Source organism: Collinsella aerofaciens, assembly GCF_964243765.1.
GTDB lineage: Bacteria > Actinomycetota > Coriobacteriia > Coriobacteriales > Coriobacteriaceae > Collinsella > Collinsella aerofaciens_BU.
The window spans coordinates 1-41,654 of sequence record NZ_CAXTGI010000015.1; the positions used below are offsets into that span (position 1 = coordinate 1).

The following is a 41,654-nucleotide window of genomic DNA, read 5'->3' on the forward strand; positions in this document are numbered from 1 at the left end:
CAGCCCGTGGGAGGCCAGGGCGCCGCTGACCGGTGGACGGCACCGAGCCGTCGGATGACTTGAAGAAGGGGGAGGCCGCGAGGCCTCCCCCTTTTTTGCGTTTTATAGATAGCTGTAATACAAGAACTCGCCTTCTTTTAGCTTGTCTTACTGTTTGGCTGTATTTTGAGTCCTTCTTTTGTATTTGCGCGATAATAACTCCCATTGGCGTTAGGGAGGACTTGATGTTTACCGTTTTTGTCTTGGGCAATATTGCTTCGGGTAAGTCGACTGCCTGCCGCTATCTCGAATCTCATGGCGCCATGCTTATCGATCTGGACGAGCTTGCCAAATCGCTGTATGTGCCAGGCTCCGATATCGTCAATGCCCTCGCGGAAGAATTTGGCTGGGATATTTTGGACGAGGAGGGAGGCGTTCGCCGTAACATCCTCGCTTCTCGAGCTTTTGTTTCTCCTGATGCGGTCGCGAGGCTCAATAGCATTGTGCACCCCGTTCTCATTGAGCAGCTGTCACTGAGGATTCTTGATCCGGTTTGCTGCACGGTTTCATCTCCCCGTTATCCCTTTGCGGTTGTCGAGGTTTCTGCCCCGACTGGTTTTGAGGATGCTTTTGGCTTGGCTGATGAAATTCTGGTTATCAGTGCTCCTTTGGCAGTTCGTCGCGAGCGTGCCATTCAGCGTGGCATGGAGCCATCTGATTTCGATGCCCGTTCTGCTTGCCAGCCCGATGAGTCTGCGCTGTGCAATCTCGCTACAACGGTGATTGATAATGCCGCAGGCGATAATTCGCTCTTTGAGCAGCTTGACTCATGGCTTGCATGCCATGGGTTTATAGACACTGCGAATAAGGAGGATGCCGATGCCTAAGACACGTTTCTTTGCGTGGTATCGCCTTATACCGCTGGCTGCCGTTTTTGCCTTCGGCCTTATCTCATTCGTTTACTCGTGTGCTCCTGCGGCTTTCTTTAAGCCGCTGTATCCCATTGACTACGAGGCGTATGTAAAGCAATCTAGTATTTCGCATAATCTGGATCCGTATCTGGTGTGCGCTGTCATTAAGTCGGAATCGAATTGGGATCCCGAGGCTGAGTCGAATCAGGGTGCTCAGGGATTGATGCAGCTGATGCCCGAGACTGCCCAGGATATGATCGCCAAGGGTCTTGTCGACGGTGGGGGGTATTCGGCCGACAACCTTAACGATCCTGCTACGAATATCGAGTTTGGCTGCGCGTACCTCTCGTATCTCTTAACGTATTTCAACGGGTCGACGGATAGCGCTATTGCCGCATATAACGCCGGCATGGGCAATGTGGATGGTTGGGCGCAGCAGAGCACCTCGCTTCACAATGCGATTACCTTCCCCGAGACGCAGGCTTATCTGATTCGCGTCAATAATGCCTGGGTTCGCTATAAGACGCTCTATCCCGATCGGTTCGTATAGGACTAAGCCCACCTCCTGCGTATACTGCAGATGTATGAGTTAGGAGTATCCATGGCGGAATTTGAAGTAGAACGCGTTGGTGGTGAACTTAAGCGCTTTGGCGTTGAGGGCGCTGAGGTGCCGTTTGAAGTCGTTTCTCCCTATGAGCCTGCAGGTTCTCAGCCTAAGGCCATTGAGTCGCTTGTGCAGGGTGTGAGGGACGGAGATCGCTATCAGGTTTTGCTGGGCGTGACTGGTTCGGGCAAGACCTTCACGATGGCTAAGACTATTGAGGCCCTGGGGAAGCCGACGCTGGTCATGGCTCCCAATAAAACGCTCGCCGCTCAGCTTGCGAGCGAGCTCAAAGAGTTCTTTCCCAACAACGCTGTGGTCTACTTTGTCTCGTACTACGACTACTATCAGCCCGAGGCGTATGTGCCGCAAAGCGATACATATATCGAGAAAGACTCCTCGATTAACGAAGAGGTCGAGATGCTGCGACATCAGGCGACCGCCTCGTTGCTCTCTCGACGCGATGTAATCGTCGTTGCTTCGGTGTCCTGTATCTACGGTATCGGCTCTCCCGAGGACTATGCGGGGCTGGCGCCGAATGTCGACAAGAAAGTGCCGCTCGAGCGCGATGACTTTATCCATGCACTTATCGACATTCAATATGATCGCAATGACTATGACCTAGCGCGCGGCACGTTCCGCGTGCGCGGCGATGTTGTCGACGTGTATCCGCCTTATGCCGAGCATCCGTTGCGGTTTGAGTTCTTTGGCGACGAGGTTGAGCTTATTGCCGAGATCGATGAGGTTACCGGTGAGATGCTTCGTGAGTACGAGGCCATCCCCGTATGGCCGGCATCGCACTACGTGACCGAGAAGCCGAAGGTCAAGGCGGCTCTGAAATCAATCAGTGAAGAGTGCGAGAAGCGTGTGGCCGAGCTCAAGGCGACCGACAAGTTGCTCGAGGCACAGCGTCTGCAGCAGCGCACCGACTATGATCTCGAGATGCTCGAGACCATGGGTTTTTGTAACGGTATCGAGAACTACTCGCGTCATCTGGACGGTCGAAAACCGGGCGAGCCGCCGTTTACCCTGATCGATTACTTCCCTAAGGACATGCTCTGCATCATCGATGAGAGCCATGTGACGGTGCCGCAGATTCGCGGCATGCACGAAGGTGACCGCTCGCGTAAGGTGACGCTGGTGGAACACGGTTTTCGCCTTCCTTCGGCACTCGATAACCGCCCGCTTCGTTTCGATGAGTTTGAGGCAAGGATCCCCCAGTTCATCTACGTTTCGGCCACGCCGGGCGACTACGAGCTGCGGGTGAGCCAGAACGATGTTGAGCAGATTATTCGTCCGACCGGCCTGCTCGATCCCAAGATCGATGTGCGTCCGGTTCGCGGTCAGATTGACGATCTTGAGGACGAGATTCGCGAGCGCGTTGCCCGCAAGGAGCGCGTGCTGGTGACCACGTTGACCAAGCGCATGGCCGAGGACCTGACCGACCATCTGCTTGATGCGGGCATTAAGGTCAATTACATGCATTCTGATACGGCGACAATGGACCGTGTCGAGATCCTGCGAACGCTGCGCGAGGGCAAGATCGATGTTCTCGTTGGCATCAACCTGCTTCGCGAGGGCTTGGATCTTCCCGAGGTCTCACTGGTGGCAATTCTCGATGCCGATAAGGAAGGCTTCTTGCGCAACCGCCGTTCGCTGATTCAGACGATTGGCCGCGCGGCCCGTAACGCCGATGGCGAAGTCATCATGTATGCAGACGTTGTGACCGATTCGATGAAAGAGGCCATCGAGGAGACGCAGCGCCGTCGCGAGATTCAGATGGCATATAACGAAGAGCATGGCATTGTGCCCAAGACGGTGCGCAAGGCCATCAACGACATCTCAAGTTTTATTGCCGAGGCCGAAAAAACCGTGGGTTCCAAGGGACGCTCGAAGGGCGACTCTCTTGGCCATGGCGCATTCTATACGCCCGATGAGTCGGGCGAGGGTGGCGTGCCGGAAACGGTGGCGCCCGAGCAGACACTTGCGGAGCAGTTGGAAGAACTGCCGCATGACGAGCTCGTGCGGATCGTCGAAACCATGGAAGAGGATATGCGTAACGCTTCTGCCGCCATGGACTTTGAGGAGGCGGCGCGCCTGCGCGATGCCGTCGTTCAGATTCGGGCGATGCTCGAGGGTGCGTCTGAGGACGAGACGATCGAGCGCTTACGTTCGCAGGCTCGCAAGGGTTCCACGTTCGCATCGGGCAGAAAACGCCAGGGTGCACGGTTTAAGAAATAGCGAACATGCCCCGAGTTCCCTGCGGAGCTCGGGGCATGCGTCTTTTGCGCGCTGGAATTCGTGCGTTAGAGGTCTGCGATCAGGGCTTCGGCACAACGGATGCCGTCGGTGGCGGCGCTCATGATGCCGCCGGCATATCCAGCTCCCTCACCGCAAGGGTAGAGGCCCGGGGTCGACACGGCATGGCATGTTCGGTCTCGGGTGACGGTGACCGGTGAGCTCGAGCGAGTCTCCACGCCGGTAAGGACAGCATCGGAGCGGTCGTAGCCTCGTAGCTTTTTTCCAAGTAGGGGAAGTCCCAGGCGGAGCGACTCGACGATATGCTGCGGCAGGGCTTCGTCAATTGCCGTCCAGGTCACACCGAGCGGATAGGTGGGCTTTACCTTTCCGGGCGCCTTGCTGGCGCGTCCTGCGAGGAAATCTCCGACGAGCTGTGCCGGTGCGTTCCAGTTGGAACCGCCCAGGCGGTAGGCGGCCGCCTCGCAGGCGCGCTGGAGCTCGATGCCGGCGAGTGGGTCATCGTTGGGAAGGTCCTCAGGCGTGACGTTAACGAGCAGGGCGGCATTTGCGTTGCGTCCGTCGCGGGCATTGAGACTGGCGCCGTTGACGCACAAGTGGCCCTGCTCGGAAGAGGCGGCGACAACCTGCCCGCCGGGACACATGCAAAACGAGAACACGCTGCGGCCGTTGGGAAGATGGGCGACGAGCTTGTAGGGGGCTGCTCCGAGGGCAGGATGTCCCGCCGAGGCTCCGAATTGGGCTCGGTCGATGTCGCGCTGCGGATGCTCGATGCGAACGCCCATGGCAAAGGTCTTTTGTGCGAGGACCACGTTGTGGTCCTTAAGGAGCTCAAAAATATCGCGAGCAGAATGCCCGCAGGCGAGGATGAGGTGCTTTGTCTCGATTGGCTCGCAAGCGGTGTCTTGGGACGATTGGACATCAATACCGGTGATGGCGCCAGACGCGTCGATGCGAATGTCGACGAGCTTCGTTCGATAACGGACGACACCTCCGAGCTGCTCGATGCGCTGGGATATAGCGGTGACGACCGTGGGAAGGATGTCGGAGCCAATGTGCGGCTTGGCATCCCACAGAATATCGCGGGGCGCACCCGCCTCGACGAAGGTTTCGAGGATAAGGCGATGGGCGGGTTTTTTGGTTCCCGTATTGAGCTTGCCGTCCGAGAAGGTCCCCGCGCCGCCCAGGCCAAACTGGATATTGCTCTCGGGGTCGAGGATGCGCTCCTTTAGAAAGAGGTCGATCGCCTGCGAGCGGCGAAATGCCGGGTCGCCGCGCTCGATGAGCAAGGGCTTAAGACCTGCTTCGGCGAGCGTAAGCGCAGCGAAAAGGCCGGCGCATCCGGCGCCGACAACGACAGGGCGTTCTTGAGGCGCGTCGGAGGCGGGGGAGGGGAATGAAGGCTCATCGTCTTCTATCGCGCGTACGCGCGAGCGGTCACGCTCGGCAACGCTGTCGACCGCTTCTCGCTCGAGGTGGGGACTAGTCAGCTCAACACGAAAGCTCAGGATAAAATGGACGTCTCGTTTTTTGCGAGCGTCGATTGACTTGCGGTGGAGCTCGATGGACTTGATCTCGGAGTCCTTGCAACGTAGGACGCGCTTGGCGACTCGCTTGCCAACAATGAGACAGGCATTTTCATCGCCGGCTTCATCGGGCGACGCGTTGACTTGGGTGATTTCGATCATCGAGGTCTCCTTAGAGGCAAGAAAGAGGCCGTCCGGTATCCCAGACGGCCCGAATGTGTTTTTGATTATAGACTGCGCGGCTACAGGCTGCTTGCAGCGCGAATGCCCGAGATCCAGGCCCACGCAAGGTTAAAGCCTCCGCAATCGGCGTCGATGTCGAGCGCTTCGCCGCAGACGTAAAGCGGGGCGTCGACAACGCTGCGCGCGCGTAGACTGGGTGTTGAGATGCTCTCGACAGATACGCCACCACGCGTGACCTGCGCCGAGCGCTCATCGGTCGTCCCCTCGGCAAACAGCTTAAAGTGCTTGAGGATCGAGACCAGATGGATGACATCGTTGGAGCCTGGATGGCACTGCTCGAACGCTGTGCAGACGACGCGGGAGAGTTGCGGGGCGAGCATGCCGTCGAGCCAACGGGGATCGCGGGGTGAAAAGTCACCGAACAGCTCAACGCGCCGGTTGAGCATATCGAGCAACTCGTCTTTGGAGAGGTCGGGGAAAACGTCGAGCAGGATCGTATCGCCGTGCTGGATACGACGAGAGAGGTTGAAGACAGCGACACCCGAGATACCGAAGGTTCGAAACAGCACTTCACCGTCTTCGTGCCAGAGCTCATTATGATTGCGGGCGAGCGTCAAGCAGGCGCGGACGCGCAGGCCATCCAACGTCTTGAGTGCCGCTCGATCGCCAACGACCGTTGCCGATACGGGGCAGAGGATGGGGCGCAGCGAAGTGAGGGGAAGGCGAAACGTATCGGCGATACCGGTGGGGTTGCCGCCCGTAGCGATAATTACGGCATGTGCCTGCAGGGCCTCGTTCTTGCGAGGGACATCGGCGAGCGCCTTCCGAAGCGAGCGGAGCTCCGATTTTCGGTCGTCGTGCTTTTTTGCCTTGAGCGCCCGCGCTGGACGGTCTATTTGGAGTGCCCAGCCTTCGGAAGCTTTGTGCGCCGTGGCAACGTTGGCTCCGCAGATTAAGGTGATACCTAGGCGGTCGCAAACGTTGAGAAGCGCGTCGCGCACCGATTCGGCGCGAAGGGAGCGCGGGTACAGCCGGCCTTCCTCGGAGGTTGTCATGATGCCCAGCGAGGAGAAGAAACCCATAAGCTCTTGTTCGGGCTGGGGGCCCATGACGGATTCGACGAATGCGGGGTGGTTATACCGCTGAGGATCAATCGATTCGTTGGAGAGGTTGCAACGGCCGTTACCGGTCGCAAGGAGCTTGAGGCCGCAGGCGACATCGCGCTCAACGATGCAGACGCTTTTGCCAGCGCGTGCGGCCGTAATGGCGGCGGCGAGGCCTGAAGCCCCGCCGCCGATTACCAAGACGTCATAGAGGGCGCTCGCGTTCACTTAGGCCTCGTCGGTCTCGTGCGGGGTAATAGCCTCGACGGCAGAGACTGCCTTGGGCAACATGCCATCGGGCAGCGCGGTCTCGACCTCGCCCTTATCGCAGGCCTCGGCGAGTGCCGGATTAATGGGAAGCTGGCCCAAGATGTCGAGGTTATAGCGCTCTGCGACCTCGGGGAGCTTGCTCTTGCCAAAGACCTCGATCTTCTTGCCGCAGTCAGGGCACTCAATATAGCTCATGTTCTCGACAATGCCCAGAATGGGGACGTTCATCTTCTCGGCCATGTTGACCGCCTTGGCGACGATCATCGAGACCAGATCCTGCGGGCTCGTGACGATGACGATGCCGTCGACCGGCAGCGACTGGAAGACGGTGAGCGCGACGTCGCCTGTTCCCGGAGGCATGTCGACCAGTAGGTAGTCGATGGGGCCCCACGAGGTCTCGCTCCAGAACTGCCTAATGGCGCCTGCGATGACCGGACCGCGCCAAAGGACGGGGTCGGTCTCGTTTTGGAGCAGCAGGTTGGAGCTCATGACCTTGACGCCGTGCTCGGAGATTTCGGGCAGCATAAGGTTGCCAAGGGCATGGACGTGGCGTCCACTCATACCGAACATCTTGGGGATAGAGGGACCGGTGATGTCGGCATCGAGGACGCCGACCTTGTGGCCGTGACGGGCAAGCTCGGTGGCGATGGCACCGGTGACAAATGACTTGCCGACACCGCCCTTGCCGGAAAGCACGGCGATGACGCGCTTGACCTCGGACAGCGTGTTCTCCTCAAATTGCGACGGCGACGTTTGTCCGCCGGCGGCCTGTGCGTGTTCGCAACCCATGTATGACTCCTTTGTATATGCTGGGGCCGGGGCCCCGCGATGTGACACGAGCGTCATTGTACCCTCGTTTGCGAGCGGGAGTCATTTGCGATGCGTTTGGGCCGAGCGTGCTTGCAATACGATGGGCCCAAGCGAATGGGCGGGCTTACTGAACTTTGCTGGCGAACTCGAGGTATTGCATGCGCTGCAGCTTGTCGATCGTCGAGGCGTAGGGGCTGTCTTCCGATTCCAAGTCGTAGCGCAGCCCGTCGGCACCGAGATAGCCGGCGACATTGATGGTGGGCACATCTGACCTTGTCGCAAGCAGGGCCTTTTGGTAATTGGTGAGCGGGGCGCCGATCTTATTAAGGGTAATGGCTGCAATCTCGTTTGCCCCGACGGTGTCGTAGACGTTGAGCTCGGTATTGCCGGCGATCTCATAGTTAGCCCAGACGAGATATGTCGACTGATAGATACGGAAAGCGTGGCTTGCCGTATCTTCCTGAGGGTACAGCTCGTCGTTGAGAGTCGTTGCGGCGCTCGGCTGATGGTCGCCAAAAAAGACAAGAACAACCGGTCTGCCGATGTTGCGGAGCTCGTTGATAAAGTACTCGAGGTCCCGGTCGGATGCGTTGATGCAGGTGAGATAGGTGTTGAGCGCGCTGTTGGCGCCTTCGCTGGCTCCCTCGACCCAATAGTTTGTCAGCTCTTCGGCGGGAACGGTGCCATAGTCGTAGCCGCCGTGATTTTGCATCGTGACGTCAAAGATGAACTGCGGCGCTTCGTCGGTTCTAAGCAGGTCGAGTATCTTGTCGTAGGTGGCGTAGTCGCATACGCCGGCATGGTAATAGGGCGCACCTTCGAAATCGCCGATTGAAAGAAAGTCTCCAAAGCCCAGCTGCTGATAGATTTTATCTCGATGGTAGTTGACGGGGTTTTGCGGGTGCATAGCGGTAGTGGTATACCCAAGCTCTTTAAGGTCCTTTGCCAGGCTGTTTACGCCATTCATCTGATACAGCTGATAGGGGATCTTGCCTAATCCGACAAAGGCCGTTGTCGCTCCGGTCAAAAATTCGAATTCGGAGTTCGCCGTTCCGCCACCGGCGACCGAAGCGAGCATGGTGCCGCGAACAAGTGTGTCGGGAAGCGAGTTGTAGAATGCGGGGCCGGTGTACCCGGCCGCCTGGAGCTGCTCAAAGCACGAAAGGTCGCTAAAACTCTCATTCATGACGGCAACAATCGTCGGCTTGATTTCATTGAACTGGGCAACGGCCGCCGCGCGCTGCTCGCTCGAGCCATATGTGCTGTCGTAGGCGGCGGCGAGCTCCTGCTCGATGCTCTGCGCCTCATCGGGCGTATAGTCTTCGGGCTTCTCAATGGGCAACTCGTTGACCATTTCGGTGAACGAAGTGATAAAACCCTGAGACGCATACGTGGTGATGGGCTGCCAACGGTCAAATCCAAAATCCAGCGCCTGCTCCAAGTCGATGTTGGAAAAGCCTGAGAGCCCCACAACGGTCACTAGCAGAAAAGCACAGAGGTTAGCGGCGATAGCGGGGAAGACATGGGTGGGCGTACGGAGCTTTCGCGGTCGGATGAGCGAAAGAAGCCCCAGGGAAATCTCCAGCAGGGCGAGAGAGGTTACGATTCCGGCGGTAAAGGTAAACTCGTATCCCTCGCTCACTTCCATTGCGGTGCCAAGGGCCAAGATATCGCTTGGCAGGATGGCTTCGCCTTTAAACGTTATGACGAAGTGCTCGGCAATGCCAAGGATGCAGCAGACGACGGGCACGAGAGCCATGACGCCTCCATGACGCTGTCCCAGCAAATAAAGGGAGATCAGAACCGTCGCGAGCAGCCCGACGGAAAACCCGAATGAGTTGGCGGGAATGCGATAGAACGTTTCGTTGCAGGCAATTTCGAGTGAAACGAACGAGAGCGCTGAAACAGCGGCGATGACAAGGATGTCACGGCAAATACAGGCAACCGTTCCCGTCGCAAGGTCGGTTTGGTCGATAAGTCCCGAAACCAAGGGCTCGACAAGAAGCATGACGGCGACAGCACCGAGCGCCGAATAAGAAAGGATCCATAGGGAGCTGCCCTCATTTACGAGCAATTGATTCGTAATCCATGCAGCTACCACGCCGAGCGGGACGAGGAGCGTCGCGCACCAAAAGACGCGGGCAATGGGTGGCTTTTCGTTGCGTTTGATTGAAAAATACACGCGCACGACGACGGCGGCCACGATAAGGACGGCGATGAATATGGGCAGATTGGCCATGTCGCTCGAAGTGATTTCAAGGGGGATATCTTCGGTCATGGACGTTCCTCTGGTACAACAAATTAAGTTCAGTATTAGATTACTGTAACCTTTCCACGGCATTTCGAGAAACAAAGCGCCCGATACGCAAAGCTAAAGGTCTGCGAATCTTGTATTACGAACATCTGTGCGCGTCGAGTGCGCTAAACTCATCGGCAGTATGATTCGATGCAATAGGAGGCAAGGAGCTTCCATGTCTGATTCCTCTATCGTTATTCGCGGCGCCCGTGAGCACAACCTCCGTGATATCGATGTTTCCATTCCGCGTGACCAACTCGTGGTCATTACCGGTCTTTCTGGCTCGGGCAAGAGTTCGCTGGCATTTGACACTATCTATGCTGAGGGCCAGCGTCGATACGTCGAGAGTCTTTCGAGCTATGCGCGCCAGTTCTTGGGACAGATGGACAAACCCGACTTGGATTCAATCGACGGCCTTTCGCCGGCGGTGTCGATCGACCAAAAGACGACGTCTAAAAACCCTCGCTCGACGGTTGGCACCGTAACCGAGATTTATGACTATCTGCGCCTGCTGTTCGCCCGTGTGGGCACCCCGCACTGTCCCGAATGCGGCCGTGTCATTGAGCGCCAGACGACCGACCAGGTTGCCGACAAGGTCTTGGCGGCGGGGGAGGGCCGCCGCGCGTTTGTGCTGGCACCGGTGGTACGCGGGCGAAAAGGCGAGTACACCAAACTGTTTGAGGACCTTCGCGCCGAGGGCTTTAGCCGCGTGCGTGTCGACGGTGAAGTGCGCTCGCTCGACGATCCGATCGATCTGGACAAGAAGTTCAAGCACGATATCGAGGTCGTGGTCGATCGCATCGTGATCCGTGAGAACTCTCTGGGCCGTATCGCCGAGTCCGTTGAACAGGCGACTGCGCTGGCGCACGGCAATGTGAACGTATACTTGCTGCCCGACCGCGACGCTCCCGAGGGGACCGAAGGCGAGTTGCTGGAGTATTCGCTAGCGTTAGCGTGCCCGGAGCATGGACACTCCATCGATGACCTGCAGCCGCGTGATTTCTCGTTCAACGCGCCCTATGGCGCGTGCCCCGAGTGCGATGGCCTGGGCTTTAAGAAGACGGTCGACGCCGAGGCCCTAATCGAAGACCCCTCGAAGTCGATCGCCGACGGGGTCTTTGGCAGCCTGTTTGGCAACTCTAACTACTATCCGCAGATTTTCGCTGCGGTCTGCAAACACTTTAAGGTGAGCGTCGATACACCGTGGGAGGATCTGCCTCCGCGGGTGCGTCGCGCGTTTTTAGACGGCATGGGCGACCAGAAGATTTCGGTCGACTATCAAAAGCTCGATGGGCGCCGTAGCCAGTGGGACACCAAGTTCTCGGGCGTGCGCAATATCCTGTACGAGCGCTATACCGAGACGACGAATGAGAACACCAAGGCGCGCTTGGAGAAGTACATCCGCGAGGAGCCGTGCTCGAGTTGCCATGGTGCTCGTCTGCGCCCCGAGATGCTCGCTGTTACCGTAGGCGGTAAGTCCATTTACGAGGTCTGCTGCCTATCGTGCCGCGAGTCGCTCGAGTTTTTTGAGGGCTTGGAGCTTACCGAGCGCCAACAATTTATCGGCGGGCGCATCGTTAAGGAAATCCTGGAGCGCCTGCGCTTTCTGGTCGATGTCGGACTCGACTATCTGACCCTCGACCGTGCCTCGGCGACGCTTTCCGGAGGCGAGGCCCAGCGCATTCGCCTGGCAACGCAGATCGGCGCCGGCCTCATGGGTGTGCTGTACATTTTGGACGAGCCGTCGATTGGCCTCCATCAGCGCGATAACGAGCGCCTGATCAAGACGCTTGAGCGCCTACGCGATATCGGCAATACCGTCATCGTCGTCGAGCATGATGAGGATACGATTCGTGCTGCCGACTATGTGATCGACATGGGCCCCGGCGCGGGCGTGAACGGCGGACACGTAGTCGCGGCGGGAACGCCTGCCGATATCATGGCGTGTCCCGAGTCGATGACGGGCGCTTATCTGACCGGCAAACGAATGATCCGGGTTCCCGATGAGCGCCGCAAGCCCGGTCGCGGCTGCCTTAAGATCACGGGCGCCCGCGCCAACAACCTCAAAAACGTTACCGCCAAGATCGAGTTTGGTACGCTTACGGTCGTTACCGGCGTGTCGGGATCGGGTAAGAGCTCCCTGGTTACCGACACTATCGCACCTGCCCTTACGAATGCCATTCACCGTTCGACGCGCCCTGTGGGTCCGTATAAGAAAATCGAGGGCATCGAGTGTATCGATAAGGTTATCGATATCGACCAGTCGCCGATTGGCCGCACGCCGCGTTCCAACCCTGCTACGTACATTGGCCTGTGGGATGATCTTCGCGCGCTGTTTGCGAGTACGCCGGAGTCGAAGGCGCGCGGCTACTCGCCGGGACGTTTCTCCTTTAACGTGAGCGGCGGTCGCTGCGAAGCATGCAAGGGCGACGGACAAATTAAGATCGAGATGCACTTCCTTCCCGATATCTATGTCCCCTGTGAGGTCTGCGGCGGCAAACGCTATAACCGCGAGACGCTTGAGGTCACCTACCGTGGTAAGACCATCTCGGACGTGCTCGACATGAGCGTCACCGAGGCACTGGCCTTCTTTGGGAATATCCCGCAGATTAAGCGCAAGCTCCAGACGCTGTACGATGTAGGCTTGGGCTACGTGAGCCTGGGCCAGCCCGCTACGACGCTCTCGGGCGGCGAGGCGCAGCGTGTGAAGCTCGCCAAGGAGCTTCATCGACGCCAGACGGGCAAGACGTTCTATATTTTGGATGAGCCGACGACCGGCCTTCATTTTGAGGACGTCCGCCAGCTGCTCGATGTGTTGCAGCGCTTGGTCGATGCGGGCAACACGGTGCTGGTGATTGAACACAACCTTGATGTCATCAAGGTTGCCGACCGCCTGATCGATATGGGCCCCGAGGGCGGTAACGGCGGCGGAACCGTCGTGGTTTCGGGCACACCGGAGCAGGTTGCGGACTGTCCGCAGAGTTATACGGGCAAGTTTTTGGCGCCGTTGCTCAGGCGTGACCGGGAGCGTCAGGCTCAACTTGATGCTCAATAAATAGGCGATTCAGTTTATGGGCGCCATCGACTCCTTGTGATTCGATGGCGCTTGCTGTGTCGAAGTGACGTATGCAGCCGAATTGGACATATACTTAATCCTTGCGCCCGAATGCGAGGGAAAGGATATGCCATGGCAAAGGCTGTAAAGACGCCAAAAACCAATGCGATGCGCGAGCTGGAAAGCGCCGGCATTTCCTATGTTCTACATACGTACGAAGACGATGGTGATGAGTCGGCGGGCCTGGGGGTCGCGATTTTGGAGCAGCTTGGCGAGGAGCCCGGACAAGGATTTAAGACCTTGGTCTGCGTGACGCCGTCCAACGACCACGTCGTGTGCTGCATCCCTGTTGCCGACGAGCTCGATCTAAAGTCCGCCGCGCGTGCCGCGGGGGAGAAGTCCTTGGCCATGATGCATGTGAAGGATTTGCTTGCGGCGACTGGCTACGTTCGCGGCGGCTGCAGTCCGGTCGGTATGAAAAAACGCTACCGGACGCTCATTGATGAGACATGTGTCCTTTGGGATACCATTTTTATTTCGGGAGGCAAGCGTGGTTATCAGCTTGAGCTTGCACCTGATGATTTAATTGCATTTTGCGGGGCGACGGTCGCCCCGATTACGAGAGAGGACTGAGCGATGCCGCAGGAAGAATTGAAGTGCGGAGCTCATTTTGCAAAAGAATCTGCGCCTCAGACACCCTCATCCGAAGCTTCTTCGTCGCGAGACGACACTGACGACATGGGCTCGTCGGACTACTCCACGGTTGGTCGTTCCGCCGGGCTTATGACCATCCTGACCATCGTGTCTCGCGTCACCGGTTTTATCCGCACGTGGGCAATGGCGGCCGCTATCGGCATGTCGCTGCTCTCGTCTTCCTATCAGGTCGCCAACAACCTGCCCAATATGCTCTACGAACTCGTGATGGGCGGCATGCTCGTGACGGCGTTTTTGCCCGTGTACATGGGCGTGAGGCGTGAGCAGGGTCGCGAGGCCTCTAACGAGTACGTGGGCAACCTGCTCGGTATTCTGCTATTGGTGCTGGGTGGCATTTCGTTGCTGGGGACCGTGTTCGCCCCGGGCTTTATCTGGACGCAATCGTTCCTTTCGGGTGACGGCGGCAGCATGGATACCGCTGCGTTCATGTTCCGTTTCTTTGCCATCCAGATTCTGTTTTATGGTTTGGGCTCGGTGTTTTCGGGCGTCCTCAACGCACACCGCGACTACTTCTGGTCGACGTTTGCCCCGGTCCTCAACAATGTGATCGTCATTGCGAGCTTTATGGGCTTTGCGCCCGTGTCCGCACAGTTTGGCGAACGTGCCGGCATCATCTTGATTGCGGCCGGTACGACCCTCGGTGTCTTTGTTCAGATGGCATGTCAGATCCCCGCGCTTGGCAAGCACGGCGTGCATCCCCATATCCATATCGACTTTAAGGACCCCGCACTGCGCCAGACGATTGCGCTCGGTATCCCGACGCTGCTCGCCACGGTGTGCATGTTTGTCTCGACTTCTATCACCAACGCTGCTGCGTTGGTGGTCCAGCCCGAGACTGGTCCTTCCGTCATCGCCTATGCGCGCCTGTGGTACACGCTGCCCTACGCGCTGATTGCCGCCTCGCTTTCGACGGCGCTCTATACCGAGCTCTCTCACGACGCACAGGAGAAGGATTACGACAGCGTCCGCACGGGCATTTCGCGTGGCGTCGCCCAGATGCTGTTCTTCCTGATTCCATTCGCGCTGTACCTGATTGTCTTCGCGCGTCCGCTCAACATGATCTACTGCGCTGGCAAGTTCGATGAGTCCGGCGTGGCGCTGGTGTCCGAGTTCCTTGTCTACCTGGCGTTCTCGCTGCCGCTCTACGGCGTGGTCGTGTTGATGCAGAAGAGCTTCTCTGCCTTGCTCGACATGAAGCCCTATAGCCGCTATTGCCTGTATTCCGCCATCGGCCAGGCCGGCTCGGTTCTGCTGTTTGGCGTTGTGCTGGGCTTCGGTATGCCGGCAATCGCGCTTTCGTATGTCGTCGACTACGTGATCTTGGTCGGCTGTTCGCTGTGGTGGCTGCGTCGCCGCCTGCGTGGTCTTCAGGTTAAATCCATCCTGCATGGCGGTTTCTTTGGCCTTTTGCTCGGTGGCCTGGGTGCTGCCGCAGGCGCCGGCGTCATGTGGGCGCTTGAACGCTTTGTCGGGGCACTTGGCGGCTCGATTCTGATTACTCTTGGCTACGTTTGCGTTGCGGGTGTCGTCTCGCTTGCTGTTACCTTTGGCCTTGCCGTCATCCTTAAGATGCCCGAGGTCTCGGCGCTGCTTCGTCGCAAGTAGGTGCGCGTGGCCGGTCACGACAACATTCCAACGCTTGCCGAGCAGGTTTCGCGCGTTCCCACGCAGCCCGGCTGCTACCTTTGGAAAGACGCCAAGGGCGATGTCATCTACGTAGGCAAGGCGAAAAACCTGCGCGCCCGTATGCGTCAGTACGTGACGCTGCAGGACGAGCGCCAGAAGATCCCGCTTATGATGCAGCTGGTGGCGAGCTTTGACTATATCGTGGTGGAGACCGAGCACGAGGCGTTGGTGCTCGAGCGCAATTTGATTGGTCAGTACCATCCGTACTTTAACGTCGACCTCAAGGATGACAAGAGCTACCCCTTTATCGCCATTACAAAGGGCGACCTGTATCCCGCTATCAAATACACGCGTGAGCGTCATAAGCCGGGAACGCGCTATTTTGGACCTTATACCGATAGCCACGCGGCACGTGAGACGATAGATACGCTGCGCAAGGTTATCCCCATCTGCTCCGCATCCTGTGCGGAGTGGCGTCGTTGTCGCCGTATCGTCGAGTCCCACAAGGGCGAGGAAGACATCGTCAATATGATTTGCGCGCAAAACGGGCGCCCCTGCTTTGACTACCATGTCGGTCGTGGCCCGGGTGCGTGTGTCGGCGCGATTTCCCCGGCAGACTATGCCAAGAACGTCAAGCGTGTCGAGCGCTTTTTGTCGGGCCATCGCAAGGATGTCGTCGATGAGTTGACCTCCGAGATGACGGATGCCGCTGAGGCGCTCGACTTTGAGCGCGCGGCACGCGTCAAACGTCGTTTGGAGGTCATCAGGGGTCTGGACGATCGTCAGCAAGTCGTTTTTCCCTCCAGTGTCGATATCGATGTTATCGGTTTCTATCGCGAGGAGACCATCTCCGCCGCTTGCGTCTTCGTCGTTCGCGAGGGCCGAACAGTTCGCACCTGCGAGTTCATTCTCGACAGGGGTCTTGATGTTGACGAGGAAGAGCTCCAGTCGGGCTTTCTTAAGCGCTATTACGACGAGACGGCTGATATTCCAGCTGAGGTCAACCTTTCCGTCGAGCTTGAGGATGCGGAAGCGCTGGGGGAGTGGCTTGCGGGCAAGCGTGAGCGTTCCTGCCATCTCCATAGGCCGCAGCGTGGCGAAAAGCACCGTCTGCTCGATATGGCATCCAAAAATGCGCGCCATGCCCTCATGCGCTACATGATGCGAACGGGGTACGCTGACGACCGCACCAATCAAGCGCTCCTGGAGCTCGAAAGTGCGTTGGCGCTGCCATCGCCGCCGTTGCGTATCGAGTGCTTCGATATCTCTACACTGCATGGCACCTTTACGGTCGCCTCGATGGTGGTGTTTACCAACGGGCGCGCCGACAAGAGTCAGTATCGTCGTTTTAAAATTCAGGCCGAATTGGACGAGGCAAACGACTTCGTGTCGATGTCCGAGGTTTTGGGACGACGTTATGCTCCCGAGCGCATGGCCGACGAGCGCTTTGGCTCGCGCCCCGATTTGCTCGTTGTCGATGGCGGTAAGCCGCAATTGACCGCTGCGATCAAGCAACTTGAGGCTCTTGGGCTCGATATACCAGTTTGTGGCTTGGCAAAGGCCGATGAGGAGGTTTTCGTGCCTTGGGACGAGACTCCCGTCGTGCTGCCGACCGGGTCCGCGTCGCTCTATCTAATTAAACAGGTGCGCGATGAATCGCACCGTTTTGCCATCACGTTCCATCGCGAATTGCGCGATAAAGCCATGACGGTTTCGGTACTCGATGACGTTCCAGGCGTGGGACCCACCAGAAAACGTGCCCTTATGCGCCATTTTGGCTCGATGAAGCGTTTGCGCGCGGCGAGCGAGCAAGAGATCGCGGAAGTTCGAGGCATTCCTGCCGATGTCGCCAAAGCGGTTCACGAGGCGCTCGTTGCATGGAATGCCGAGCGCGCCGAGGCGGCGGCAAAGCAATCCGAAAACTAAACACGCCTCTAAACAACTGATATACATGATTGCGCGATTTTCAACCATTTATTTCGCCATGATTGCCCGCTGGTTTCGGGTTTTATTAACGCTAAAACGTTTGACTAACCCAAGCGAAAACCCTGCTATCCTGCGGGTTGACGAAGACTGATATCTCACCTCGTCGATACATACTGTCTGGCGAATCGTTTGTCAATGAATTCGGTGAACGGTAGCAAATACCGTTCAAGCGTATGTATGTATCGGTCGCCGAGCGCGGCACCTCAGTTGGGTTCGTCGGTAGGTAAGGTATATATCGTCCGCAAGTTGCGCGGGGGCACGTCTAGGCGCTCCCGGGTAAGATTCTCTATTGATAGGAGAAGACATGGCCATCATCAACAAGGGTATGTCCAGGCGTTCGTTCCTCGGCCTCACCGGCAGCGTCGCTGCTGTCGCAGGGCTTGGTCTCACCGGCTGCGGTGGCAGCTCTAGCGACGAGGGTTCCGCTTCCGGTTCCACCGATTCCGCCAACCGTGGCGGCGGCGTGATCACCGCTGGTTCCGCTTACGCTCCGTCCAGCTTCGATCCCGCCAGCACCGGCTCCGCTGTGGGCCTGGGTGCTAACTGGCACGTCGTCGAGGGCCTCTACGGCATCGATTACCACGACTACAGCACCTTCAAAGAGCTCGCCACCGACGATCCCAAGTCTGTGGACGACACCACTTTCGAGGTCACCATCCGCAAGGGCGCCAAGTTCTCCGATGGCACCGAGGTCACCGCTGACGATGTCGTTGCCTCCTACACCGCTTGCGCCGCTTCCGCTACCTATGCTCCGTTCTTCCAGCCCTTCGAGTCCATCGAGGCCAAGGACGCCAGCACCGTGACGGTCAAGACCAAGGTCCCCAACTTCTCCCTGCTCAAGGATCGTCTGGCCATCGTCCGCGTTACCCCGGCCACCCAGACCGAGGAGGATCGCGCCAAGCAGCCGATCGGCTCCGGCCCCTGGATGTACGACTCTATCTCCGATACCGAGATCACCCTGGTTCCCAACCCCGAGTACAACGGTGAGTATGCTGCCGAGGATAAGAAGATCCAGTACAGCATCCTGACCGACCCCACCGCTCGCGTTACCGCTCAGCAGGAGGGCTCCACGCTCGTTATGGAGCTCGTTACCGCTGACGCCGTCGACCAGCTCGAGAGCGCCGGCTGCAAGATCGATAACGTTCAGGGTTTCGGCACCCGCTTCATCATGTTCAACGTCGCCAAGGAGCCTTGGAACAACGTCAAGGTCCGTCAGGCTGTCATGTATGCGCTCGACACCGAGAAGATGGTCAGCAACACCTTCGCCGGCCTTGCCACCGCTGCCAGCTGCTACCTGCCCAAGAGCTTCACCAACTATCATGAGGCTTCCACGGTGTACAAGACCGACGCCAAGAAGGCTAAGAAGCTCATCGAGGAGTCTGGCATCACCCCGGGTGCCATCACCCTGCGCACCACCGACAACGAGCAGATTAAGGGCATGGCCGCCCAGGTCAAGAATGACCTCGACGCTCTCGGCTTCGATGTGACCATCCAGACCGATACCTCGCCGGCCACCTACGCTGCCATCGACGGCGGCGAGGCCTACGATATCCTCCTTGCCCCTGGCGATCCTTCCTGCTTCGGCGCCGACCCCGACCTGCTGCTCAACTGGTGGTACGGCGACAACGTCTGGATGCAGACCCGTTGCCCGTGGAAGGAGTCCGCTGAGTGGCAGAAGCTCCACGGTCTCATGGACGAGGCTCTTGCCGCTGAGGGCGATGAGCAGCAGAAGAAGTGGAACGAGTGCTTCGACATCATTGCCGACAACGCCGTTCTGTACCCCGTTGTCCACGTCAAGACCGTCTCCGCTTCCTGGGACGATCCGTCCACTGCGCCCAACGGCGAGGCCCTCGATGGCTTCAAGGGCATCGGCACGACGAGCATGTCCTTCAGGGGCGTTGCGACCGTCAAGGCGTAAGACTCGCTTGAGTCTGTATGCAGGATGTCGGTCGTTGGGACCGTATCCTCATAGTTGAAACAAAGACCCGGGCGACCTCGATGTCGCTCGGGTCTTGTAATGAGTATCCGTACTCATATACCAGTTGGTCCTACCGACAAAAGAAAGGGGAGAGAACGTGAACAACTTGCTACGTTTGATTGGAAGGCGTCTTGTGGCGCTGCCGATCATGGCATTGGGCGTCACCGTCCTGGTGTTCTTCCTTATGTCGTTCTCCAAGACCGACCCCGCCTACACGGCGTTGGGTGACGGTGCCTCGCCCGAGGCGGTTGCCGAGTACCATGAGAAGTATGGTCTGGACGACCCCTGGCCTGTGCGCTACGTGCGCTATATGGGCGATTTGATCCATGGTGACATGGGCACCTATGGTGCTGCTCGCAACTCCGTTGCCAAGCGCATCTCCACGGCCCTGCCCGTCACGATGCAGCTGACCTTCATCGGCCTTGCCATCGGTGCGGTCGTTTCGTTTTTACTCGGCGTCATCGCGGCACTGTATCGCGACAAATGGCCGGACCAAGTGATCCGCGTCTTTTCCATCGCCGGCTTGGCAACCCCGTCGTTCTGGCTTGCCGTTCTGTTGATCCTGCTGTTCTCTTCCTACCTTAAGGTGCTTCCGGCATCGGGTGCTCTGCCTCACTTCACCACGAATCCGGCTGGCTATCTGGGACGTATGATCATGCCCGCTATCGCCTTGGCATTTCCGCTGACGGGCCAGATGACTCGTATCGTGCGCACCGCCATGGTCGAGGAGCTCGATAAGGATTATGTCCGTATGGCTCGCGGCGCCGGCGTTCCCGAGAAGGTCGTCGTCGGCATCAACGTTCTTCGCAATGCGCTGATCACCCCGGTCACCACCCTCGGTCTTAAGATCGGTTACCTCATGGGCGGCGCCGTCGTCATCGAGGTTATCTTCAACCTCCCCGGCATGGGCACCGCGATTCTGCAGGGCGTTCAGGGCAACGAGGCGAACCTGGTTCAGGGCGTCGTTATCGTCGTTGCTCTTGCCTTCATCATCATCAACATCGTGGTTGACATGCTCTACCTGCTCATCAACCCGCGCATCAGGACGGTGTAGATTATGGTAAAGATTCGAGAGAAGCAAACCGAGCAGCTCGAGAAGGCTGCCTCCAAGGGGCTCAAGCTCGGTGGCTGGAAGAAGATGACGCTGTCTTCTAAGATTGCCGCCGTCGTGTTGGTGCTGGTCGCCCTGACTGCGATTCTGGCGCCCCTTCTTGCCCCCTATAGCCCGGTCGAGATTTTTACGGCTCGCCAGGCTCCCGGCAACGGATTTATCTTCGGTACCGACGATAAGGGTCGCGACATTCTGTCGCGCATGCTCTACGGTGGTCGTTACTCGCTGATTATCGGCTTTGGCGCCACTGCCATGGCTCTGGTCTGCGGCTCGGTCGTGGGCGCCCTTGCGGCGGTTTCGCGCAAGGCCGTTTCCGAGACGATCATGCGTATCCTGGACATCATCATGTCCATCCCGGGCATCGCCCTCGCGGCCGTCTTCGTCTCCATCCTGGGCAACTCCGTGCCGTCGATCATCTTCGCCATCGGCTTTATGTACACTCCGCAGATTGCCCGTATCGTGCGCGCCAACATCGTGTCCGAGTACGGCGAGGACTATGTCCGCGCGGTCATCGTTTCCGGCGCCAAGGCTCCGTGGATTTTGATCAAGCATGTTCTGCGTAACTGCATCGCCCCGATCATGGTCTTCACCGTTACCCTGGTCGCCGACGCCATCATCTTCGAGGCCTCGCTGACCTTCATCGGCGCTGGTATCCAGGAGCCCACCGCTACCTGGGGCAACATCCTCGCCGACGCCCGCGGCGGCGTGCTCGCCGGCCGTTGGTGGCAGGCGCTGTTCCCGGGCCTGGCCATCATGATCACCTGCCTGGCGCTCAACATCCTCTCCGAGGGCATTACCGACGCCATGGCCGCTGCTCCCTCCGCCGCCCTGGATCCGACCGATTCCTCCAAGCGTCGCGAGGCCGACCTGCTGGTCTCCGACCCCGTTCGCGCCTACAAGGAGCAGGCCCAGTCCCTCTCCGCTCGCCTTGGCGCCCTGCGCGATGTCGAGCTCAAGCGTGACGATCGCCATGTGCCCGACGAGTCTGTCGAACCGATTCTCTCGGTCCGTGACTTCTGCATTCAGTTTGAGCATCACGGCGATATCAACGTCGTCGACCATGTCAACTTTGACGTCCGTCCTGGTCAGACCATGGGCCTGGTGGGCGAGTCCGGTTGCGGTAAGTCCATCACCACGCTGGCCATCATGGGCCTGACCGACGATGACGAGCACCTTTCCGGCGAGGTCCTCTGGGAGGGCCGCGACCTGCTCAAGATGAGCAAGAAGGAGTGGTTCGGCCTGCGCGGTACCGATATCGCTATGGTCTATCAGGACGCCCTGTCCTCGCTCAACCCCTCCATGCTCATCTCTGCCCAGATGAAGCAGCTCACCAAGCGCGGCGGCACCCGCAGCGCCGAGGAACTCCTGGAGCTCGTGGGCCTCGACCCCAAGCGTACGCTCGAGAGCTACCCGCATGAGCTTTCCGGTGGCCAGCGTCAGCGTGTCCTGATCGCTATGGCCCTTACCCGCGACCCCAAGCTGGTCATCTGCGACGAGCCCACGACCGCTCTGGACGTTACCGTCCAGAAGCAGGTCATCAAGCTGCTCAACGACCTTCAGGCCAAGCTCGGCTTTGCCATGATCTTCGTCTCGCATGACTTGGCGCTGGTCGCCGAGGTCGCCCATAACATCACGGTTATGTACGCCGGTCAGGTTATCGAGCAGGCGCCCACCAAGGAGCTGCTCACTAACCCGATCCACGAGTACACCCGCGGTCTTCTGGGCTCCGTTCTGTCCATCGAGAGCGGTTCGGGCCGTCTGCACCAGGTGCCCGGCGCCGTTCCGAGCCCGCGCGATTTCCCCAAGGGCGATCGCTTCGCGCCCCGCTCGAGCCATCCGCGCATTGGCCTGGACACCCGTCCGGTCTTCAAGCGCGTGCCCGGCACCGAGCACTTCTATTCCGAGCTCCCCGACGAGGTGCTCAAGGCAAATGGTTTGACCCCTCACGCGGAGGTGATGTAGATGAGCGAGACCGCAGTCAACGGCGTCGAGCCGATCATCTTCCTTGATGACGTCCACGTCACCTTTAGGACCCGTACCGGCTCGATTCTGCACCCCAACCTGGTTCACGCCGTCCAGGGTGTAACGATTAGGCTCATGCCCGGTCAGACGATCGGCATCGTCGGCGAGTCCGGTTGCGGTAAGTCCACCACCGCCAACGTCATGTGCGGCCTGCAGGCCCCCACGAGCGGCAAGGTCTACTTTAAGGGCAAGGACGTAACCAAGCGTACCGCCGAGGACCGTCGCCACATGGGCCGTGTCATCTCGGTCGTGTTCCAGAATCCGGCTACGGCGCTCAATCCCCGCATGGTCGTTCGCGAGCAGCTGCTCGACCCCATGCGCGTCCACAACCTGGGTACCGAGGCCGAGCAGGAGAAGCGCGTCAAGGAGCTCCTGGAGCTCACCGGTCTGCCCAGCTCCGCCGCCGAGGTTCTTCCCGGCCAGCTTTCGGGCGGCCAGCGCCAGCGCGTCGCAATTGCCCGTGCCCTGTCGTTGAACCCCGATGCCATCATCGCCGACGAGCCCACCTCGGCTCTGGACGTTTCGGTCCGCGCGCAGATTCTGAACCTGCTGACCGACCTTAAGAAGGAGCTCGGCCTGGCCATGGTGTTCATCAGCCATGACATCCAGACGGTCCGCTATATCTCTGACGACATCATCGTTATGAATGGCGGCAAGATCGTCGAGCAGGGCGAGGCCAAGCAGGTCTTCCAGCACCCTCAGGACCCCTACACCAAGATGCTGCTCGGTGCTGCGCCGTCGCTGCTGCATCCCAAGCTCGGCGAGTAGCCTCGCTTTCCCTCCCGTGCGCCCGGTTCCCTTGCCGGGCGCACCTCCGTTGCGATTTCGAAAGGTTGGGTTCACGAGCCATGCCAAGTGCTCAGGAGCTACAACAGCAATTTGGTGGGTATCGGGGCGCCATGCCCCGTCCATCAGATTTCGATCTCTTTTGGAAGGACCGCATGGCCGAGGCCGACGCCGTCGGGCTTGACTATGCGATCGAGACGGCATCGGTCACCGATGCCGTGACCTGCCAGCTTTTCGACCTCTGGTATACCGGCATGTGTGGCGCTCGCCTGCATGCCAAGTACCTTAAACCCGTCTCGGACGAGCCCGTGCCATTGGTACTTCAGTTCCATGGGTATCCGGGTGCAAGCCGCAGCTGGTTTGAGCAGGCGTCGTTTGCGGGCATGGGCATGGCACTCATCGCCCTCGACTGCCCCGGCCAAGGAGGTCCCTCCGAGGACATTGGTGGATTTGAGGGCACAACGGTCGCGGGCCATATCGTCGCCGGTATCGACGGCGATCCGGCCAACCTCTACTATGTCCGCTTGCACCAAGATATTCGCATCCTGTGCCGCATCGTTCGCGAGCTCGAGGGCATCGATCTTGCCCGTGTGTTTGTGAACGGCGCGTCGCAGGGCGGCGGTTTGGGCATTGCGACCTGTGCACTTAACAGCGAGCTTATCAATCGCGCCGCCATCCTCTATCCCTTCCTGTCGGATTTCCGCCTGGTCTGGGATTTGGATGCCGACGACATTGCCTACGAGGGCCTGCGCTATTGGTCTCGCTGGTTTGACGAGGACTCGACTCGTATCGACGAAGCCTATGCCAAGCTGGCGTACTTCGATTCCAAGAACTTTGCCCCTATGGTCAAATGCCCCGTGCTGTTTGGCACCGGCACAGCCGATACCGTCTGTCCGCCAGCGACGCAGTTTGCGGTCTATAACAACCTGACCTGTGAAAAGCGTCATGAGTTCTTTGAAGGCTTTGGCCACGAGGAGATTCAGGATTTTGACGATCTGATCATTCCGTTTTTCTGCAAGGGAGGGGAGGCTCATGTCTAAGTGCGAGAGCAATGTCAATGAGCTGATTGTCTCCGACCTTGTGGGGATTCCCGGAACGGTCTCGTCAAGGCTCGCTGATTTCCGGGATTGGCGCGGTGATGCTTCTGCGGATGTTTCCGAATTAGAGATAGCCGCTTCGGACCTTGAGGTTTGCGGGCCGAGTATTACGGCGATCGATTTCGCCAATCCGTATGCCCGTTACTCGGAGGTCTCCTTTGAGCTCGGTGACGATGCGATTCACGCTCGTTTGATCGAGCCTGTCGGTCGTGCCCGAGTTTCTGAGCGCGTGCCGCTGTGCCTGATGTTCCACGACATCGATCGGCCTGTGCGCGGCTGGCATCACATGACGAGATTTGCGGCCATGGGATATGCCGTGCTTGCGCTGGACGATGAGGCGATTGGACCCAGCGATCTGCGACAGGGGATTACCTCGCCTGCTTTTGTCAGGCGCGTCCGTTGGGGCTGCGCGTTGGCGGAGGTCGCGCGCAATCTTGATGGCATGGACCCCGACCGCATCTTTGCATGGGGCGAGGGGCTTGGCGGCGGAGTCGCGCTGGCGGTTTCTGCTCTGGACGAGCGGGGCCTCGCCTGCACGGCGGTTGCCAATCCGCTTCCTGGCGGCCTCGAGGCGCTGTCGTCTCGGGTGCGCGGATCGGTGCTCATGGGCACATCGCTTATGGATACCGTGAGCGATCCCAAGGGCCAGTTTGCCGTATTCAACGGTCTTGAGTGTGACCGGAGGCATATCATCTATGCCAAATACGCTCATGAGCGCATCAATGCGTTCGAAAACGAAGTCGTCGACTTCTTTAACCAAACGTTCTACCCGTGTTCTTTGGCCTAGACGGCCTGGACACTGCCAACAAGAGTGGGTGGCATAGGGCCGCCCGCCAGACAACTAAGGAGATTCTTGTGGCAACTCAGAAATTCACCGGCGTTATCCCTCCCGTCGTTGTTCCCGATACCGAAGATCACCAGCTCGATGTTGCCTCCTTTGAGCGCAGCATCAACCGCATGATCGATGCCGGCGTCGATGGCTTGTTCTTCTTGGGCTCTTCGGGTGAGGTCGTTTTCTCCACCGACGAGCGTCGTCGCCAGATCATCGCCGAGGCCGTCCGCATCGTCGACCACCGCGTGCCCGTCCTGGTCGGCATCATCGATACCGAGACCGAGCGCATGATTGAGCACGGCAAGGTCGCTCAGGAGCTGGGCGCCGATGCCCTCGTCGCCACCTGCCCGTTCTATGCCCTGCAGGGCATGACCGAGGTCGAGGAGCACTTCCGCATCCTGCACGAGGAGCTTGACCTGCCCATCTTTGCCTATGACATTCCCGTCTGCGTTCACACCAAGCTCCCCTGGAAGCTCCTTGCCAAGCTCGGCGCCGAGGGCGTCCTTGCTGGCGTCAAGGATTCCTCGGGTGATGACATCTCGTTCCGCTACCTCGTTCAGGAGAACGAGAAGAACGGCCATCCGATGAGCATCCTCACCGGCCACGAGGTTGTCGTCGACGGCGCTTACCTCGGTGGCGCCGACGGCTCTGTCCCGGGTCTCGCCAACGTTGAGCCCGAGGGCTACGTTCGTCAGTGGAAGGCCGCTCAGGCTGGTGACTGGGCTACCGTCAAGGCCGAGCAGGATCGCCTCAATGAGATTTCGCACATCTGGGATGTCACCTCGGGCGTCCAGGGCTATGCCGGTGGCGTCGGCGCCTTCAAGACCGCTATGAACCTCATGGGTATCTTCGACAGCCCGACCATGCCGCGCCCGGTGAAGGCCATGACCGGCGAGAACGTCGAGGCTATTAGGAAGGTCCTCCAGGACAACGGCCTCCTGTAAAGCTTTCCCAGGCACCCGACCTCGCCGTTCAACCGTGTGGCCATGACTATTAGGTCAATGGCCACACGGTTTCTCGGCGATCTTGGGCACCAGGAAAACCTTTACTGCGCTGTGACGGCTAGCCTGACGGCGCATTTCCTATAGTTGTTTTTTATCTCCGAAGGAGAGCGACATGGAGAACAAGTACGTCTGTTCTGTCGATATCGGCGGAACTAAGATCGCGACTGCCATCATGGAGTACCCGGCTGACGGTAGTGTGCCCCATCCCGTTTTTGAGGCCGAGGTTCCCACCGAGGCCCAAGAGGGCGGCGAGGCCGTCTTCCAGCGTATCGAGGCGTCCATCAAGGCTGCTCTCGAGGCGAATCCCGATGTCGAGGTCCTTGGCGTCGGTATCGGTGCCGCCGGCGTCGTCGATCCCAAGACGGGCGCCATCGCGTATGCCAATGAGATCATGCCCGGCTGGTCCGGCGTTCAGTTGGGGCCGCGTCTGCGCGAGGATCTCGGTCTTCCCGTTGCCGTTGTAGGCGACGTGCAGGCTCATGCTCTGGGCGAGGCCCACTGGGGCGTCGGCAAGGGCAAGTTCTCCGTCTTGTGTCTTGGCATCGGTACGGGCATCGGCGGCGCATATGTCGAGAACGGCCGCGTGATGCAGGGCTTCCATGGTGCTGCTGGCCATATGGGCCACATCGAGTGCTCGGCTGCCGCCGGCATTCCCTGCGCCTGCGGGCGTTCCGGCCATCTGGAGTCGGTTGCTTCGGGCACTTCCATTGGTCGTATGTACGATGAGCGCTTTGGCCGCGTCGACCCCAGCCGTCCTTCGGTCGGTCGCGATGTGAACGACCTGTGCCGTGCAGGCGACGCAAAGGCGACCGAGGTCATCCATGATGCCGGCTTTGCGTTGGGTGCCAGCTTGGGCTCGCTCGCTAACATCCTGGACCCTGAGGTCATCGTGCTTTCGGGCGGCGTGATTCACCAAGGTCCCGATTGGCGTTCGCAGACGTGGAAGGATTCGGTGCACGAGGGCTATGCCAGCCAGGCGCTCGATCCGCTTCAGGACACGCCGATCCTCATCGGTTCTCTGGAGGGCGATGCTCCGCTCATCGGTGCCGCTGAGCATCTTCTTGCCTCGTTGAAGTAAACGTATCTGCTGTAGAAGCCTCCCGAGACAACACGCCTCGGGAGGCTGTTCTGAGAAAGGTTGCAGCCTTATGACCGTCGATCCTTTGATTCAATCCCTGAAGGGCAAGCTCGTCGTGAGCGTTCAGGCGTATATGGGCGAGCCGCTTCGTACGCCCGAGACCATGGCTCAAATGTCTCGCGCTTGCGAGCTTGGCGGCGCCGCCGCCATTCGCTGTCAGGGCCTTGCCGACATTGCCGCCATTAAGGGTCGCTGTGAGGTTCCTGTTATCGGCCTGTGGAAGGATGGGCACGAGGGCGTTTACATCACGCCGACGCTGCGTCACGCTCGCGCCTGCGTTGCTGCCGGTGCCGATATCGTGGCGATCGATGCCACCGATCGTCCGCGTCCCGATGGCAAGACGGTCGAGGATACCTTCCGCCCGCTGCACGAGGAGGGTGTGCTCCTGATGGCGGATTGTGCCACCATCGAGGATATTCGCCGTGCTGTTGATATGGGCTTTGACCTGGTATCCACCACGCTTTCTCACGGCGTCGCCGCCATCGACTGCACCATGGCCGATGGCCCCGACCTGCCGCTCCTGCGTCAGGCGACTGAGGAATTCCCCGGCCTTCCCATCATCTGCGAGGGCCGCGTGCACACGCCCGAGGAGGCTCGCGCCGCGATCGAAGCTGGCGCCTGGGCCGTTGTCGTCGGCACCGCCATCACGCACCCCACGAGTATTACGAGTTGGTTCAAGGCTGCGCTTGAGGCGTAAGACAGGCCTCGTATCCGCTCGGGGCGGTATACTCAATATAGGCAATTGACCGCGCGGGATCCGGGTTGCTGGGTCCCGCGCTTGTTTTCGGGAGGCAGCACATGCAAAAGGGAGATGCCATGGATGCGGCGGAGCGCTCGGAGCGCATCCCCGATATCGTCATCATCACCGGAATGTCCGGATCGGGCCGCACACAGGCCATGCACGTGTTCGAGGACATGGGCTATTTTTGCATCGATAACCTGCCTCCGCGTCTCATCGCCCAGCTTGCCGAGCTCGTCGGCATCAATACGGGCGTGGGCAGGCATCTCGCCGTCACCTGTGACCTGCGCAGCCAGGGCTTGTTCGATGAGCTGCTCGATGCCGTTGCCGCACTCGAGGAGCGCGAGATGAGCTGTGACATCGTGTTTCTCGAGGCCTCTGACGAGGTGCTGATCCGTCGTTATAGCGAAAACCGCCGCCGCCATCCCATTGCCAAGCCGGGGGAGACTACGGCCGATGCGATTCAGCGCGAGCGCCTGCAGCTGCAGGGTGTGCGCGACCGAGCCGATATGATCATCGACACGAGCCGCCTGCGTACCTCTGCCCTGCGCAACAAATTGCGCATGGCGTTCTCCGAGTTGTCCGACCAGCAGCTCATGGACGTCCATGTGTTCTCGTTTGGCTTTAAGCACGGTATGCCCGTTGAGGCGGACATTATGATCGACGTTCGCTTCCTGCCCAATCCGTTCTACGATCCCGAGATGCGCACCATGACCGGTCTCGATAAGAAGGTCTCCGACTTTGTTCTGGACCATCCCAAGACCCAGGAGTTCTGGAAAGCTTGGACGCAGCTGCTCGATACGGTGATGCCGGGCTATATCGCGGAGGGCAAGCCACAGCTTTCTATTGCCATCGGCTGCACGGGCGGTCAACACCGCAGCGTTGCCATCGCCGAGGCCACGGCACGTTATTTGGAAGGCGCTCAATATCACGTGAGCATTTCCCACCGCGACCTGTCGCGCGCCAACACGAAAGCATAGGCCTGCATGTCGTTTACCGCCGAGGTGCGTGACGAACTCGCGCGCTGCGAACCCGAATGTGAATACTGCGATTTGTCGACGCTTGCCGCCCTGACGCGTGTGAGCGGTACACTTTCGCTGGCCGGCTCCGGGCGGTATCGTTTGACGGTCGCGACCGAGACGGGCGCCGTCGCGCGCACAATGATCACGCTGACGCATCGCATCCTTAAGCTCAAAACGGAATTCACCGTTCGTAAATCTGTATTGCATAAGGTTCGAAACTACCTCATCACCTTGCCTGATCAGCCAGACCTGGATAAGGCTCTGGTGCTGCTGGGCATCCTCGACCGCAGGGGAGGACTTGTCGCCGGCGTGCCCCGACATATCGTTGCCCGTCCCTGCTGCAGGCTTGCCTATATCCGCGGCGCGCTCATCGCGGGCGGCTTCGTGGCCGATCCACGCGGCGATTTTCATTTGGAGATCGCGGTGCAGGGCGAGCAATATGCCAAGGGGCTTTGCGATCTGTTGGAGCAGATTGGGGTCCATGCTCGTGTTAATGCGCGGCGGGGGTCATATGCCGTGTACATTAAGAGCGCCGAGGAGATCGAGCAGCTCCTAAAGCTGGTCGGCGCCAAGCGCAGCGTTGCCGAGATCGAGGAAGCGCGCGCGGTCAAATTGGTTAAGAACGACGTAAACCGTCGCGTGAACGCCGAGCTGGCCAATCAGACCAGAAGCGCCGGTGCCGCCCAGCATCAGCTTGCGTTGATCGATGAGCTCGAGCAGCGTGGCCTTCGCGATGCGCTTCCGGATGCCTTGGCGGTCTTTTGCGACCTGCGCGAGCGCTACCCCGATCTGTCACTGCGTGATTTGGGGGAGATGGCTGACCCTCCCTTGTCGAAGTCGGCCCTCTACCATCGTGTTTTACGGCTTGAAAAGCTCATTGAAGCAAACAGGTAGATTAAAGTATCGACTTATATACGGATTTAGCTGCTGTTTTAGTATTTAAAACGTTTTAACGTAAATTTGATTTTCAATTTCGAGCATTCTCGTGAAATTCAAGTCAAAAAAAAGGTATATTAGGCGAGTGGTTAGTTTGTGGGCCTCAACGGCGGGCGCTGTAGCTCGCGGGGGCCTTACGAAAGGAGACACAATGGCAGTAAAGGTTGCTATTAACGGCTTCGGTCGCATCGGTCGTCTGGCTTTCCGTCAGATGTTCGGTCATGAGGGCTCCGAGATCGTCGCTATCAACGACCTCACCTCTCCCGATATGCTCGCTTACCTGCTGAAGTACGACTCCACGCAGGGCAACTACGCTCGCGATCACGAGGTCGTTGCTGGCGAGGATTCCATCACCGTTGACGGCAAGGAGATCAAGATCTACAAGGAGGCCGACGCCAACAACCTGCCTTGGGGCGACCTCGACGTCGACGTCGTTCTCGAGTGCACCGGCTTCTACACCAGCAAGGCTAAGGCTCAGGCCCACATCAACGCTGGCGCCAAGAAGGTCGTCATCTCCGCTCCGGCCGGCAGTGATCTGCCCACCATCGTGTACAACGTCAACCACGAGACGCTGACCGCTGAGGACAACATCATCTCCGCTGCTTCCTGCACCACCAACTGCCTCGCCCCGATGGCCAAGGGTCTGAACGACTTCGCTCCCATCGTGTCCGGCATCATGACCACCATTCACGCCTGGACCGGCGACCAGATGCCGCTCGACGGCCCGCAGCGCAAGGGCAACAAGCGTCGTAGCCGCGCCTGCGCCGTCAACATCGTCCCCAACACCACCGGTGCTGCCAAGGCTATCGGCCTGGTTCTCCCCGAGCTCAACGGTAAGCTCATCGGTGCCGCCCAGCGTGTCCCGACGCCGACCGGCTCCATCACCAACCTCTACGCTGTCGTTGACAAGAAGGTCACCGTCGACGAGGTCAACGCCGCTATGAAGGCCTACGCTTCCACCATCTCCGAGACCTTCGGTTACAACGAGGACGACATCGTCTCCACCGACATCATCGGCGAGACCCACGGCTCCATCTTCGACGCCACTCAGACCATGTGCTCTGACCTCGGCAACGGCCAGACCCTCGTTCAGGTCACCTCTTGGTACGACAACGAGAACTCCTACACCTCTCAGATGGTCCGCACCATCAAGTACTTCGAGAAGTTCGTTGCTTAATTTAGCTTTTAGCGAATAGCTCGTTGAGCGTCTAAAGAAGGGCGCGGCCTCATAGGGCTTACACCCTAGGGTCGCGCCCTTTTTATAGGAAATCGTCTGCCGTAATGGGAGGCAGACACGTACGAAAGGTAGAAGCAAACATGGCCTTTACCAAGAAGACCGTCCGCGACATCGATGTCGACGGCAAGCGCGTTCTCGTCCGCGTTGACTTCAACGTGCCTATCAAGGATGGCGTCGTTGGCGACACCACCCGCATCAAGGCTGCCCTGCCCACCATCAACTACCTCGTTGAGCACAACGCTCGCGTCATCCTCATGAGCCACCTCGGCCGTCCCGATGGCACCGGCTTCCAGCCCGAGCTGTCCCTCGAGCCCGTCGCCAAGAAGCTCGCTGAGCTCTCTGGTCTCGATGTTGCCTTTGTCGCCGACACCTACGGCGAGAAGGCTGCTGAGGCTGTTGCCGCCGTCGAGCCGGGCAAGGTCCTCGTTCTCGAGAACGTCCGTTTTGACAAGCGTGAGAAGAAGAACGATCCCGAGATCGCCAAGAAGCTCGCTTCCTATGGTGACGTCTTCGTTCTCGATGCCTTCGGCACCGCTCACCGCGCCCAGGGTTCCGTTGTGGGCCCCGCCGCTTACCTGCCCGCCGTCGCCGGCTTCCTGCTCGAGAAGGAGGTCGACACGCTGACCGGTATCTTCGCCGAGCCCGAGCGCCCCTTCGTCGCTATCGTCGGCGGTTCCAAGGTTTCCTCCAAGATCGGCGTTCTCGATCACCTCATCGACTCCGCTGACACCCTGATCATCGGTGGCGGCATGGCCTATACCTTCTTCCTGGCTCAGGGCCTGTCCGTTGGTCAGTCCCTCAAGGAAGAGGACTGGGTCGAGCGCGCTGGCGAGATGCTCAAGAAGGCCGAGGAGAAGGGCGTCAAGATCCTGCTCCCCATCGACAACCGCGTTGCCGATCACTTTGGCGAGGACGCTGTCCCCGAGGTTGTCGCTTCCGACGCTATCCCCGACGATCGTGAGGGCATGGACATCGGCCCCAAGACCGAGGAGCTTTACGCCGAGGCCGTCAAGGGCGCCAAGACCGTGTTCTGGAACGGCCCCATGGGCGTCTTCGAGTTCGATAACTTCGCTCATGGCACCCAGGCTATCGCCGAGGCTGTCGCCGAGGCCGACTGCACCTCGATCATCGGCGGTGGCGACTCTGTCGCAGCTGTCAATAAGTTCAACCTGGCCGACAAGATGAGCTGGATCTCCACCGGTGGTGGCGCTTCCATGGAGCTCGTCGAGGGTAAGGCCCTGCCCGGAGTGGAGGCGCTTCTCGATGCCTAATCGCACCCTTCTTATCGCTGGTAACTGGAAGATGAACAACGACGTCGCCGAGGCCGCCAAGCTCGCCGACGAGCTGGCTCAGGCTCTGCCCGAGGTTCCGGCTGGCGTCGAGGTGCTCGTCTGCCCTCCGACCATCGACATCACCACGGTTCATGACCGTATTCAGGCTGCCCCCATCGCCCTCGGTGCACAGAACGTGTACTGGGAGGCCAAGGGTGCCTTCACCGGTGAGTCTTCTTGCGACATGCTCAAGTCTGCTGGCTGCACCTACTGCATCATCGGTCACTCCGAGCGTCGCGACTACTTCCACGAGACCGACGAGGATCAGAACAAGAAGGCCAAGGCTCTCGTTGCCGCCGGTCTTGTTCCCGTCTTCTGCTGCGGCGAGTCTCTCGAGGTCCGCGAGGCTGGCACCTATGTCGAGCACGTCGTGAACCAGGTCAAGGCTGGTCTCGAGGGTCTCGAGATCACTTGTCCCAAGCAGGTCGTCGTCGCCTACGAGCCCATCTGGGCCATCGGCACCGGCAAGACCGCTACCGCTGAGGACGCCCAGGAGGTCTGCGGCGCTATCCGTGAGACCCTCAAGGAGATGTTTGGCGAGGAGCTCGCCGACGGTATCCGCGTCCTGTACGGTGGTTCCGCTAAGCCCGGCAACATTGCCGAGCTCGTCGCCAAGCCCGACGTTGACGGCGCCCTCGTGGGCGGCGCTTCGCTCAAGGCTGTCGACTTCGCCTCTATGGTCGTCAAGGCAGGCGAGTAGGACATATGGCACAGCGTCATCTTCCTGCACTCCTGATCATCATGGATGGCTGCGGCCTTGCTCCGGCTGATGGCGAGAACGCCGTCGCCGCTGCCAAGACGCCCTTCCTTGATAGCCTGTACGAGAAGTATCCTCACACCACGCTCGGTGCTTCGGGCGAGGACGTGGGCCTTCCCGACGGCCAGATGGGCAACTCCGAGGTGGGTCACCTCAACATCGGTGCCGGCCGCATCGTGTTCCAGGAGCTTTCGCGCATCAACAACGCCATCAAGGACGGCTCCATCGCCAAGAACGAGGTCTTCGTCAAGGCTATGGACGACGTCAAGGCCGAAGGCAAGACCCTGCACCTCATGGGCCTTATGAGCCCTGGCGGTGTTCACTCTCACATGAACCACGTCGAGGCTCTGGTCAAGATGGCTGCCCAGCATGGCGTCAAGACCGTTCGCGTCCACGCCTTCATGGATGGCCGCGACGTCGACCCGCAATCCGGTGCCGGCTACATGAGCGAGTTCTGCGCCTTCCTGGCTAAGATCTCCGAGGAGACCGGTTGCGACGCTCGCGTTGCCACCGTCTCGGGCCGTTATTGGGCCATGGACCGCGATAATCGTTGGGAGCGCATCCAGCGCGCCTACGACGTCATGGTCAACGCGTCCGATGCCGATACCGACCCCGTTGCCGGTATCAAGGCCTACTATGAGAAGGATCCGCGCGGCGACGAGTTCGTCGAGCCCTTCGCTGCCCACAACGAGGGCATTCACGAGGGCGACGCGGCCATCTTCTTCAACTTTCGTCCCGACCGCGCTCGTCAGATGACCCGCGTGTTCACGGACAAGGAGTTCGACGGCTTTGAGCGCGAGCAGATCAAGCTTTCGCACTTTGTGACGATGACCGAGTACGATCCGACGTTTGACGTCGAGGTCGCCTTCCCCAAGACGTTCCCCGAGAACGTCCTGGCCGACGTTATCGCCGCCAATGGCCTGAAGCAGCTGCACACCGCCGAGACCGAGAAGTACGCCCACGTGACGTTCTTCCTCAACGGCGGCATCGAGGAGCCCAAGGAGGGCGAGGAGCGCGTGCTCGTCGCTTCCCCCAAGGTCGCTACCTACGATCTGCAGCCTGAGATGAGCGCTCCCGAGGTTACCGAGAAGCTTGTCGCCGCCATCAACGAGGATCGCGCTGATTTCTACATCGTGAACTTCGCGAACTGCGACATGGTTGGTCACACCGGTGTCTTCGACGCCGCCGTTAAGGCCGTCGAGGCTGTTGACGATGCCCTGTCCAAGGTTGTCCCGGCGATTCTCGCCAAGGGCGGCTTTGCGCTGATCACCGCCGACCACGGCAACGCCGACCACATGTTTGACGTCGCTTCCGACGGTTCCAAGCATCCGTTCACGGCTCACACCACCAACCGTGTGCCGTTCATCATCGTTGATGAGAAGGCCAAGCTCACCGGTATCGAGGACGGCCGTCTTTCCGATATCGCTCCGACCATGCTCACCATGGCTGGCATTGAGCCTTCCGCCGAGATGACGGGTCGCGTGCTCGCCACCGAGGCCTAAGAGAAAACAAATACCGTTTTCTAGTAAGGGGGTTGTCCACAACCGGACAACCCCCTTTTTGGTATTTCTGCCATTTCCACCCCGTCCTTGAGTGGCAGGTAGGGGAGAGCGGGGGATTGTGGTACAGTACTGGAGTTTAAACTGTTCTATTAAGGAGCTTATCTATGGGTCCGTTCCAGATTCTTCTGTTTGTCGTTTGGGCTGTCTCTGCCGTGGCGCTGACGATTCTCGTCCTGATGCATTCCGGTAAGGGCACCGGCGTTTCGGATATGATCGCTAGCTCGCTGTATAACTCCAGCTCTGCCACGGGCGTCATGGAGCAGAACCTCGACCGCCTGACCGTCATCATGGCTGTCGTGTTTGCCGTGTGCGTCGTGCTGTGCATGTTCTTCTTCCCGCAGGGCATCGTCGGCTACTAAGCACGAGCCGCATAAATATTCAAAAAGGGTCCCGTAAGTGCGGGACCCTTTTTGTTTACATATTTGTAACAGAGTCAAAATATCCTCACATACTTCGCCCAACTAAAGAAATTCTCGACCGTTAACCGGAATTAGCCCCAAATTGTGTATAAAATGCGCTACTGTATTGCAAAACGTTGGTCCGTTGTGCATAACCAGCCATAGCAGCGGGCGGCGTTTTGATGGTTCGGATCGGATTGTTTCGACATGTGTCCGACTGAACATTTCTTTGTCCTATCTCATAAGGAGGATGGCATGGCTGATTCTATGTTCCACCAGCCCGTTATGGGTCGTCGCGCCTTTGTTGGCGGCACCCTCGCTGCGAGCTCCATGGCTTTTCTTGCCGCATGCGGCAAGAAGGGTGGCGACGCTTCCGGTTCTGAGTCCGGTTCGACGCTGAACTTCTACATCAACAACCCGGTCTGCATCGACCCCTACAATGTCCAGGAGGACCAGGGCACTCAGGTCGAGTACCAGCTCTTTGACGCTCTGACCTCTTATGACGCCGAGAAGGGCGAGATCGTTCCGCTGGCTTGCGAGTCCTTCGAGGCCAACGACGACGCCACCGAGTTCACCTTCAAGATCAAGAAGGCCAAGTTCCACAACGGTGACGACGTTACCTCCAAGTCCTTCAAGCTCGGTTGGGAGCGTCTGGTCAACACCAAGTCGGCCATCGCTACCGAGTACGGCCCTTCCGAGGTCTCCTACCACCTTTCCATGGTCGAGGGCTATGACGACCTGCTTGCCGGTAACGCCACCGAGCTCAGCGGTGTTACCTGCCCCGACGATGAGACCCTCGTCGTTAAGCTGTCTTCCGCTTACGCCGACTTCCCCTTCGTCGCCTCTCACCCGGCTCTGGCCCCGGTTCCCGAGTGCGCCGAGTCCGATGCCAAGAGCTTCTATCTTGCACCGGTCGGTAACGGCCCGTTCATGATGGACGGCAAGTGGGAGGATGGTCAGGAGATCAACCTCAAGAAGTTCGACGATTACTATGGCGACAAGGCCAAGATCGATGGCATCCACTTCCAGGTCATCAAGGACATGGAGACTGCTTACAAGGAGTTCCAGGCCGGTAACCTCGATGTCTGCGACGTTCCCGTCGCTCAGATCGATGCCGCCAAGAAGGATCGCGGCGTGTCCAAGGACGGCTACACCATGGGTGACGGCGAGCGCATGCTGCTCGGCGCCGAGCCTTCCACGTACTATCTGACCTGCAACACCACGGCCGAGCCGTTCAACAACGCCGACCTGCGCAGGGGCATCTCCCTGGCCATCAACCGTGAGGCCATCTGCAAGACCATCTATAAGGGTACCCGTACCCCTGCCGACGGCATTGTTCCTCCGGGCATCGATGGCTACAAGGAGGGCGCATGGGAGTTCTGCGCCTACGATGTCGACAAGGCTAACGAGTACCTCGACAAGGTTGCTCCCGCTGGCGCTAACGGGGATCGTGGCATTAGCGTGACCCTGTCCTACAACCAGGACGGCGGTCACAAGGAGATCATGGAGTCCATCATCGGCGACCTCGCCAAGGTTGGCGTTACCGCTGTCTCCGATACCCCTGAGTGGTCTGCCCTGCTCGAGCAGTATCAGAACTTTAACTATCAGTTCGGTCGTCTGGGTTGGATTGCCGACTACCCGATCATGGACAACTTCCTGTATCCGCTGTTCCACTCCGACTCCCTCGGTGGCGATAACCGCTCTGGTTACAACAACCCCGAGTTCGACGCCAAGGTCGACGAGGCTCGTACTATTGTTGACGACGAGGAGCGCGTCGCTAAGATGCAGGAGGCCGACGCAATGGTCGCTGCCGACTGCCCGGTCATCCCGATTATGTTCTACACGCACACCATCGTCGGCTCCGATCGCATCAAGCACCTCTATGTCGATCCGCAGAAGCATGCCGAGCTGGGTACCGCTGAGCTCGCCTAAGAGTTTGCAGCTTCCGTGAGGGTCAAGTATTTACGTAGACCTCATGGGAAACATACAGTTCTCCCTAACCTGGGGTAAACTGGCTGATGGTAATTTTGGGATGCCGGTCTGGCGATCGGCATCCCATTTAGGTTAATCCCTAGATAGGGGAGTGGTATGGGTAAGTACATCGTTAAACGTGTGCTTCAGTTCATCCCGGTGTTTTTGGGCGTTACGCTGATTCTGTTCGCCCTCCAGAATATCGTGCCGGGAGATCCGATCAAGCTGATCGGTGGAGACAAGGCTCTGTCCCCCGAGGTGGAGCTTCAGCTTCGCGTCCGCTATCACCTGGTCCAGTCGGACGAGGACGGCAACGCGATCCTTGATGAGAACGGCGACCCCGTTCAAACGTCGCTCGTGGACCGTTACTTGTATTACATGAACGGCCTGCTTCATGGCGATCTGGGCAATTCGTATCAGCGCAAGCTGCCGGTTACGGAAATCTTTGCCCAGAAGTATCCGTATACGGTCAAACTTGCCGCGTGCGCCATCGTGCTCGAGGCAATCATGGGTATCGGTGCGGGTATCATTTCGGCGGTTAAGCGTTATTCCTTCTGGGATATTTTGGTAACGCTCACCACGTCGATTCTCGTTGCCGTCCCGGCTTTCTGGCTCGGTATGTTGCTGCAGCTGTTCTTTGGCGTCATCCTTAAGGATGCCACCGGCGGTGCATTCTCCATGCCGATTTCGGGTGCCGGCGGTTCCAGCTCTCAGTATCAGGATTGGATGCACTATGTGCTTCCGACCATTACGCTGGCTTCGGTTTCGACCGCTTATGCCGCCCGCATTATGCGCTCGCAGCTGCTTGACGTCATGAACCAGGATTACATCCGTACGGCAAAGGCGAAGGGTCTCTCCAATCGCGCGATCATCGTCAAGCATGCGCTTAAGAATGCACTCATCCCCGTCGTTACCTATATTGGTGTCGACTTCGGCGGCATGCTTTCGGGCGCCATCCTGACCGAGACGGTCTTTAACTGGCCCGGTATCGGCTATGAGGTCTATCGCGCCATTAGCATGCGTGACTGGCCCATCGTTATGGGCGGCGTTACGCTCATCGTTGTCGTCGTCATGGTGATTAACCTGCTCGTCGACATTAGCTATGCATTCCTCGACCCGCGCATCCGCCTTGGCGGTCCGTCGGATAAGGCCTAAGGGAGGTACGTCTCATGCAGGAAACTGATTCTCAGTCTCAGGAGCAGGCTACCGCCACCAAGGCCGCATCTGCTCCCGCCAAGTCCCGCACGCTGTGGGGCGACGCTTTTAAGCGTCTTCGTAAGAACAAGCTCGCCGTTATCGGTGTCTGCTGGATCATCATCGTCGTTGTGGTTGCACTGACCGCAGATCTATGGGCTAAGCCCTGGCTCGGTTCGCCGACGGCTTCCGACTCGACCACCATGGCTCAGACGTCGCTGCTGGCTCCGTGTGCAGAGCACCCGTTTGGCACCGACGCCCTTGGTCGTGACATTCTCGTCCGCGTTATCTACGGTGCGCGCGTTTCGCTGTCCGTCGGCATTATGGCAACCGCGATCTCCACGCTGATCGGTCTGGTCATGGGTGCTCTGGCGGGTTTCTACGGCGGCATCTGGGATACGATCATCATGCGCTGTGCGGACATCTTCCTGGCGTTCCCGTACGTGCTGTTCGTTGTCGCCATGATCGCCGTTATCGGCCGTGGCCTTCAGAACGTCTTTATCGCCATCGGTATTCTCGGCTGGCCTTCGATTGCACGCGTCTTCCGCTCTGCAATCTTGACGGTCAAGGAAAACGACTATGTTGACGCTGCACGCGCGATGGGTGCATCCGATGCCCGTATCGTCGTGCGTCACATCTTCCCGAACTCCGTCGCCTCTATCGTGGTCTACGCAACCATGAACATTGGTGGCGCCATTCTGACCGAGTCCGCTCTGTCCTTCCTCGGCATGGGCGTTATTCCGCCTACGCCTTCGTGGGGCTCCATGATTCAGGACGGTCAGCAGTATCTTCTGACCGCTCCCTGGATGATGATCATGCCCGGTCTGGCAATTCTCTCGACGGTGCTCGCCTTCACCCTGCTGGGTGACGGTCTGCGCGACGCCCTCGACGTCAAGATGAAGGACGCATAAGGATGAAGAAGAACAAGAACTATGTGGACCTGAAGGACCAGCCGGTTCCCGAGGGCCAGCATCTGCTCGAGGTCGATGACCTTAAGATGTATTTCCACACCGAGGATGGCGTCGTTCGCGCTGTCGACGGTGTCTCCTACACGCTCGATCGCGGCGAGACCCTGGGAGTCGTCGGTGAATCCGGCTCCGGTAAGTCCGTGACCGCCATGACCATCATGGGCCTTATCTCGATGCCTCCGGGAAAGATCGAGGGCGGTGACGTTCGCTATCGCGGCCGCTCCATCCTCGAGATGACCGAGGAAGAGATGCAGCACATTCGCGGCAACGATATCGCGATGATCTTCCAGGATCCTATGACCTCCCTGAACCCGGTCTATAAGATCGGCAAGCAGGTGGGCGAGGGCCTTCGTCTGCACCGTGGCTACTCCAAGCAGGAGGCGCTCAAGCGCGCCACCGAGCTTTTGGACCTCGTTGGCATTCCCGAGCCCGAGAAGCGCGTCAATGAGTATCCGCACCAGTTCTCTGGCGGTATGCGTCAGCGCGTCATGATTGCCATGGCTCTTGCCTGCGATCCCGATATTCTGATTGCCGACGAGCCCACGACTGCTCTGGACGTTACCATCCAGGCTCAGATTATTGAGCTTATGCAGGAAATGCAGGAGAAGAACGGCAACGCCATCATCATGATTACCCATGACCTGGGCGTCGTTGCCGATATGGCCGATAAGATCATGGTTATGTACGCCGGCCGTCCCGTCGAGTTCGGTACTGCTGAGGAAATCTTCTACGAGAGCCGCCACCCCTACACCTGGGGCCTTATCCGCTCCATCCCGGAGCAGGCCATCGAAGAGAAGAAGCCGCTGACGCCGATTCACGGCAACCCGCCTTCGCTCATGAACCTGCCCGAGGGCTGCGTCTTCTCTCCTCGCTGCCCCTATGCGACGGACAAGTGCCGCAAGCAGCGCCCCGAGCGCGTTGTCACCGAGTCCGGCCACTATTCTGCGTGCCATTATTCCGGTGACCCCGAGTTCCTCAAGAACGCCCCTGAGACGTCCCGCACGCGCAAGGATTCCAAGAAGGGAGGCGAGGCGTAAATGGCAGACAATAACGAGCGTACTCCGTTGCTGAAGGTCGAGCACCTTTCTAAGGAGTTCCCCGCTGAGTCCGGCATGTTCGCCAAGCGTTTTTCCAAGCGTGTCGTCTCTGCTGTAAATGACATCTCTTTTGAGATTTATCCTGGCGAGACTTTTGGTCTGGTTGGTGAGTCTGGTTGCGGTAAGTCCACGACGGGTCGCACCATCATGCGCTTGACCAAGCCGACCGCCGGTAAGGTGTTCTTCCAGGGCAAAGATGTTGCCGAGATGAGCAAGCACGAGATCAAGGATATGCGTCGCGAGATGCAGTTCATCTTCCAGGACCCCTATGCATCGCTGAATCCTCGTATGACCATCGGCGAGATCGTCTCCGAGCCCATGACCATTCACGGCGTGGGTACCAAGGAGGAGCGCATTGAGCGTGTCCGCGAGCTTCTCGACGTTGTCGGACTGAACCCCGAGCACATCAACCGTTATCCGCACGAGTTCTCTGGCGGTCAGCGTCAGCGTGTCGGCATCGCCCGCGCTTTTGCGCTCAAGCCCAAGCTGATCATCTGCGACGAGCCCGTTTCCGCTCTGGATGTTTCCATTCAGGCCCAGGTTCTGAACCTGCTCAAGGAACTTCAGGACAAGTTCGGTACGGCGTATCTGTTTATCGCCCACGACCTGTCCGTCGTGCAGCACATCTCCGATCGCGTTGCCGTTATGTATCTGGGTAAGATGGTCGAGGTTTCGGACTGGAAGACGCTCTATAGCGAGCCTCACCACCCGTACACGCAGTCGCTGCTGTCTGCCGTGCCGGTTCCCGATCCTGATATCCAGAAGACCCGTAAGCGCATCATCCTTGCCGGCGATCCGCCGTCGCCGCTGGATCCGCCGACCGGCTGCCGTTTCCACACGCGCTGCCCGATTGCGCAGGGCATCTGCTCCGAGAAGCTTCCTGAGTTTAATGAAGTTGCCCCGGGCCACTGCTGCGCCTGCCACTTCGCGGAGCCGTTCCCGATCAAGGAATCTCACATCGACCTGTAGTCGGCTGTTTGTCCGGGCCCGTGCTGGACTTAGTTTTCAGAACGTCCTCGACCTTGGAAACCCCCCTTATCCTGCTCCTTCGGAGCTGTGGATAAGGGGGTTTCCTGGTCTGACGCTCCTATTTGGCAAGGTGTTTTTTAGAATCCATTTTGCGCTCGGCCTCGAAGGCCCGCCTGTCCCAATCGA

General features: G+C 59.0%; 32 protein-coding genes. 28 read left to right on the top strand and 4 right to left on the bottom strand.

Features of this window, described 5'->3' with window-relative positions; genetic code table 11:
* The first annotated feature begins 224 nt into the window (after positions 1–224).
* From coaE to uvrB, 3 genes are read left to right on the top strand one after another with little or no spacing between them, the layout of a single operon-like run.
* Positions 225–866 carry a dephospho-CoA kinase gene (gene coaE / locus ACESSC_RS09225; protein WP_373162647.1) on the top strand — a complete coding sequence of 214 codons (642 nt, stop codon included), beginning with the start codon at positions 225–227 and terminating at the stop codon, positions 864–866.
* On the top strand, positions 859–1,440 hold the full coding sequence (locus ACESSC_RS09230; RefSeq protein WP_117806848.1) for a lytic transglycosylase domain-containing protein: 582 nt from the start codon (positions 859–861) through the stop codon (positions 1,438–1,440). The genes coaE and ACESSC_RS09230 overlap by 8 nt, the downstream gene beginning before the upstream one ends.
* Positions 1,441–1,491: 51 nt before the next feature.
* Entirely contained in the window at positions 1,492–3,732 is a 2,241-nt protein-coding gene (gene uvrB, locus ACESSC_RS09235; protein WP_195246830.1) for an excinuclease ABC subunit UvrB, read from the top strand.
* Between the two features lie 65 nt (positions 3,733–3,797).
* On the opposite strand, the gene ACESSC_RS09240 is transcribed toward uvrB, so the two are convergent.
* The 4 genes from ACESSC_RS09240 to ACESSC_RS09255 form a co-directional block, all read right to left on the bottom strand.
* Positions 3,798–5,438: an NAD(P)/FAD-dependent oxidoreductase gene (locus ACESSC_RS09240; protein ID WP_373162649.1), complete on the bottom strand. Its 1,641-nt coding sequence runs from the start codon at positions 5,436–5,438 to the stop codon at positions 3,798–3,800.
* 80 nt (positions 5,439–5,518) lie between these two features.
* Positions 5,519–6,790 carry an NAD(P)/FAD-dependent oxidoreductase gene (locus ACESSC_RS09245; RefSeq protein ID WP_373162651.1) on the bottom strand — a complete coding sequence of 424 codons (1,272 nt, stop codon included), beginning with the start codon at positions 6,788–6,790 and terminating at the stop codon, positions 5,519–5,521.
* Entirely contained in the window at positions 6,791–7,621 is an 831-nt protein-coding gene (locus tag ACESSC_RS09250) for an Mrp/NBP35 family ATP-binding protein (RefSeq protein WP_022094864.1), read from the bottom strand.
* Positions 7,622–7,766: 145 nt separating this feature from the next.
* The gene (locus tag ACESSC_RS09255; protein ID WP_373162652.1) at positions 7,767–9,920 is read right to left on the bottom strand and encodes an LTA synthase family protein; all 2,154 of its coding nucleotides are present in this window, start codon (positions 9,918–9,920) and stop codon (positions 7,767–7,769) included.
* A 193-nt stretch (positions 9,921–10,113) separates the two neighbouring features.
* On the opposite strand from ACESSC_RS09255, the gene uvrA reads away from it, so the two are divergent.
* From uvrA to ACESSC_RS09380, 25 genes are all read left to right on the top strand, one after another.
* On the top strand, positions 10,114–12,993 hold the full coding sequence (gene uvrA, locus ACESSC_RS09260; protein ID WP_195246824.1) for an excinuclease ABC subunit UvrA: 2,880 nt from the start codon (positions 10,114–10,116) through the stop codon (positions 12,991–12,993).
* A gap of 132 nt (positions 12,994–13,125) precedes the next feature.
* A complete protein-coding gene (ybaK, locus tag ACESSC_RS09265) occupies positions 13,126–13,626 on the top strand; it encodes a Cys-tRNA(Pro) deacylase (protein ID WP_373162653.1) in 501 nt (166 codons plus the stop codon).
* A 105-nt stretch (positions 13,627–13,731) separates the two neighbouring features.
* Positions 13,732–15,312, top strand: coding sequence for a murein biosynthesis integral membrane protein MurJ (gene murJ / locus ACESSC_RS09270; RefSeq protein ID WP_373162655.1), 1,581 nt, complete (start codon positions 13,732–13,734; stop codon positions 15,310–15,312).
* A 6-nt stretch (positions 15,313–15,318) separates the two neighbouring features.
* Entirely contained in the window at positions 15,319–17,259 is a 1,941-nt protein-coding gene (gene uvrC / locus ACESSC_RS09275; RefSeq protein ID WP_373162656.1) for an excinuclease ABC subunit UvrC, read from the top strand.
* Between the two features lie 364 nt (positions 17,260–17,623).
* Positions 17,624–19,237 (top strand): ABC transporter substrate-binding protein, encoded by a 1,614-nt coding sequence (locus tag ACESSC_RS09280; protein ID WP_117655648.1) that lies wholly within the window; start codon positions 17,624–17,626, stop codon positions 19,235–19,237.
* Between the two features lie 157 nt (positions 19,238–19,394).
* The gene (locus ACESSC_RS09285; protein ID WP_055251823.1) at positions 19,395–20,351 is read left to right on the top strand and encodes an ABC transporter permease; all 957 of its coding nucleotides are present in this window, start codon (positions 19,395–19,397) and stop codon (positions 20,349–20,351) included.
* A 3-nt stretch (positions 20,352–20,354) separates the two neighbouring features.
* Complete coding sequence (locus ACESSC_RS09290) at positions 20,355–22,370, top strand: dipeptide/oligopeptide/nickel ABC transporter permease/ATP-binding protein (protein WP_035138893.1); 2,016 nt, start codon at positions 20,355–20,357, stop codon at positions 22,368–22,370.
* Positions 22,371–23,198, top strand: a complete 828-nt coding sequence (locus ACESSC_RS09295; protein ID WP_089573612.1) for an ABC transporter ATP-binding protein — start codon at positions 22,371–22,373, stop codon at positions 23,196–23,198.
* Positions 23,199–23,278: 80 nt separating this feature from the next.
* Positions 23,279–24,256 (top strand): acetylxylan esterase, encoded by a 978-nt coding sequence (locus tag ACESSC_RS09300; RefSeq protein WP_117647499.1) that lies wholly within the window; start codon positions 23,279–23,281, stop codon positions 24,254–24,256.
* Positions 24,249–25,100: an acetylxylan esterase gene (locus tag ACESSC_RS09305; protein ID WP_373162658.1), complete on the top strand. Its 852-nt coding sequence runs from the start codon at positions 24,249–24,251 to the stop codon at positions 25,098–25,100. The genes ACESSC_RS09300 and ACESSC_RS09305 overlap by 8 nt, the downstream gene beginning before the upstream one ends.
* 68 nt (positions 25,101–25,168) lie before the next feature.
* Positions 25,169–26,089 (top strand): dihydrodipicolinate synthase family protein, encoded by a 921-nt coding sequence (locus ACESSC_RS09310; RefSeq protein ID WP_089573615.1) that lies wholly within the window; start codon positions 25,169–25,171, stop codon positions 26,087–26,089.
* 172 nt (positions 26,090–26,261) lie between these two features.
* Positions 26,262–27,227 (top strand): ROK family protein, encoded by a 966-nt coding sequence (locus ACESSC_RS09315; RefSeq protein WP_022094876.1) that lies wholly within the window; start codon positions 26,262–26,264, stop codon positions 27,225–27,227.
* 70 nt (positions 27,228–27,297) lie between these two features.
* Positions 27,298–27,984 (top strand): N-acetylmannosamine-6-phosphate 2-epimerase, encoded by a 687-nt coding sequence (locus ACESSC_RS09320; protein ID WP_373162659.1) that lies wholly within the window; start codon positions 27,298–27,300, stop codon positions 27,982–27,984.
* A 101-nt stretch (positions 27,985–28,085) separates the two neighbouring features.
* Positions 28,086–29,006, top strand: coding sequence for an RNase adapter RapZ (rapZ, locus tag ACESSC_RS09325; RefSeq protein WP_022094878.1), 921 nt, complete (start codon positions 28,086–28,088; stop codon positions 29,004–29,006).
* 6 nt (positions 29,007–29,012) lie between these two features.
* On the top strand, positions 29,013–29,942 hold the full coding sequence (whiA, locus tag ACESSC_RS09330; protein ID WP_195246818.1) for a DNA-binding protein WhiA: 930 nt from the start codon (positions 29,013–29,015) through the stop codon (positions 29,940–29,942).
* A gap of 193 nt (positions 29,943–30,135) precedes the next feature.
* Positions 30,136–31,161, top strand: a complete 1,026-nt coding sequence (gap, locus tag ACESSC_RS09335; protein ID WP_099431436.1) for a type I glyceraldehyde-3-phosphate dehydrogenase — start codon at positions 30,136–30,138, stop codon at positions 31,159–31,161.
* Between the two features lie 140 nt (positions 31,162–31,301).
* Entirely contained in the window at positions 31,302–32,492 is a 1,191-nt protein-coding gene (locus tag ACESSC_RS09340; protein WP_022094881.1) for a phosphoglycerate kinase, read from the top strand.
* The gene (gene tpiA, locus ACESSC_RS09345; RefSeq protein WP_373162662.1) at positions 32,485–33,252 is read left to right on the top strand and encodes a triose-phosphate isomerase; all 768 of its coding nucleotides are present in this window, start codon (positions 32,485–32,487) and stop codon (positions 33,250–33,252) included. Before ACESSC_RS09340 ends, tpiA begins: the two co-directional genes overlap by 8 nt.
* Positions 33,253–33,257: 5 nt before the next feature.
* Positions 33,258–34,811, top strand: a complete 1,554-nt coding sequence (gpmI, locus tag ACESSC_RS09350) for a 2,3-bisphosphoglycerate-independent phosphoglycerate mutase (RefSeq protein ID WP_373162663.1) — start codon at positions 33,258–33,260, stop codon at positions 34,809–34,811.
* A gap of 164 nt (positions 34,812–34,975) precedes the next feature.
* Positions 34,976–35,230, top strand: coding sequence for a preprotein translocase subunit SecG (gene secG / locus ACESSC_RS09355; protein WP_006236144.1), 255 nt, complete (start codon positions 34,976–34,978; stop codon positions 35,228–35,230).
* Between the two features lie 294 nt (positions 35,231–35,524).
* Positions 35,525–37,201, top strand: a complete 1,677-nt coding sequence (locus tag ACESSC_RS09360; RefSeq protein ID WP_320677802.1) for a peptide ABC transporter substrate-binding protein — start codon at positions 35,525–35,527, stop codon at positions 37,199–37,201.
* A gap of 156 nt (positions 37,202–37,357) precedes the next feature.
* Positions 37,358–38,395, top strand: a complete 1,038-nt coding sequence (locus tag ACESSC_RS09365; protein WP_320677801.1) for an ABC transporter permease — start codon at positions 37,358–37,360, stop codon at positions 38,393–38,395.
* Between the two features lie 14 nt (positions 38,396–38,409).
* Positions 38,410–39,345, top strand: coding sequence for an ABC transporter permease (locus ACESSC_RS09370; protein ID WP_022094886.1), 936 nt, complete (start codon positions 38,410–38,412; stop codon positions 39,343–39,345).
* A gap of 2 nt (positions 39,346–39,347) precedes the next feature.
* A complete protein-coding gene (locus ACESSC_RS09375) occupies positions 39,348–40,439 on the top strand; it encodes an ABC transporter ATP-binding protein (RefSeq protein WP_022094887.1) in 1,092 nt (363 codons plus the stop codon).
* Complete coding sequence (locus tag ACESSC_RS09380) at positions 40,440–41,468, top strand: ABC transporter ATP-binding protein (protein ID WP_373162666.1); 1,029 nt, start codon at positions 40,440–40,442, stop codon at positions 41,466–41,468.
* Positions 41,469–41,654 lie beyond the last annotated feature (186 nt).

Coding starts and splice junctions, on each gene's coding strand:
- ACESSC_RS09315 (WP_022094876.1), top strand. CDS start 26,262: ATGGAGAACAAGTACGTCTGTTCTGTCGATATCGGCGGAACTAAGATC.
- uvrB (WP_195246830.1), top strand. CDS start 1,492: ATGGCGGAATTTGAAGTAGAACGCGTTGGTGGTGAACTTAAGCGCTTT.
- ACESSC_RS09230 (WP_117806848.1), top strand. CDS start 859: ATGCCTAAGACACGTTTCTTTGCGTGGTATCGCCTTATACCGCTGGCT.
- ACESSC_RS09365 (WP_320677801.1), top strand. CDS start 37,358: ATGGGTAAGTACATCGTTAAACGTGTGCTTCAGTTCATCCCGGTGTTT.
- ACESSC_RS09300 (WP_117647499.1), top strand. CDS start 23,279: ATGCCAAGTGCTCAGGAGCTACAACAGCAATTTGGTGGGTATCGGGGC.
- whiA (WP_195246818.1), top strand. CDS start 29,013: ATGTCGTTTACCGCCGAGGTGCGTGACGAACTCGCGCGCTGCGAACCC.
- ACESSC_RS09320 (WP_373162659.1), top strand. CDS start 27,298: ATGACCGTCGATCCTTTGATTCAATCCCTGAAGGGCAAGCTCGTCGTG.
- ACESSC_RS09250 (WP_022094864.1), bottom strand. CDS start 7,621: ATGGGTTGCGAACACGCACAGGCCGCCGGCGGACAAACGTCGCCGTCG.
- ACESSC_RS09375 (WP_022094887.1), top strand. CDS start 39,348: ATGAAGAAGAACAAGAACTATGTGGACCTGAAGGACCAGCCGGTTCCC.
- ACESSC_RS09305 (WP_373162658.1), top strand. CDS start 24,249: ATGTCTAAGTGCGAGAGCAATGTCAATGAGCTGATTGTCTCCGACCTT.
- tpiA (WP_373162662.1), top strand. CDS start 32,485: ATGCCTAATCGCACCCTTCTTATCGCTGGTAACTGGAAGATGAACAAC.
- ACESSC_RS09290 (WP_035138893.1), top strand. CDS start 20,355: ATGGTAAAGATTCGAGAGAAGCAAACCGAGCAGCTCGAGAAGGCTGCC.
- ACESSC_RS09295 (WP_089573612.1), top strand. CDS start 22,371: ATGAGCGAGACCGCAGTCAACGGCGTCGAGCCGATCATCTTCCTTGAT.
- ybaK (WP_373162653.1), top strand. CDS start 13,126: ATGGCAAAGGCTGTAAAGACGCCAAAAACCAATGCGATGCGCGAGCTG.
- gpmI (WP_373162663.1), top strand. CDS start 33,258: ATGGCACAGCGTCATCTTCCTGCACTCCTGATCATCATGGATGGCTGC.
- ACESSC_RS09340 (WP_022094881.1), top strand. CDS start 31,302: ATGGCCTTTACCAAGAAGACCGTCCGCGACATCGATGTCGACGGCAAG.
- ACESSC_RS09380 (WP_373162666.1), top strand. CDS start 40,440: ATGGCAGACAATAACGAGCGTACTCCGTTGCTGAAGGTCGAGCACCTT.
- coaE (WP_373162647.1), top strand. CDS start 225: ATGTTTACCGTTTTTGTCTTGGGCAATATTGCTTCGGGTAAGTCGACT.
- ACESSC_RS09280 (WP_117655648.1), top strand. CDS start 17,624: ATGGCCATCATCAACAAGGGTATGTCCAGGCGTTCGTTCCTCGGCCTC.
- ACESSC_RS09255 (WP_373162652.1), bottom strand. CDS start 9,920: ATGACCGAAGATATCCCCCTTGAAATCACTTCGAGCGACATGGCCAAT.
- gap (WP_099431436.1), top strand. CDS start 30,136: ATGGCAGTAAAGGTTGCTATTAACGGCTTCGGTCGCATCGGTCGTCTG.
- ACESSC_RS09240 (WP_373162649.1), bottom strand. CDS start 5,438: ATGATCGAAATCACCCAAGTCAACGCGTCGCCCGATGAAGCCGGCGAT.
- murJ (WP_373162655.1), top strand. CDS start 13,732: ATGGGCTCGTCGGACTACTCCACGGTTGGTCGTTCCGCCGGGCTTATG.
- uvrA (WP_195246824.1), top strand. CDS start 10,114: ATGTCTGATTCCTCTATCGTTATTCGCGGCGCCCGTGAGCACAACCTC.
- secG (WP_006236144.1), top strand. CDS start 34,976: ATGGGTCCGTTCCAGATTCTTCTGTTTGTCGTTTGGGCTGTCTCTGCC.
- ACESSC_RS09370 (WP_022094886.1), top strand. CDS start 38,410: ATGCAGGAAACTGATTCTCAGTCTCAGGAGCAGGCTACCGCCACCAAG.
- ACESSC_RS09360 (WP_320677802.1), top strand. CDS start 35,525: ATGGCTGATTCTATGTTCCACCAGCCCGTTATGGGTCGTCGCGCCTTT.
- rapZ (WP_022094878.1), top strand. CDS start 28,086: ATGCAAAAGGGAGATGCCATGGATGCGGCGGAGCGCTCGGAGCGCATC.